This window comes from Corynebacterium sp. HMSC055D05 (assembly GCF_001810365.1).
Lineage (GTDB): Bacteria > Actinomycetota > Actinomycetes > Mycobacteriales > Mycobacteriaceae > Corynebacterium > Corynebacterium coyleae.
Map to the genome: position 1 here is coordinate 1 of NZ_KV801033.1, position 55,721 is coordinate 55,721.

The 55,721-nt window shown below is 63.2% G+C and carries 56 protein-coding genes and 1 tRNA gene (1 of these 57 running past the window's edge); 39 read left to right on the forward strand and 18 right to left on the reverse strand.

Features of this window, described 5'->3' with window-relative positions:
* Together HMPREF2734_RS11935 and HMPREF2734_RS01705 are read left to right on the forward strand one after the other, a co-directional pair.
* A partial coding sequence (locus tag HMPREF2734_RS11935) for a hypothetical protein (RefSeq protein ID WP_210384716.1) occupies positions 1-364 on the forward strand: 364 nt, incomplete at its 5' end.
* Between the two features lie 88 nt (positions 365-452).
* Positions 453-2,108 carry an MFS transporter gene (locus HMPREF2734_RS01705; RefSeq protein ID WP_070568696.1) on the forward strand — a complete coding sequence of 552 codons (1,656 nt, stop codon included), beginning with the start codon at positions 453-455 and terminating at the stop codon, positions 2,106-2,108.
* Between the two features lie 142 nt (positions 2,109-2,250).
* Here HMPREF2734_RS01705 and HMPREF2734_RS01710 read toward each other — a convergent pair whose 3' ends face one another.
* Positions 2,251-2,733 (reverse strand): inorganic diphosphatase, encoded by a 483-nt coding sequence (locus HMPREF2734_RS01710; RefSeq protein ID WP_070422474.1) that lies wholly within the window; start codon positions 2,731-2,733, stop codon positions 2,251-2,253.
* Positions 2,734-2,794: 61 nt separating this feature from the next.
* On the opposite strand from HMPREF2734_RS01710, the gene dacB reads away from it, so the two are divergent.
* The 19 genes from dacB to HMPREF2734_RS01800 all read left to right on the forward strand — a co-directional run bounded on the left by dacB (position 2,795) and on the right by HMPREF2734_RS01800 (position 21,679).
* Positions 2,795-4,051 carry a D-alanyl-D-alanine carboxypeptidase/D-alanyl-D-alanine endopeptidase gene (dacB, locus tag HMPREF2734_RS01715; protein WP_070568700.1) on the forward strand — a complete coding sequence of 419 codons (1,257 nt, stop codon included), beginning with the start codon at positions 2,795-2,797 and terminating at the stop codon, positions 4,049-4,051.
* On the forward strand, positions 4,051-4,941 hold the full coding sequence (tilS, locus tag HMPREF2734_RS01720; protein ID WP_070568702.1) for a tRNA lysidine(34) synthetase TilS: 891 nt from the start codon (positions 4,051-4,053) through the stop codon (positions 4,939-4,941). Before dacB ends, tilS begins: the two co-directional genes overlap by 1 nt.
* A 17-nt stretch (positions 4,942-4,958) precedes the next feature.
* A complete protein-coding gene (locus HMPREF2734_RS11940; protein ID WP_168161878.1) occupies positions 4,959-5,120 on the forward strand; it encodes a hypothetical protein in 162 nt (53 codons plus the stop codon).
* 114 nt (positions 5,121-5,234) lie between these two features.
* Positions 5,235-5,834 carry a hypoxanthine phosphoribosyltransferase gene (gene hpt / locus HMPREF2734_RS01725; RefSeq protein ID WP_070568705.1) on the forward strand — a complete coding sequence of 200 codons (600 nt, stop codon included), beginning with the start codon at positions 5,235-5,237 and terminating at the stop codon, positions 5,832-5,834.
* 21 nt (positions 5,835-5,855) lie between these two features.
* Entirely contained in the window at positions 5,856-8,204 is a 2,349-nt protein-coding gene (ftsH, locus tag HMPREF2734_RS01730) for an ATP-dependent zinc metalloprotease FtsH (RefSeq protein WP_070568707.1), read from the forward strand.
* On the forward strand, positions 8,191-8,766 hold the full coding sequence (folE, locus tag HMPREF2734_RS01735) for a GTP cyclohydrolase I FolE (protein ID WP_070422479.1): 576 nt from the start codon (positions 8,191-8,193) through the stop codon (positions 8,764-8,766). The genes ftsH and folE overlap by 14 nt, the downstream gene beginning before the upstream one ends.
* Before the next feature lie 7 nt (positions 8,767-8,773).
* A complete protein-coding gene (folP, locus tag HMPREF2734_RS01740; RefSeq protein WP_070568710.1) occupies positions 8,774-9,679 on the forward strand; it encodes a dihydropteroate synthase in 906 nt (301 codons plus the stop codon).
* The gene (gene folB, locus HMPREF2734_RS01745) at positions 9,672-10,043 is read left to right on the forward strand and encodes a dihydroneopterin aldolase (RefSeq protein ID WP_070483452.1); all 372 of its coding nucleotides are present in this window, start codon (positions 9,672-9,674) and stop codon (positions 10,041-10,043) included. The genes folP and folB overlap by 8 nt, the downstream gene beginning before the upstream one ends.
* A gap of 5 nt (positions 10,044-10,048) precedes the next feature.
* Positions 10,049-10,507, forward strand: coding sequence for a 2-amino-4-hydroxy-6-hydroxymethyldihydropteridine diphosphokinase (gene folK, locus HMPREF2734_RS01750; protein WP_070568800.1), 459 nt, complete (start codon positions 10,049-10,051; stop codon positions 10,505-10,507).
* Positions 10,504-10,971: a DUF3180 domain-containing protein gene (locus HMPREF2734_RS01755; RefSeq protein WP_070568713.1), complete on the forward strand. Its 468-nt coding sequence runs from the start codon at positions 10,504-10,506 to the stop codon at positions 10,969-10,971. Before folK ends, HMPREF2734_RS01755 begins: the two co-directional genes overlap by 4 nt.
* A gap of 10 nt (positions 10,972-10,981) precedes the next feature.
* Entirely contained in the window at positions 10,982-11,812 is an 831-nt protein-coding gene (locus HMPREF2734_RS12325) for a DUF6779 domain-containing protein (RefSeq protein WP_070568716.1), read from the forward strand.
* A complete protein-coding gene (locus tag HMPREF2734_RS01765; RefSeq protein ID WP_070568718.1) occupies positions 11,813-12,514 on the forward strand; it encodes a 6PGD fold domain-containing protein in 702 nt (233 codons plus the stop codon).
* 12 nt (positions 12,515-12,526) lie between these two features.
* A complete protein-coding gene (locus HMPREF2734_RS01770) occupies positions 12,527-13,324 on the forward strand; it encodes a pantoate--beta-alanine ligase (RefSeq protein WP_070422484.1) in 798 nt (265 codons plus the stop codon).
* Between the two features lie 38 nt (positions 13,325-13,362).
* Positions 13,363-14,616, forward strand: a complete 1,254-nt coding sequence (locus tag HMPREF2734_RS01775) for a hypothetical protein (RefSeq protein WP_070450286.1) — start codon at positions 13,363-13,365, stop codon at positions 14,614-14,616.
* Between the two features lie 16 nt (positions 14,617-14,632).
* Positions 14,633-16,174, forward strand: a complete 1,542-nt coding sequence (lysS, locus tag HMPREF2734_RS01780; RefSeq protein WP_070450367.1) for a lysine--tRNA ligase — start codon at positions 14,633-14,635, stop codon at positions 16,172-16,174.
* Between the two features lie 5 nt (positions 16,175-16,179).
* Positions 16,180-17,040 carry a hypothetical protein gene (locus tag HMPREF2734_RS11725; protein WP_141750397.1) on the forward strand — a complete coding sequence of 287 codons (861 nt, stop codon included), beginning with the start codon at positions 16,180-16,182 and terminating at the stop codon, positions 17,038-17,040.
* A gap of 69 nt (positions 17,041-17,109) precedes the next feature.
* Positions 17,110-19,107: a glucose PTS transporter subunit IIA gene (locus tag HMPREF2734_RS01790; RefSeq protein WP_070568724.1), complete on the forward strand. Its 1,998-nt coding sequence runs from the start codon at positions 17,110-17,112 to the stop codon at positions 19,105-19,107.
* A 10-nt stretch (positions 19,108-19,117) separates the two neighbouring features.
* Positions 19,118-20,809, forward strand: coding sequence for a phosphoenolpyruvate--protein phosphotransferase (gene ptsP / locus HMPREF2734_RS01795; protein ID WP_070568726.1), 1,692 nt, complete (start codon positions 19,118-19,120; stop codon positions 20,807-20,809).
* A gap of 57 nt (positions 20,810-20,866) precedes the next feature.
* On the forward strand, positions 20,867-21,679 hold the full coding sequence (locus tag HMPREF2734_RS01800; RefSeq protein ID WP_070568727.1) for a MetQ/NlpA family ABC transporter substrate-binding protein: 813 nt from the start codon (positions 20,867-20,869) through the stop codon (positions 21,677-21,679).
* On the opposite strand, the gene HMPREF2734_RS12360 is transcribed toward HMPREF2734_RS01800, so the two are convergent.
* Positions 21,676-21,888 carry a hypothetical protein gene (locus HMPREF2734_RS12360; protein WP_168163590.1) on the reverse strand — a complete coding sequence of 71 codons (213 nt, stop codon included), beginning with the start codon at positions 21,886-21,888 and terminating at the stop codon, positions 21,676-21,678. The genes HMPREF2734_RS01800 and HMPREF2734_RS12360 overlap by 4 nt on opposite strands.
* 223 nt (positions 21,889-22,111) lie before the next feature.
* On the opposite strand from HMPREF2734_RS12360, the gene HMPREF2734_RS01810 reads away from it, so the two are divergent.
* The gene (locus HMPREF2734_RS01810) at positions 22,112-24,853 is read left to right on the forward strand and encodes an ATP-dependent Clp protease ATP-binding subunit (protein WP_070422490.1); all 2,742 of its coding nucleotides are present in this window, start codon (positions 22,112-22,114) and stop codon (positions 24,851-24,853) included.
* Here HMPREF2734_RS01810 and HMPREF2734_RS01815 read toward each other — a convergent pair.
* Entirely contained in the window at positions 24,805-26,268 is a 1,464-nt protein-coding gene (locus tag HMPREF2734_RS01815) for a lipase family protein (protein ID WP_070568733.1), read from the reverse strand. The two genes, HMPREF2734_RS01810 and HMPREF2734_RS01815, sit on opposite strands and share 49 nt — an antisense overlap.
* A 24-nt stretch (positions 26,269-26,292) precedes the next feature.
* Here HMPREF2734_RS01815 and HMPREF2734_RS11485 point away from each other — a divergent pair, with 24 nt between their 5' ends.
* On the forward strand, positions 26,293-26,463 hold the full coding sequence (locus HMPREF2734_RS11485) for a DUF4236 domain-containing protein (protein ID WP_083279432.1): 171 nt from the start codon (positions 26,293-26,295) through the stop codon (positions 26,461-26,463).
* Here the strand turns inward: HMPREF2734_RS11485 and HMPREF2734_RS01820 are convergent.
* Positions 26,442-27,194: an HhH-GPD family protein gene (locus HMPREF2734_RS01820; RefSeq protein ID WP_371440405.1), complete on the reverse strand. Its 753-nt coding sequence runs from the start codon at positions 27,192-27,194 to the stop codon at positions 26,442-26,444. The genes HMPREF2734_RS11485 and HMPREF2734_RS01820 overlap by 22 nt on opposite strands.
* A gap of 133 nt (positions 27,195-27,327) precedes the next feature.
* Here HMPREF2734_RS01820 and HMPREF2734_RS01825 point away from each other — a divergent pair, with 133 nt between their 5' ends.
* Together HMPREF2734_RS01825 and HMPREF2734_RS01830 are read left to right on the forward strand one after the other, a co-directional pair.
* Entirely contained in the window at positions 27,328-27,948 is a 621-nt protein-coding gene (locus tag HMPREF2734_RS01825; protein ID WP_070568736.1) for a carbonic anhydrase, read from the forward strand.
* 9 nt (positions 27,949-27,957) lie between these two features.
* The gene (locus HMPREF2734_RS01830; protein ID WP_070568739.1) at positions 27,958-28,638 is read left to right on the forward strand and encodes a hypothetical protein; all 681 of its coding nucleotides are present in this window, start codon (positions 27,958-27,960) and stop codon (positions 28,636-28,638) included.
* 10 nt (positions 28,639-28,648) lie between these two features.
* On the opposite strand, the gene radA is transcribed toward HMPREF2734_RS01830, so the two are convergent.
* Together radA and HMPREF2734_RS01840 are read right to left on the reverse strand one after the other, a co-directional pair.
* Positions 28,649-30,013, reverse strand: a complete 1,365-nt coding sequence (gene radA / locus HMPREF2734_RS01835; protein ID WP_070568743.1) for a DNA repair protein RadA — start codon at positions 30,011-30,013, stop codon at positions 28,649-28,651.
* A gap of 118 nt (positions 30,014-30,131) precedes the next feature.
* Entirely contained in the window at positions 30,132-30,671 is a 540-nt protein-coding gene (locus HMPREF2734_RS01840) for a hypothetical protein (RefSeq protein WP_070422495.1), read from the reverse strand.
* A gap of 157 nt (positions 30,672-30,828) precedes the next feature.
* Here HMPREF2734_RS01840 and HMPREF2734_RS01845 point away from each other — a divergent pair, with 157 nt between their 5' ends.
* The 6 genes from HMPREF2734_RS01845 (at position 30,829) to rlmB (ending at position 36,496) form a co-directional block, all read left to right on the forward strand.
* Positions 30,829-31,407, forward strand: coding sequence for a CarD family transcriptional regulator (locus HMPREF2734_RS01845; RefSeq protein ID WP_070450262.1), 579 nt, complete (start codon positions 30,829-30,831; stop codon positions 31,405-31,407).
* Positions 31,408-31,416: 9 nt separating this feature from the next.
* Entirely contained in the window at positions 31,417-32,139 is a 723-nt protein-coding gene (ispD, locus tag HMPREF2734_RS01850; RefSeq protein WP_070568745.1) for a 2-C-methyl-D-erythritol 4-phosphate cytidylyltransferase, read from the forward strand.
* A 99-nt stretch (positions 32,140-32,238) separates the two neighbouring features.
* The gene (locus HMPREF2734_RS01855; protein ID WP_070568748.1) at positions 32,239-33,714 is read left to right on the forward strand and encodes an HNH endonuclease signature motif containing protein; all 1,476 of its coding nucleotides are present in this window, start codon (positions 32,239-32,241) and stop codon (positions 33,712-33,714) included.
* A complete protein-coding gene (gene ispF, locus HMPREF2734_RS01860) occupies positions 33,711-34,196 on the forward strand; it encodes a 2-C-methyl-D-erythritol 2,4-cyclodiphosphate synthase (RefSeq protein ID WP_070422499.1) in 486 nt (161 codons plus the stop codon). The genes HMPREF2734_RS01855 and ispF overlap by 4 nt, the downstream gene beginning before the upstream one ends.
* A 5-nt stretch (positions 34,197-34,201) precedes the next feature.
* The gene (gene cysS / locus HMPREF2734_RS01865; protein ID WP_083284732.1) at positions 34,202-35,560 is read left to right on the forward strand and encodes a cysteine--tRNA ligase; all 1,359 of its coding nucleotides are present in this window, start codon (positions 34,202-34,204) and stop codon (positions 35,558-35,560) included.
* 3 nt (positions 35,561-35,563) lie between these two features.
* Positions 35,564-36,496, forward strand: a complete 933-nt coding sequence (rlmB, locus tag HMPREF2734_RS01870; protein ID WP_070422501.1) for a 23S rRNA (guanosine(2251)-2'-O)-methyltransferase RlmB — start codon at positions 35,564-35,566, stop codon at positions 36,494-36,496.
* On the opposite strand, the gene HMPREF2734_RS01875 is transcribed toward rlmB, so the two are convergent.
* The 6 genes from HMPREF2734_RS01875 to HMPREF2734_RS01900 are packed head-to-tail and all read right to left on the reverse strand — an operon-like array spanning position 36,459 to position 41,480.
* Positions 36,459-37,241, reverse strand: coding sequence for a CE1 family esterase (locus tag HMPREF2734_RS01875; RefSeq protein WP_070568751.1), 783 nt, complete (start codon positions 37,239-37,241; stop codon positions 36,459-36,461). The genes rlmB and HMPREF2734_RS01875 overlap by 38 nt on opposite strands.
* On the reverse strand, positions 37,223-37,930 hold the full coding sequence (locus HMPREF2734_RS01880; protein WP_070568754.1) for a trehalose-phosphatase: 708 nt from the start codon (positions 37,928-37,930) through the stop codon (positions 37,223-37,225). The genes HMPREF2734_RS01875 and HMPREF2734_RS01880 overlap by 19 nt, the downstream gene beginning before the upstream one ends.
* A complete protein-coding gene (locus tag HMPREF2734_RS01885; RefSeq protein WP_070568756.1) occupies positions 37,924-38,325 on the reverse strand; it encodes a YajG family lipoprotein in 402 nt (133 codons plus the stop codon). The genes HMPREF2734_RS01880 and HMPREF2734_RS01885 overlap by 7 nt, the downstream gene beginning before the upstream one ends.
* Entirely contained in the window at positions 38,322-39,599 is a 1,278-nt protein-coding gene (locus HMPREF2734_RS01890; RefSeq protein ID WP_070568759.1) for an alpha,alpha-trehalose-phosphate synthase (UDP-forming), read from the reverse strand. Before HMPREF2734_RS01890 ends, HMPREF2734_RS01885 begins: the two co-directional genes overlap by 4 nt.
* Positions 39,599-39,973, reverse strand: a complete 375-nt coding sequence (locus tag HMPREF2734_RS01895) for a hypothetical protein (protein ID WP_070568762.1) — start codon at positions 39,971-39,973, stop codon at positions 39,599-39,601. The genes HMPREF2734_RS01890 and HMPREF2734_RS01895 overlap by 1 nt, the downstream gene beginning before the upstream one ends.
* A gap of 58 nt (positions 39,974-40,031) precedes the next feature.
* Entirely contained in the window at positions 40,032-41,480 is a 1,449-nt protein-coding gene (locus tag HMPREF2734_RS01900; protein ID WP_246816760.1) for a threonine/serine exporter ThrE, read from the reverse strand.
* A 66-nt stretch (positions 41,481-41,546) separates the two neighbouring features.
* Between HMPREF2734_RS01900 and HMPREF2734_RS01905 the strand changes: the two genes are divergently transcribed.
* From HMPREF2734_RS01905 to HMPREF2734_RS01915, 3 genes are all read left to right on the forward strand, one after another.
* Positions 41,547-41,619, forward strand: a tRNA-Thr gene (locus tag HMPREF2734_RS01905).
* A 165-nt stretch (positions 41,620-41,784) separates the two neighbouring features.
* Positions 41,785-42,489, forward strand: coding sequence for a response regulator transcription factor (locus HMPREF2734_RS01910; RefSeq protein ID WP_070422508.1), 705 nt, complete (start codon positions 41,785-41,787; stop codon positions 42,487-42,489).
* 15 nt (positions 42,490-42,504) lie between these two features.
* On the forward strand, positions 42,505-43,899 hold the full coding sequence (locus HMPREF2734_RS01915; protein ID WP_070568768.1) for a sensor histidine kinase: 1,395 nt from the start codon (positions 42,505-42,507) through the stop codon (positions 43,897-43,899).
* On the opposite strand, the gene HMPREF2734_RS01920 is transcribed toward HMPREF2734_RS01915, so the two are convergent.
* On the reverse strand, positions 43,877-44,293 hold the full coding sequence (locus tag HMPREF2734_RS01920) for an HIT family protein (protein WP_070422510.1): 417 nt from the start codon (positions 44,291-44,293) through the stop codon (positions 43,877-43,879). The genes HMPREF2734_RS01915 and HMPREF2734_RS01920 overlap by 23 nt on opposite strands.
* A 31-nt stretch (positions 44,294-44,324) precedes the next feature.
* Here HMPREF2734_RS01920 and purD point away from each other — a divergent pair, with 31 nt between their 5' ends.
* Entirely contained in the window at positions 44,325-45,575 is a 1,251-nt protein-coding gene (purD, locus tag HMPREF2734_RS01925; RefSeq protein ID WP_070568771.1) for a phosphoribosylamine--glycine ligase, read from the forward strand.
* 5 nt (positions 45,576-45,580) lie between these two features.
* Complete coding sequence (gene purB / locus HMPREF2734_RS01930; protein WP_256375541.1) at positions 45,581-47,005, forward strand: adenylosuccinate lyase; 1,425 nt, start codon at positions 45,581-45,583, stop codon at positions 47,003-47,005.
* On the opposite strand, the gene HMPREF2734_RS01935 is transcribed toward purB, so the two are convergent.
* A complete protein-coding gene (locus HMPREF2734_RS01935; RefSeq protein ID WP_070568777.1) occupies positions 47,002-47,529 on the reverse strand; it encodes a hypothetical protein in 528 nt (175 codons plus the stop codon). The genes purB and HMPREF2734_RS01935 overlap by 4 nt on opposite strands.
* Positions 47,530-47,548: 19 nt before the next feature.
* Between HMPREF2734_RS01935 and HMPREF2734_RS01940 the strand changes: the two genes are divergently transcribed.
* The 3 genes from HMPREF2734_RS01940 to HMPREF2734_RS01950 are packed head-to-tail and all read left to right on the forward strand — an operon-like array spanning position 47,549 to position 51,236.
* Positions 47,549-48,445 carry a phosphoribosylaminoimidazolesuccinocarboxamide synthase gene (locus HMPREF2734_RS01940; protein WP_070568779.1) on the forward strand — a complete coding sequence of 299 codons (897 nt, stop codon included), beginning with the start codon at positions 47,549-47,551 and terminating at the stop codon, positions 48,443-48,445.
* 11 nt (positions 48,446-48,456) lie between these two features.
* Complete coding sequence (locus HMPREF2734_RS01945) at positions 48,457-50,553, forward strand: S9 family peptidase (protein ID WP_070568782.1); 2,097 nt, start codon at positions 48,457-48,459, stop codon at positions 50,551-50,553.
* A gap of 8 nt (positions 50,554-50,561) precedes the next feature.
* Positions 50,562-51,236, forward strand: coding sequence for a DUF2334 domain-containing protein (locus tag HMPREF2734_RS01950; protein WP_070568785.1), 675 nt, complete (start codon positions 50,562-50,564; stop codon positions 51,234-51,236).
* Here HMPREF2734_RS01950 and HMPREF2734_RS01955 read toward each other — a convergent pair.
* The 4 genes in view from HMPREF2734_RS01955 to HMPREF2734_RS01970 are tightly spaced (at most 16 nt apart) and all read right to left on the reverse strand, a layout consistent with a single transcriptional unit that may run on beyond the window.
* Positions 51,218-52,039, reverse strand: coding sequence for a metal ABC transporter permease (locus tag HMPREF2734_RS01955; protein ID WP_070568787.1), 822 nt, complete (start codon positions 52,037-52,039; stop codon positions 51,218-51,220). The two genes, HMPREF2734_RS01950 and HMPREF2734_RS01955, sit on opposite strands and share 19 nt — an antisense overlap.
* Positions 52,036-52,707 (reverse strand): metal ABC transporter ATP-binding protein, encoded by a 672-nt coding sequence (locus tag HMPREF2734_RS01960; protein ID WP_070568790.1) that lies wholly within the window; start codon positions 52,705-52,707, stop codon positions 52,036-52,038. Before HMPREF2734_RS01960 ends, HMPREF2734_RS01955 begins: the two co-directional genes overlap by 4 nt.
* 15 nt (positions 52,708-52,722) lie before the next feature.
* The gene (locus HMPREF2734_RS01965; RefSeq protein ID WP_083308027.1) at positions 52,723-53,622 is read right to left on the reverse strand and encodes a metal ABC transporter solute-binding protein, Zn/Mn family; all 900 of its coding nucleotides are present in this window, start codon (positions 53,620-53,622) and stop codon (positions 52,723-52,725) included.
* Between the two features lie 16 nt (positions 53,623-53,638).
* Positions 53,639-55,721: the 3' portion of an ExeM/NucH family extracellular endonuclease gene (locus HMPREF2734_RS01970; RefSeq protein WP_083308028.1), read on the reverse strand. It continues 320 nt past the right edge of the window; only the last 2,083 of its 2,403 coding nucleotides appear in the window; its start codon lies beyond the right edge, outside the window — the gene reads right to left on this strand; it ends in the stop codon at positions 53,639-53,641.

The window sequence follows — 55,721 nt, forward strand, 5'->3', positions numbered from 1 at the left end:
GGCAACCCCGGCAACGTCGTCGAAGGAAACCACGACCTCGCGTACGTCGGAGCAGGTCACGGTGACCACGGCGCCGAGCGCATCCACCACAACCACGCAGGCCACCGAAACCACGACCACCTCCACCGAGACCACCACGGCAACGGCTACGACGGTGGTGGAGGTTCCGGAGGGGGCGGTCGTCGATAAGAGTACGAGCGTGCCGACAACCATCACGGAATCGCTGGAGATCCCGGCAGGGAAGGAAGATGGCTCGGCGAAGTCCTCGAGCACCTCGCCGCTTGCGATCATCGTGCCGAGCATTCTGCTGGTGCTTACCGGCCTCGGTGCTGTTGGGTTTTACCTGTACAAGCACTACTTCTAAACCGAAAGGGTGTGTATTTTTTCGACCGATCGGTTGATGAATCCGGGTGGTTCCCAGGCCTACTGTCGTGAAGGTCGAAAGGAACCCCGTGACTACAGTGCACACCCCAAACACAACAACCGAACACCCCGGCCGGTGGAAGGCCCTCGCGGTCCTCGCCGCGGGGCTGGCGCTGATTGTTATGGACGGCACCATCGTTGGCGTCGCCCTGCCCACGATGATCACCGCCCTCGACCTCAGCCTCACCAACGCGCAATGGGTCAACGCGATCTACAACGTCATCTTTGCGGCGTTGCTGCTCGGCTCCGGCCGCCTCGGTGATCGCGTCGGCCGCCGCACCACGTTCGCCGCCGGCGTTGCGCTGTTCATTGGTGGCTCGTTGCTTGCAGGCTTATCGACGACCGCAACCACCCTGATCACAGCCCGCGCCGTCCAAGGCGTCGGTGGTGCATTGGTGCTGCCGGCGACGTTGTCGTCGGTAAATTCGCTCTTCCACGGCAAGGACCGTGCCGCCGCGTTCGGTGTGTGGGGCGCCGTGATGAGTGGCACGGCGGCGCTTGGCCCGCTGCTCGGCGGGGTGCTCACACAGTACTTCTCCTGGCAGTGGATCTTTTGGGTAAACCTGCCGCTCGGCCTGATGGTGCTGCTGGGGATTTACGCCTGGGTGCCGCAAACCCACGGTAAACGCAACGTCCGGGGTGTCGACGTCGACGGCCTGCTCACCTCCGCCATCGGCTTCGGTCTTGTCGTGTTCGGGCTCATCGAGGCGACCACGCTCGGCTGGTGGGAGAAGAAAGAAACCCTGCGTCTTGGTTCCTGGTCCTGGCCGGAGAGTTGGACTGTCTCGCCCGTGCCGTTCGCCATCGGTATCGGCCTGATCTTCATCGGCTTGTTCCTGCGCTGGGAACTGCATCGTGCTCGCAACGGCCGCGATGCGCTTCTGGATCTCTCCCTGTTCAAGGTCGGCACCTTCTCCTGGGGCAACCTCACCGCCGCCATGGTTGCCGTCGGCGAGTTCGCCCTCATGTTTGTCCTGCCGTTGTTCCTGGTCAACGCCGTGGGACTTTCTTCCGTGCGCACTGGCCTCGTTCTTGCCGCGATGGCGTTCGGCGCGTTCGTTTCCGGCGCTTCCGCACGCCACCTCGCGGCTCGGCTCGGCGCGCCGGGTGTCGTCGTGCTTGGTCTTGCGCTTGAGGTGGTTGGTGTTGGTCTGTTGGCTGGGGTCGTCGCAACGCAAGGCTCCAGCTGGCTTACCGTCGGCGCACTCGTGGTCTACGGCGTGGGGCTCGGCCTCGCCTCCGCGCAGTTGACCTCGACGGTGCTCGCCGGTATCCCCGAAGCGCAGTCGGGCGCGGGCTCGGCCACCCAGTCCACCGTGCGCCAACTCGGCTCTGCCATGGGCGCCGCGATCGCCGGATCCGCCCTGGCAGCGGCGATGGCGCGCACCATCCCGGCCTCGCTCGACGCTGTCGCCGGGGTGCCCGAGAATGTGCTGTCCAAGCTGTCCGACGCCACCCAGGCATCCGCGGGCTCGATGATCGGGCAACTTCGCGACGCCACCCCCACCGACCCCTTCACCGAACCCCTCGGCGACGCCCGCAGTGTGGTTGTTCAGCAGCTGTCCAGCGGGTTCGCCGAGGCCGCCGCCTGGTCGATCGGGTTCTCTGCGCTGTTCCTGCTGCTGGGCCTGCTCGGCTCGGTGATGGTGCTGCGACAGTCGAAGAAGACTCCGGCCGCAGTCTAGTGTTCGCTGATCGTCTAGCTGCACCTGAGGGGGAGCTAGACGACTGCGCAAAACCCCAGAAAACCCCAGAAAACCCCAGAACAGAACAGCAAAAACCGGGCCCCGCACAGTCGCGGAGCCCGGGATTAAAACAAGAAGCGTCTTACTTGTCGCCCTTGTATGCGTCGATGGAGGCCTGGAGGATCTTCTCGGCTTCTGCCTTGTTGCCCCAGCCGGAGCCGGTGACTTCCTTGTTCGGTTCGAGGTCCTTGTAGTGGACGAAGAAGTGCTCGATTTCGTCCTTGACAAAGTCGGAGACGTCGTCGATGTCCTGGTAGTGGTCGTAGCGGACGTCGTCGATGACGCAGAGGAGTTTGTCGTCGCCGCCGGCTTCGTCGGTCATCTTGAATACGCCAAGCGGACGGGCCTTGACGGTGACGCCCGGGAAGACGGGTTCGGGGAGGATGACGAGGGCGTCGAGTGGGTCGCCGTCGTCGGCAAGAGTGTTGTCGATGTAGCCGTAGTCGGCTGGGTACGCCATCGGGGTGAACAGGTAGCGGTCGAGGTAGACGCGGCCGGTTTCGTGGTCGAACTCGTATTTGTTGCGCGAGCCCTTGGGGATTTCGATGATGACCTCAATAGACATGGGATCTCCTTCGTTTGGTGATTGTCCGCAAATCATCATACGTGGGCTACGCTTTTGGCCGATGAAGGTATGGACTTGGGTTGCGGGCACGTTGGCGTTGGCTGCGGTTGGTGGTGTTGCTGGGTTTGGTGTGGCTGCGCATGAGCAGTTGTCGCGGATTGATCATGCGCCGGCGTTTCGGCTTGAGCAGGCGGCGTTTCCGCTTGTGCCTGCAGAGCCTTCGCTTATCGACGACACCTTGCTAACCCAGACCCTCATCGATCTAGCTCAAAATCCGGGTTTGGGGCAGTTCCATGCGCGGGTGTCGTCAGTAAGCGGGGGCGTGGTGTTTGACGAGGCCTCCGGGGATGCGCTGCGTCCGGCGTCGGTGACGAAGGTGCTCACGGCCGCGGCGGCGCTGATCGAGTTGGGGCAAAGCGACACGATTACGACACAGGTGGTGCGTGCCGCGGATTCGGATGCGGTGACGATCAAGGCTGCCGGCGACGTGTGGTTGGACGCCGAGGCACTCGACGAGTTGGCGGGGCAGATCGGCGAAGCCTCCGAGGTGTATGTGGACACGTCTGCCTGGGCTGGCATGCCGGAGATGATGCCGGGCTGGGACCCGCTGGATATCGACGGCGGTTACGTCGCGCCACTGCAGCCCGCGATGCTGTCCGGTGGGCGCTTGGACGGGGAGACGTCTGGCGACGTGCCGCGTTCGCACACGCCGGCCCTCGACGTGGCGCAGGCGCTGGCGAACCGTCTCGGTGCTGGTGTTGTGGACGTGCGCGAGGCCCCCGTCGACGCCGAGGTTGTCGCCGAGGTGGAATCGCCAACACTGGTGGAGCGCCTCGAGATGATGATGAAGGAATCCGACAACGTCTATGCCGAGGCGATCGGGCGCGAGGTCGCGCTCGCGCGCGGGGTGAAGGACGCGCCGTCGGCGACGCTGTCGTTGCTGCAGGAGCACGGCATTGATACGTCGGGTGTGGCGCTCTCGGACAACTCGGGCTTGTCTACCGACAACCGAATCCCGCCGGTGGTGCTGGATAGTGTGCTCGTGGAAGCTACGACCAAACCCGAACTCCGCCCGCTTCTGGCAACGCTGCCGGTTGCAGCAGGCGAGGGCACACTGGCGGACCGCTACGGCGACCTCCCGGGACGCGGCTGGGTGCGCGCGAAAACCGGCACGCTCGACGGCACTGCCTCGCTGGCCGGAACGGTGACCAGCGTGAACGGCAACATTTATACGTTTGCGCTGATCTGCAACGACGCCGACGTGCTCGCGGCGCGCCGGGCCATGGACGAGTTCACCTCGGCGCTGCGCGAGTTCTAATGCAACCGTTTTGGCCGCGCCGCTCCCCGCACTTCCTCGCGTGCAGGCGGGCGGTGCGCCCCTTCGACGGGCCGGCGGTGATCGGGCTGTCGGGCGGGCCGGACTCGTTGGCGCTGGTCGCGGCGGCTGCGGCGGAGCAAAAGGACGTCTCGGTCCTAGTTGTGGACCACGGTTTGCAGCCCGGCTCGGCCGACGTCGCCGAGCGTGCCGCGGCCGTGGCGCGCGAGTTCGGGTTTGCCTCTACGGTGGCCAACGTGACAGTAGGTCCCGGCAACGTCGAGGCCGCCGCGCGCGAAGCAAGGTACGCCGCACTGCTCGAATCCGGCCGCGACGTCTGGGTCGCACACACAGCCGACGACCAGGCAGAAACCCTGCTACTCGGCGCGTTGCGGGGCAACCCGTCGGGCATGGCGCAGCGCAACGGGAAGATCGTCAGGCCGTTCCTACACATCCGCCGCGCAGACACCGTCGGGGCGTGCGAGGAACTCGGGCTCGAAGTCTGGCACGACCCGATGAATTCCGACCCGGCGTATCGTCGCGTAGCAATGCGCCAAAGCATCATCCCTGCGCTGACGGACTTGCTGGGCGGGGATGCGGTGCCGGCCCTTGCCACCACCGCGAACCGCATCGCAGCCGACCAGGCGCTCATTGAACAACTCGCGAACCTCACGCCGACCACGTCGTGTGTGGAGTTGGAGGGGGATGCGGGGCCGGTGAGGCGTCGTCGATTAGCAATATGGCTCTTAGATGAAGGAGTGCGGGTCCAAGGCGACCAACTGGCGGCGATCGAGGCGCTGGTGACCAACTGGCGCGGGCAGGGGCCGATCGCAGTCGGCGGCGGGCGTTCGGTGGCGCGAATCGACGGGAAACTGGTCCTTGTGCGGGCGTGATCTGCGCAATACGCTCGGTGACTATGCAACCAGGTGAGAAGTCGATGCGGGAGATCGTAGAGAGTTTCCGCCGCTTTCAGGCAGAAGAGGGGATTCAGGGAGGGCTTCTTGAGGACTCCCACGATGATTTAGCCGACGAGCTCCTGAGCCGCGACGAACGCAACGTAGCGCAGCTCTAGCCCAAATGTCCCAGGTGGTTGTGCCTTGTAGGAATCTAGTGGCAAGATGAGGAAGTTACGCGCAGGTGAACTGCGTGACGTCCGCGAGGCACAGCGAAAGGGAAAGGCCAGCCCATGACTGAGTTGCACGACACGAAGGATTTCAACGTTCCGCCGAACCGTTACGGCGACGACGTGGAGGCAATCCTGATCAGTGAGGAGGCGTTGCAGGACCGTATCCAGGAGTTGGCGGATATGGTGTCGGAGAAGTACCGCGACTCTGAAGAGGACCTCATTTTGGTGTGTGTGCTGAAGGGGGCGGTGTTCTTCCTAACGGACTTTGCGCGCAAGCTCTCCATTCCGGCTGAGATGGAGTTCATGGCGGTGTCCTCCTACGGCAACTCGACGACGAGTTCTGGCGTGGTCCGCATTCTGAAGGACCTGGATAAGGAGATCGCCGGCCGTGATGTGCTGGTGGTTGAGGACATCATCGATTCGGGTCTGACGCTGTCGTGGTTGCTGCGTAATTTGCGCAACAGGAACCCGAAGAGCCTTGAGGTCGTTACTCTATTGCGCAAACCGGATGTGCAGACGGCGCAGATCGACTTGCTTGATATCGGGTTTGATATCCCGAACGAGTTCGTGATCGGCTACGGCCTGGATTACGCGGAGCGCTACCGTGATTTGCCGTACGTGGGCACGTTGCATCCGCGCGTGTACTCGGACGCTGAGTAAAGCCGACTAGAACAAAGGTTTATGAGCAAAAATAAAAACGTCATGCGGTGGGGCATTATGGGCGCCATCGCGCTTATTGTGCTCTATTTGCTGACGCTGATTGGGGACGATTCCCGCGCTTACCAGAGCGTGGATACGTCGGTGGCGATGCAGCAGCTCCGCGAACATAATGCGGAGGAAGTGCAGATCGATGACCGCGAGCAGCGGGTGCGTATTGATCTGCGTGAGCCGATTACTGTCGACGAGCGCGAGGGCGTCGAGGCAATTTCTGCCCAGTACCCGGCTCGTACCGCGCCGGATGTGTTCCAGGCGGTGCGTGAGGCTGAGGCGGATTCCTACCAGACGAACGTGACGCAGGATTCGTTCCTGATGTCCATGCTGGGCTTCATGCTGCCGATGATCCTGGTGTTCGGCTTGCTGTTCTACTTCATGTATCGCATGCAGTCGGGCGGCGGCGGACCGTTTGGCATTGGTGGTTCGAAGGCGAAGCAGCTGACCAAGGACAACCCGACCAACACGTTCGATGACGTGGCGGGTGCCGACGAGGCCGTCGACGAACTCCACGAAGTGGTGGACTTCCTCACCGACCCGAGCGTGTACGAAAAGCTCGGCGCGAAGATCCCGCGTGGTGTGCTGCTCTATGGCCCGCCGGGCACCGGTAAGACCCTGCTTGCGCGTGCTGTCGCTGGTGAGGCGGGCGTGCCGTTCTACACCATCTCCGGTTCTGACTTTGTGGAGATGTTCGTTGGTGTGGGCGCCTCCCGCGTGCGTGACCTGTTCAAACAGGCGCGTGAGAACGCTCCGTGCATCATCTTTGTCGACGAGATCGATGCCGTCGGCCGCCAGCGCGGCTCCGGTATGGGTGGCGGCCACGACGAGCGCGAGCAGACCTTGAACCAGTTGCTGGTGGAGATGGATGGCTTCTCCGGCCGCGAGGGCGTGATCCTGCTGGCGGCGACGAACCGTCCGGACATCCTGGACCCCGCGCTTTTGCGCCCGGGCCGTTTCGACCGCCAGATTCCGGTATCCAACCCGGACCTCGCGGGCCGTGCCCAGATTTTGAAGGTGCACGCGAAGGACAAGCCGTTGGCCAAGGACGTCAACCTGGATGCTTTGGCCAAGCGCACCGCGGGCATGTCGGGTGCGGACCTGGCGAATGTGCTTAACGAGGCCGCGTTGCTCACCGCCCGCATCGGCGGCAACGTGATCACCGCGGATGCGCTGGAGGAGGCCACGGACCGCGTGATCGGTGGCCCGCGTCGTTCCAGCAAGATCATCTCTGAGCACGAGAAGAAGGTCACCGCCTACCACGAGGGCGGCCACACGCTGGCCGCGTGGGCGCTCAAGGACATCGAGCGCGTGTACAAGGTGACCATTCTCGCCCGCGGCCGCACCGGTGGCTTTGCCATGACGGCCGACGAGGACGACAAGGGCATGTACACCCGCGACGAACTGTTCGCCCGCATGGTGTTCGCCATGGGTGGCCGCTCCGCCGAGGAACTGGTCTTCGGCGCGCCGACCACCGGTGCGTCGAACGACATCGAGCAGGCCACGAAGATCGCGCGTGCGATGGTCACCGAGTACGGCATGACCTCCTCGCTTGGCCCGGTGAAGTACGGCCAGGAGCAGGGCGATCCGTTTTCCGGCCGCGGCGGTGGCGGCACACTCGAGTACTCGCCGGCAGTCGCCGCGAAGATCGACGAGGAGATGCAGGCGCTTCTCGACGAAGCCCACAAGGTCGCCTACACAACCCTCGAGCGCTACCGCGACGAGCTGGATACGTTGGCCTCGAAGCTTCTGGAGAAGGAAACCCTGCGTCGGGGCGATCTGGAGGAGATCTTCGACTCGATCGAGCCGCAACGCCCGACCTTGCCGGAGCACGACGTGCGCTTCGGCCGCCAGATCGGTCGCGAGCCGGTGAAGACTCCGGTGGAGATTGCTAAGGAGCGTGGCGAGGAGCCGCCGAAGCGCTTCTCCATCCTGGAGGCGTCGAAGGCGACGCGTGAGCGTCGTCGCAAGGAACGCGAGGCGGAAGAGAAGGCAGCGGAGCAGAAGAGCTCCACGCGTTGGCAGCCGCCGAAGGGCAAGGCCCCGCAGTACCGCGGTGAGAAACCACCGGCGGACTGGACCTACGTGGGCGGACCGCAACCAAAGCAGTCTAAGCCGAAGCAGCACCCGGGTGCGGAGAACTACCCAACCCGGGAGACCGAGGAGATCGGCTTCCGCCTGCCGGAGCACGAACGCCCAGACCACCCAGCGCGTGGTCCGGAGCCGGAAACCCGTCCGACTGCGTCTGAAGACGAGACGACCCAGTTGCCGCGCGAGCCGCAGGAACCGAAGCACAGGAGAGACGACGATGACGACGCCTAAGTTTGACCACGAGCGCGCCGAAGCCGCCGTGCGTGAACTGCTCATCGCGGTGGGGGAGGACCCGGACCGCGAGGGCCTCGTGGAGACGCCAGCGCGTGTGGCGCGCGCCTACGCCGAGGTGTTCGCAGGCCTGCACGAGGACCCGAAGGTGCACCTGGAGAAGTCCTTTTCGGAGAACCACCGCGAGTTGGTGCTCGTGCGTGACATTCCGATCTACTCCACCTGCGAGCACCACCTCGTGCCGTTCTACGGCGTAGCCCACATTGGCTACATCCCTGGACAAGACGGCAAGGTGACCGGCCTGTCCAAGCTGGCGCGTGTGGCGGATATGTACGCGAAGCGCCCGCAGGTGCAGGAGCGGTTGACGGCGCAGATTGCGGACGCGATCGTCGAAAAGCTTGATGCGTCTGCGGTGATCGTCGTCATCGAATGCGAGCACCTGTGCATGGCAATGCGTGGAATTCGGAAGCCGGGTGCGACAACGACCACGTCCGCTGTGCGCGGCGGTTTTCAGAAGAACGCGGCCTCGCGTGCCGAGGTCATGAGCCTGATTAGGGGATAGAACACCAATGACCACTGTCGCCGACCTGACACTGTCCGGACGCACGAGTGTGATGGGGATTGTCAACGTCACGGAGGATTCGTTTTCGGATGGCGGCAAGTGGCTCGCCACCGACGATGCCATCGCCCATGCCCACGAGTTGGTGAAGTTGGGCGCGGACATTATCGACGTCGGCGCCGAATCCACCCGACCCGGCGCCACCCGCGTTCCCGCGGAGGTGGACTCTGCGGGGGACAAAAGCGTCACCGCAGATAACGGCGCCACCCGCGTTCCCGCGGAGGTGGAAGCGGAGCGCATTCGCCCGGTGATCCGGACGTTGCACGAGGATGGCATCCGGACCTCGATTGACACGATGCGTGCCGCTACCGCGCAGGCCGCTGCTGAAGAGGGCGTGGATCTGATCAACGACGTCTCCGGTGGCCTGGCGGATGAGGACATGTACCGCGTGATGGCGGAAACGCAGCTGCCGGTGTGCCTCATGCACTGGCGTGCGGACGCGTTTGTCAACGCCTCGGGCGCGGCTGACCACGGCGGGGATGTGGTCAAGGACGTCCACCAGGTGCTGGCAGAACTCGTCGAGAACGCCCTGGCCGCGGGGGTGGCCAAGGAGCAGATCACGCTGGACCCGGGCCTGGGCTTTGCCAAGACCGCGGCCGATAACTGGGCGCTGCTCAACGCCCTGCCGGAGTTCATTGCCGGCGAGTTCCCGATTCTTGTCGGCGCGTCGCGCAAGCGTTTCCTCCGCGAGATCCGCGCGGATCGTGGTCTGGAGCACTCCCCGGTGGATGCGGACCCGGCTACCGCTGCCGTCACGGCGCTGTCTGCCCAGGCCGGCGCCTGGTGCGTTCGTGTGCACGAGGTTGCGGTCTCTCGCGACGCGGTGGATGTGGTGGCAAGGTGGAACCATGGCTGACCGCATCGAACTCAAAGGGCTTAAGTTCCACGCCAACCACGGCGTACTCGAGCACGAAACGGAGTTTGGCCAGGCGTTCTCGCTGGACATCACGTGCTGGTTGGAGTTTGCAGACGCCGCGCGTGACGACGACCTGACCAAAACCGTCAACTACGCCGAACTCGCCGACACCGCGCTGGCGATTGCAACCGGTACGCCACGTCAGTTGATTGAGACCGTGGTTGTCGAGATCGCAGAGACCGCCATGCGCACCTACGACGCGCTGCACGCGATCGAGGTGACCTTGCACAAGCCACACGCGCCGATCCCGGCAGTGTTCGACGATGTTGCCGTGGTGGCGCGCCGCTCCCGGAAACGGATGTGATGCCCATGCGCGCAGTGCTGTCCTCCGGATCGAACATGGGTGATGCGCGTGCGCACCTGCGCGCGGTTGTGGACGAGTTCGCCGACGAAACCGTTGCCGCCAGCTCCATCTACGCCACCGCCCCCTGGGGCAAAACCGACCAGCCGGACTTTCTGAACCAGAGCCTGCTGGTGGAGGTGGACCAAACCCCGCACAAGTTGCTCGAGCGCTGCCAGCGCCTGGAAAACGAGGCCGAGCGTGTGCGCGTGGAGCGTTGGGGCCCTCGCACCCTAGACGTGGACATTGTCTGGATCGAGGGCTACACCTCCGACGACCCGGTGCTGACGGTCCCGCACCCGCGCGCGCACCTGCGCCAGTTTGTGCTCGAGCCGTGGTTGGAGATTGATCCGGGCGCGGAGTTGAAGGGGTCGTCGATACGCGAATTGCTCGACGGCCTGGAGGATCAAGGGGTGCGCAAACTATGAAGCGCACGCCGATCGAGGGGATCATCGCCGCCGCTGGCTTCAGTGCCGCAGCTGCGTTGATTGTGGTGCGGCGTTATTACAGCTGGCTGGAGTCGCTGGACCTAATCGTGTCGCTGTCGCTGTGGTGCATCGCCGCGGTCGCCGGGTGGCTGGCATGGGTGGTGCACAAGCGCCGCAAGGACGGCCAGGTGGGGCTGGACCGCAGCCAACTCAACCCGATGCAGGCCGCGAACTTCATGGTGTTCGGCAAGGCCAGCGCGTGGGCGGGTGCGATCTGCGGCGGCATGTATGCAGGCGCGTTGATGTATGTGGTGCGCAGGCTCGACGTGCTGGCGGCCGCATCCGAGGACGTCGTGCCGCTGACCGTGGGCACCCTCGGTGGCATCGCGCTGTGTGTTGCCGGGTTGGTGCTGGAGAAAAACTGCGAGGTGTCGCCACCCGCCGACGGGCAGGGGGTTGGCTAGAGTGTTGGGCATGAGTGCCAAAAACACATCCAGTGACAGCGCAACCCTGTGGGTCATCGTCCCCTTTGTTGTCGCCGTAATTGGCACCGTTGTCATGCTGTTTACCAACTCCGCCAACGCACTGAAGATCGCGCTGATCTTCGCACTGTGGGCGGGCGCGGCCGGGCTGATCTTGAACTTCCGCAGCCGCCGCGAGCGTGACGACGCCACCCGGGACGCCGAAGCCGCCCGCGAACAAGTCCGCGAGCAGGAAGAACGCCACAAGGCCGTCATCGCCGCCCTGCCGCAGGGCGAGGGCTCCGCGGTGGACATGGAAGCCCTTCGCGCGCTGCAGGATGAGATCCAGGCACTGCGAGCACAGTTGGAGGAGCTCAACGGCCGCGTCTTCGAGTACGAGCCGGCCGCCGTGCGCGCCTCTGCGCGTCGCATCTCCGAGTTGGAGAGCACCCCAGAACCAGAGCCAGCGCCGGAGCCGGAGCCGGAACCGACCCCAGAGCCGGAGCCTGCGCGCCCGTCGCCGTCGACCGACGACACGGTTGTGCTCGACCGCGTGCGTCCCACCGGTGCGCCGAGCTCGGATGCGATCGCTGGCCGCATTGGCACCCAGCCGTCCGGTCGTCCCGCACGCAACCCGCTGTCTGACCTGATCAGCGAACGAAAGGCGCAAGCGGAAGCAGAAGCAAAGCCGGAACCCAAGCCGGAACCGCAGCCAGAACCCAAGCCGGAGCCAACCCCGGAACCGGAACCGCAGGAGGAGCCGCGCCGTTCGGGCCGCCGTCGTCGTGACGAGCGCGAGAACTCCATTTCCGTCGCTGAACTGCTCGCCCGCCGGGGGAAGTAAATGGCGCCACGCCTGCTCGTAGGCGCAATCCCCGGCCACAGCCAACTCGCTCTCGACATGGAGCGCGCCGGGCACACCGTGCGCCCGATCGATATCAACACCGACCCGGGCGCGATCGCGCACGTGGACCTCGTGCTCATCGACGGCTCCGCGAACGATATCCGTGCCGCCGCAGAAATCCTGGCTGATTACGCGCGCCCGCAGCAGATGTTCCTCCACACCGCGTTGGAGGAAGGCCCGCAGTTGCTTGACGACGTCGAAACGTCCCAGGCCATCACCATGTGCGCCCACAACCTCTTCGACAACATCTGGGTCACCTCCGCCGCGGACGAACTCGGCGAAACCGTCGTGGGGCTGCTCATCGCGGAGATCGGCGGCACGAGCATGCGTATCGACGACACCGTCCGCCCCACCATCGCCGCCGCCCAAGAACTTCGCGCGCTGGAAGCGACGGTGCGCGACGACGCGCTCGAGCTGCTCATCGATACGGTTCCTGCGTTTGAGGCGGTGGCGGAGAAGTTCATCGAGGCGGCGTCGGGTCGTCGATACGCAAAAAGCGTCAACGACTTGGACCGGATGCTCGACGCACTGCCGGAACCCGGGGTGCGCAGGCTGTTTGTGGATCTGCAGCGCCGACGCGGTGAGATGGAGCAGGACACGGATACGGAACTGTGGGTTATTCAGAAATACGAGGGAAGATAAAGGGGAAGATAGATGGCGTTTGAGGCAGGTAAGGCAGTCGTCGTTACGGATGAGGCGCTGCTGGCAACGTACGGGCGGGCGTTTCGCAAGATTGGCAAGTCCGTTGTGGTCGTGCCGTTGGGTCGCGATGTGCACGCGGGTCACATTGAGTTAATCCGTGCGGCGAAGTCGCTGCTCGGCTCGTACGTCGTGGTCACGTTTACTGGCGACGAGGTGCCGGACATCTTCGCCGAGGAGAAGGTGGACGTGGTGTTCCACGGCCCGCTGGAGACCAAGGTGCGGGTGGATTCCGGGGTGGATCCGCTGGAGGACCCGGAGCACACGCAGCGCGAGGTGGCGCGCATCCTTGCTGCGATTAACGCCTCGCATGCGACGGATGTGGTGTTGGGGGAGAAGGACTTTGAGGTGCTCGTCGCCACGCAATATGCGGTCTCTGGCCTGCGTATGGAGGTCAAACTGCACTCCGTGCCTACCGTGCGCACCCCGAACGGGCTGGCGGTGTCGCTGCGCAACGCCGACGTGCCGGAGGACCTGCGCGAGGCCGCTCTCGCACTGCCGGCGGCGCTGACCGCAGGCGCCCACGCCGCTGAGCAGGGCGCCGAGGTCGTGCTTGAAACCGTGCGTGGTGTGCTCGCCGCCGAGGGCCTTGAACCGGCCTACCTTGAGCTGCGCGACCTGGCGATGCGCGAAGCGCCCGAGCGTGGCGACGCCCGCCTCCTCGCCGCCGTCGACCTCGGCCCTGTGCGCCTGGCCGACAACGTGGGTTTGCCGCTCGGGATTGGCTTCAAGCACATCGAAGAAGATAGGTAGCCGAACGGGCTGCGGTCGCAGGCGGTAGAATGCGGCGCATGTCTGTGCCCAACATCGCCGGAATCCTCGCCGACCGCTTCGGCTTCGCCTTCACCCCTGAGCAGGTGCGTGAAAGCGGCCGTACTGAAACGTCCACGTTGTACACCGCGTCGGACGACAAAGGCCACGCCGTAGAGGTGGAGGTCTTTGACACGAAGGTGGCGGAACACCTCGGCGCCGACGTGAACACGCTCAACAGCCGCCTCGCGCTGGCGGCGCATCCGGGCGCGTTCCAGCCGCGCAGTGTGGGTACCACCGACGAAGGGCAGCTTTTCGTCCTGCGCGAGGCCGCAACCGGCACGCCGTTGAGCGACCTCATTGCGGAGAAGGGCGCGACGTTTACCCAGCAGGAAGTGCGTGACCTGCTCGCCCCGGTGGTCGAGGCCATCGATGACTACGACCTCAAGGGCCTGTCCGGGTTCGTCTCCCGTTCTATTTCGCCGGAGCGACTTTTGGTGCAGCCGCAGTGGTCGACCACCCCGGTGAAGCTCACCCTGGTTGGTCCGAGTACCGACGCGGTTGGCTCGGATGAGGAGTTGGCCAAGGCGAATGTGGACAAGTTCGCCAGCGTGGTCAGTCTGATGACGGGCGAGGCCCCACGCGAGGGCGTGCGCACCTGTGCGGATGTGCTGCATATGGTGCCGGTGGGCGAGGCGCCCCAGGAGGCGTCCAACATCGACGTTGCTCCCAACCCGGAGGACGGCTATCGCAAGCGCCCTGAGCCGTACGCGTACGGCCCGGACGGCAACTACACCCGCCCGGCGGCGACGAACGAGAAGAAAGTCCCGTGGCCGTGGATCATCGCGATCCTGGCGCTACTGCTCATCGCTATTGCGGCACTGTGGTATTGGTCCGCCAACCGCGGCGAGGCCTGGGAGGGTGCGGAGGCGCAGATCGCCGAGGAGTACCCGGATATCGTGTCCAAGAAGTCCGGCCAGAAGGGCTGGCAGGACCTGCGCTGCGAGAACGGCTCGACCGATCCGGACCAGGAAGGCAAGATCCGCTGCGCCAACGCAGAGTTGGGCGTGTCTGTGGTGAAGTACGCCGACGAGTATGACCGCGACGATGCGGTGCCGGACCCGCGCGAGGCCGTCGTGTTGGGCTCCGGTGAGTGCACCGTGAACTCCTATGAGTTGCCGGACGCGAACCCGCCTGCCTATGTGATGGTGCCGCAGGACAAGCCTGAATACCTCATGATTATTAACGGTTTGAACTCGGAAGAGCAGCGTCTGGATCTTCCGCTTTGCCAATAGACTACGATTGACCGGCGTGAGTACGCAGGATCTTTCAGAGCAGCAGCAAATCCGCCGGGAGAAGAGGCAACGGCTTATCGGCGAGGGCCGTGATGCCTACCCCGTCGAAGTTGACCGTACGACCTCGCTGAAGGACCTGCGGGCGAAGTACCAGGTCGTTGAAGAGGGCGAAGGCGACGGTGTGACCCGCCTTGAGGCCGGCCAGGAAACCCAGGATGTGGTGGCCGTCGCCGGCCGCGTCATGTTCCAGCGCAACACTGGCAAGCTTTGCTTTGCCACCTTGCAGGAGGGTGACGGCACCCAGTTGCAGGTCATGTTGTCGCTGGCAGAGGTGGGCGAGGAAGCCCTCGCGCAGTGGAAGGCTGACACGGACCTGGGTGACATTGTCTCGGTTCGTGGGCGCATCATTGCTTCTCGACGAGGCGAGCTCTCCGTCCAGGCACAGTCCTGGCACATGGCCTCGAAGGCCTTGAGCCCGCTTCCGGTCGCGTTCGCGGACATGAACGAGGAGCAGCGCGTCCGTCGCCGTTACACGGATCTGATCATGCGCGAGGATGCGCGCAAGAACGCCATGACCCGCATCAAGGTCATGGCTGCGGTGCGTAAGTACCTGACGGGCCTGGACTTTGTGGAGATTGAGACGCCGATGCTGCAGACGCTGCACGGCGGTGCTGCGGCGCGTCCGTTTGTCACCCACTCCAACGCGCTGGACATTGACCTCTACCTGCGCATCGCGCCGGAGCTTTACCTGAAGAGGGCCGTTGTTGGTGGCCTGGAGCGCGTCTTTGAGATCAATAAGAACTTCCGCAACGAGGGCGTGGATTCGTCCCACTCGCCGGAGTTCACCATGTTGGAGACCTACCAGGCGTGGGGCACCTACAAGGACGGTGCCGAAACCATGAAGGGTCTTGTCCAGTTCTGTGCCCAGGAAGTTTTCGGCTCCCAGAAGGTCACGCTGGCTGACGGCACCGAGTACGACTTCGGCGGCGAGTGGAAGGTACTGGAGATGTACCCGTCGCTCAACGAGGCGCTGCAGCGTAAGTTCCCGGGCCAGCCTGAGGTGACCATCGATTCCTCCGTGGAGGAACTCAAGGGCATCGCTGAGACTATCGGTCTGAAGGTTCCGGAGAATGCAGGCTGGCTGCACGGCAAGCTTGTGGAGGAAATCTGGGAGGAGCTTTGCTCCGACCAGCTCTACGAGCCGACCTTTGTCATTAACTTCCCGGTGGAGACCTCCCCGCTGACCCGCGACCACCGCGAGCAGCCGGGTGTGACCGAGAAGTTCGACCTCTACGTCCGTGGCTTCGAATTGGCCACCGGCTACTCCGAGCTCATCGACCCGGTGATCCAGCGCGAGCGCTTCGAAGACCAGGCCCGCCTGGCGGCGCATGGTGACGACGAGGCCATGGTGCTCGACGAGGACTTTCTCGCCGCTATGGAGCAGGGCATGCCGCCGACAGCAGGTTGCGGCATGGGCGTGGATCGCCTGCTGATGGCCTTGACCGGCCTGGGTATCCGCGAGACCGTCCTGTTCCCGATGGTGAAGCCGGAGGCGTAACGACGATGCGCCGTTGGCCCCTCGCAGCAGCCGGAGTACTCCTCGCAGCCTCGTTGGCGGGCTGTGGCAGTAGTGAACAAGCAGAGCTTGCGGAGCCAACGGTGCCTACCACGCCAACCACAACAACGTCGCAGCTGCCCCCACCGGATTGCTCCACTGATGCAATCAAAAATTCGCCAGGGCTTGAAGAGTTTGAGCTGTATGGTCCTTGCGAAGGTGGATTCACTCGTCCTGGAGTTCCGAATTCCGGCAACATCATCCTCGCGCAGTGGGACGGTAAGCACTGGGTAGAAGTAGAGTCCGATGGCGTGTGGGATGGCATGGGTATGGCGCGGCCGTGCTTTAACCCGGGTCGTCTTGAGGAGCTCGGCGTTCCCGAATCCCTGGCGGATAAGGAGCCACGCTGCGGCGTGTACCCGCCTGGTCAGGAGCCGCCGCACAAGAAGCAGGCGAAGGCTTCCACTCCTGTGCCGACATCGAGCACACTCGACCCAAACTGGGGGATTAAGCGCGACAGCGATGGCGTGATTATCGAGGCGCAGTTTGAAGGGGTTAAGCGTCAAATCTCTGCGCCGAATTGTGATGGACGAGGAATTCTCATTCTCGATTCCGTAATTGCGGACGGAGATATTGGCTCGACACACTCCAAGCTTGCGTTTGACATTGCGTATCTCGGCGATGGAAATGCTGAGTTCACCTATCCAGGCCACTGCCCGTCGCTTCGCGCACAGGTCGATGGCAACGATATTTACCCGGTGTACCTCGATTTTGGCCACGACACGGATGCGCTGTGTGCTGCGAAGAAGAACTACGGCGGGAACGCGCGAGTGTTGTCGGATCGTGAGGAATATCTCGACCCCTGCTAATTGTGCACGGTGGTTATAACCAACTAACGTTTGATGTGACTAAATCATGTGGTTGAAAGGAGCATCAGCATGGCGACCACTAAGGCGAGCCTGCAAGATCAGGCCGCCGATATCCTCGCCGGGATCGGCGGGGCCGACAACATTGCGTCGATGACGCATTGTGCGACCCGACTACGGTTCGAACTTAACGACGCCTCCCTGGCCGACAAAGACCGCCTCGAAGCGAATCCGAAAGTAATGGGTGCGGTGCCGCAGGGCGGCAGCCACTACCAGGTCATTGTCGGTGGTGACGTGGCTACGGTGTACAACGCGATCAATAACCTGCCTGAGATGGCGGGCCGCACCACGTCCAACGACGAGCTAAAGAAGCAGCAGCGCGACAAGGCCAAGGGCAAGATGCCGTGGCTCGATACGTTCTTCGAGTATCTCTCAGACTCTTTCCGCCCGATCCTGGGCGTGCTGCTCGGCGCGTCGCTGATCATTGCGTTCGCTGCCTTCCTCGACGCCTTCGACATCATCGACTTCCGTGCGGAAGTAAAGACACCGGGCTGGCAGTTCGTGGACGCCATGTGGAATTCCGTGTTCTTCTTCCTGCCGGTGGCTGTTGCCTACAACGCGGGCAAGAAGCTCAATATTGACCCGTGGGTGCCAGCCGCGGTCATGCTGGCGTTGTTCACCCCGGACTTCGTGGATCTGACCGAGCACCCGGATGCGCGAGTGATCGATCTGTTCGGCGCGCCGACCGACGTCATCGACGTCTTCGGCCTGCCCATGATCCATAACGGCTACAACGGCAACGTCTTCGTGCCGCTGATCATGGCCGCGGTCGCTGCGTTGCTTTATAAGGGATTGCAGAAGATCATCCCGTCTACCGTGCACATGGTGTTCGTGCCGTTCTTGACCCTGTTGGTCATGATCCCGGTCACCGCGTTCATCATTGGCCCGTTCGGCTACCTGCTCGGTGCCTGGATTGGTACTGGCTTGGCATGGATGAACGGCAACGCACCGTTCCTGTTCGCGCTGCTGATCCCGATGCTCTACCCGTTCCTGGTGCCGCTTGGTCTGCACTGGCCGCTCAACGCGCTGATGCTGGTGAACATCAACACCCTTGGCTACGACTTCATCCAGGGACCAATGGGTGCCTGGAACTTTGCCTGCTTCGGCGCCACCGCCGCGGTGCTGGCTATTTCTATTCGTGACCGCGACCCGCTGATGCGCCAGACCTCCGGTTCCGCCCTCGCCGCGGGCCTGCTCGGCGGCATCTCCGAGCCGTCGCTCTACGGTATCCACCTGCGCTTTAAGAAGATCTACCCGCGCATGCTCGTCGGCTGCTTCGCCGGCGGCCTGACTATCGCGATCCTGGGCACCCCGTTCGGTGGTGTGAAGACGAACGCGTTCGTGTTCACCTCCATCCCGACCATGTTCGTGTTCGACCCGATGTGGGTCTACATGATCGCCATCGCAGTGGCGTTCTTCACCTCGTTCTTCATCATCCTGATCACCGACTACCGCACCCCTGAGGAGAAGGCGGACGCGCTTGCTCGCGCGGCTGCTGCTCGTGAGGAGGAGCCGGTTGCGGTTGTGGGGTCGTCGCAAAGCACTGAAAGCACAGTGCTCGCTCCTGTCGCTGGTGAGGTTGTGGCGATGGCAGCGCTTAACGACGCCGCCTTCGCCTCCGGCGCCCTCGGCCAGGCTGTTGGCGTGATTCCGGCGAATGACAAACTCACCGTGGTTGCGCCCGCTGCGGGCAAGGTGATTTCTGTGGCAAAGACGGGCCACGCGTACGGCATCAAGACTGATGACGGCGCGGAACTGCTGGTGCACATCGGCATCGACACCGTGAAACTCGAGGGCGAGGGCTTCACCCCGCTGGTAGAGAAGAAACATGAGGTCGCTGCCGGTGACGCACTGGCGGAGGTGGACTTCCCGGCGATTGCCGCCAAGGGGGTCGACACCACTGTGATCACCACCGTGGTCAACTCCAAGAAACTCGGCGGAGTAAACGACGTGGCCGATGGCACCGTCGAAATTGGAGATGCCATCCTCGAGATCACGCCCGCCGAGTAGGCTCGGTGGCATGACTGAGCGCACAGTTCTTCACGGCATTGGTGTGTCCGCTGGTACTGCCTGCGGACCCGTCGCGGTAGTGACCCCGGCGGTGGGTATCGATAACCACGAGCCCGCCTCCGTGGACCCCGAGGCGGATGGTCAGCGGATACGGGAAGTGTTGGGGGAGGTGGCGTCGTCGTTACGCGAACGCGCGGCGCACGCCAACTCGAAGGCGTCGCAGGACGTGCTCGAGGCCACCGCGGCGCTGGCCACGGATCGTGGCCTGATCCGCGGGGTGGACAAGGAACTGAAGAAGGGCAGCGGCCCCACCAAAGCGGTACACGACGCGGTGGAGACGTACGCGAACAAGCTGCGCAAACTCGGCGGCTACATGGCCGAGCGTGTCACCGACCTTTACGACATCCGCGACCGCGCCACCGCACGCCTTCGCGGCTTGCCGGAGCCGGGCGTGCCGGATCTGACGGCGCCGTCGATCCTGGTCGCGCACGATCTTGCGCCCGCTGAGACCGCCACACTGGATCCGGCGATGGTGCTAGGCATTGTCACCGAGGCGGGTGGCGCGACCTCGCATACTGCGATCCTCGCCGCACAGCTCGGCATCCCAGCTGCGGTGCAGGTCAAGGGCATTTCCGATGCGATTGTCGACGACCCCCGCATCGCCCTCGACGGCAGCACCGGCCAAATCATCGTCGCCCCGTCCGATGAGGACGTCGCCGAACTCGACGAGCGCTCCCGCCGCCGCGCCGCCGCACTGGAAGGCTCCGCCGGCGCCGGCGCCACCCGCGACGGCCACGCCGTGAAACTGCTGGCCAACATCGGCACCGCCGAAGACGCGGTGAAGGCTGCGGGCTATGACCTGGAAGGCTCCGGCCTGTTCCGCTCTGAGTTTCTCTTCCTGGACCGCGACTCCGCGCCCAGCGTGGACGAGCAGACCGCGACCTACACCAAGGTCCTCGAGGCCTTCGGCGAGCGCCGCGTGGTGGTGCGCACCCTCGACGCCGGCGCCGACAAGCCGCTGTCGTTTGCGGACCTTGGCGAGGAGGAAAACCCAGCCCTCGGTCGCCGCGGCCTGCGCCTGTCCCAAGCCCGCGAGGATCTGCTCGCCGACCAGTTGGAGGCACTCGCCAACGCGCAGCGTAACGTGCCGGACGCCGAACTGTGGGTCATGGCGCCCATGGTCGCCACGGTCGAGGAGGCCGAGTGGTTCGCTGAACGCGCCCGCGCTGCTGGCCTGAAGCAGGTGGGCATCATGGTCGAAACCCCTGCGGCCGCGATTCGCGCCGGGCAGGTGCTCGACGTTGTGGACTTCGGCTCCATCGGCACCAACGACCTTTCCCAGTACACGATGGCCGCTGACCGCATGCAGGGCGAACTCGCCGAACTGCTCTCGCCCTGGCAGCCCGCGGTGCTGTCCATGATCCGCGAGACCTGCCGTGGCGGTGAAGCTACTGGCAAACCCATCGGCGTGTGTGGCGAGGCCGGCGGCGACCCGCTCATGGCCCTCGTCCTTGTCGGCCTTGGCGTGAAGTCGCTGTCTATGGCGCCCGGCAAGGTCAACGCAGTGCGCGCGGCGCTGCGCCTGCACGACATGGATACCTGCCGGAAGATGGCCGATGCTGCCCTTGCCGCCCGGACCGCTGAAGATGCACGTGAGGCGGTGCTTGGGATCGCAGATTCGGTAATTCTTGACCTACTGTGAACCGCATAGTCTAGTATTGGCAGACAAAGTTGTTCACGATAGGGAAAGGGCTTCCCCATGAAGCGTTTCGCGTCCATTGCTTTGTCTGCCGCAGTTGGCCTTGGCCTCGTTGCTTGCTCCAGTGATTCGGGCGGTGAAGAACCGCTCACCGTCCTGGCGCAAGCCACGCCCCACGCGGAGATTCTGCGCTACGTCGACGAGCAAAATCCGGAGTACGAGCTGGATGTCAAGGTCATTTCTGGTGGGTCGGAACCGAACATGTCGGTGGCCAACGGTTCCGCGGACGCGAACTTTTACCAGCACTCGCCGTACCTGCTGGACTGGAATACTCAGACTGGCAAGAACCTGGTCAACATCGTCGGAGTCCACATTGAGCCGATGGGGATGTACTCCAACTCCATCAAGTCCATTGACGAGTTGGAGCAGGGGGCGAAGATCGTGACTCATAACTCGCCGTCCAACCTTGCCCGTGCGCTGATCCTGCTGGAGGCCAACGGCGTCATCGGTCTGGACCAGGAGATTGATCCGGCAAACGTGTCCAAGATCAACCTGCAGTCGATCACCGACAACCCGAAGGACATTGAGATCGTCCCGGTCGAAGACACCCTGGTTATTCAGTCGCTGTCGGACGAGTCTGTTGCCGGTGTCATCGCAACCTCGAACTTCGCTCTGGAAATTGGCCTGAACCCGTCGGAGGATTCTGTCATTGCCGAGAGCCCGGAGAACAACCCGTACGTGAATATCCTCGCAGCCAATGAGGACGCGGCGAAGGATCCCCGCATCGAGAAGCTGGCGGCGGACCTGAGCTCGCCGGAGACCGCAGAGTGGATCCGCGAGAAGTACAGCGGCTCCGTAATCCCGGTGAATTAATGAAAATCCACGGTATCGACGTCGACCCGCAAGGCCGGTGCGCCCACTGGCACTCGGAGTGCGACGTCATTGCCAATACCTGCGGGTCCTGCCACAAACTCTGGGCCTGTTCGCTGTGCCATGACGAGTTGGCGGATCACCGGTTTGTGGGCGTCGATAAGCACCTGCGCTCTGTGATGTGCGGCGCGTGCGGTTACATGATGACGCACGCCGAGTATGGGGCCGCGTGCCCCTCGTGCGGGCACCCGTTTAATCCGGGCTGCAAACTGCATGAAAATGTGTATTTCAGGGATGTTCGCTAAGGGTGAACATCCCCTCTGAGCACTGCTTTTCGACGATTCCACGCCCCCGGCAGCGAAAACGTGGGAAGTGATGTCGCACCCCGGCGTTATGGTGGTGGACAACGATTTAGCTATAGAAGGGGTCAGCCACATGTTCGAGCGGTTTACCGACCGGGCCCGTCGCGTCATCGTCCTGGCGCAGGAGGAAGCGCGCGCGCTCAATCACAACTACATGGGCACCGAGCACATCCTGCTCGGCCTGATTAAGGAAGGCGAGGGCGTCGCCGCGAAGGCCCTCGAATCCATGGGTATCAACCTTGAGGATGTGCGCCGTGAGGTCATCGACATCATTGGCCACGGCACCCAGCCGGTCACCGGTCACATCCCGTTTACCCCGCGTGCCAAGAAGGTTCTGGAGCTCTCCCTGCGTGAGGGTCTGCAGATGGGCCACAAGTACATCGGCACCGAGTTCTTGCTGCTCGGCCTGATCCGTGAGGGCGAGGGCGTTGCAGCCCAGGTGCTGATCAAGCTCGGCGCTGACCTGCCGCGTGTGCGCCAGCAGGTTATCCAGTTGCTGTCTGGTTACGAGGGCGGCGAGGCGCAGAATCCGGAGTCCCCGCAGCAGGGCGGCGGCCCGGGCTTCGCAGGTGCGGGTGCTGGCGGCAACCGTGCAGGTGGTGGCGGCCCGCAGGGCGGCGAGCGTTCCAACTCGCTCGTGCTCGACCAGTTCGGCCGTAACCTCACCGCTGCTGCCAAGGAAGGCAAGCTCGACCCGGTTGTGGGCCGTGACAAGGAAATCGAGCGCGTCATGCAGGTCCTGTCGCGCCGTACCAAGAACAACCCGGTGCTCATCGGTGAGCCGGGCGTCGGTAAGACTGCCGTCGTGGAGGGCTTGGCGCTCGACATTGCGAACGGCAACGTCCCGGAGACCCTGAAGGACAAGCAGGTTTACTCGCTGGATCTGGGCTCCCTGGTTGCAGGTTCGCGTTACCGCGGTGATTTCGAGGAGCGCCTGAAGAAGGTGCTCAAGGAGATCAACCAGCGCGGCGACATCATCCTGTTTATCGACGAGATCCACACCCTCGTCGGCGCCGGTGCCGCCGAAGGTGCGATCGACGCTGCTTCGCTGCTGAAGCCGAAGCTGGCTCGTGGCGAGCTCCAGACCATCGGCGCAACCACGCTGGACGAATACCGTAAGCACATCGAGAAGGACGCCGCCCTTGAGCGTCGTTTCCAGCCGGTGCAGGTGGACGAGCCGAGCATCGAGGACACCATCCAGATCCTCAAGGGCCTGCGCGACCGCTACGAGGCGCACCACCGCGTGTCCTACACCGACGATGCACTCAAGGCTGCAGCGAACCTTTCAGATCGCTACATCAATGACCGTTTCCTGCCGGATAAGGCAGTCGATCTTCTCGACGAGGCCGGCGCCCGCATGCGCATCAAGCGCATGACCGCTCCGGATTCCCTGCGTGAGGTCGACGACCGCATCGCTGAGGTCCGCAAGGAAAAGGAAGCGGCGATCGACGCCCAGGACTTTGAGAAGGCAGCCAGCCTGCGCGAAACGGAGCGCAAGCTCACCGAGGAGCGCGCCGCGAAGGAGAAGAAGTGGCGCTCTGATGATCTCGAGGACATCGCCGAGGTTGGCGAGGAGCAGATCGCTGACGTGCTGGCCAACTGGACTGGCATCCCGGTGTTCAAGCTCACCGAGAGCGAGTCGAAGCGCCTGCTCAACATGGAAGGCGAGCTGCACAAGCGCATCATCGGCCAGGACGAGGCTGTCAAGGCTGTGTCCCGCTCCATCCGCCGCACCCGTGCGGGTCTGAAGGATCCGAACCGTCCGTCCGGTTCGTTCATCTTCGCCGGCCCATCCGGTGTGGGTAAGACGGAGCTGTCGAAGGCGCTTGCAGAGTTCCTCTTCGGCGACGACGACTCCCTGATCCAGGTGGACATGGGCGAGTTCCACGACCGCTTCACCGCGTCGCGTCTCTTCGGTGCCCCTCCGGGATACGTCGGCTACGAAGAGGGCGGCCAGCTCACCGAGAAGGTGCGCCGCAAGCCGTTCTCGGTCGTGCTTTTCGACGAGATCGAGAAGGCCCACAAGGAGATCTACAACACCCTCCTGCAGGTGCTGGAAGAAGGTCACGTCACCGACGGCCAGGGTCGCAACGTGGACTTCAAGAACACGGTGCTGATCTTCACCTCGAACCTGGGTACCTCCGACATCTCCAAGCCGGTCGGCCTGGGCTTCACCGGGGATACCGCTGCGGATTCCGAGGCGCAGTACGAGCGCATGAAGGGCAAGGTTCACGACGAGCTGAAGAAACACTTCCGTCCGGAGTTCCTGAACCGTATCGACGAGATCGTCGTGTTCAAGCAGCTCTCCCAGGAAGAGATTGTCCAGATGGTGGACCTGCTCATCGCTCGAGTGGACAAGAACCTGGCCGCGCAGGACATGGGCATCGAGCTCACCGAGAACGCCAAGAACCTCCTGGCAGTCCGTGGCTTCGACCCAGTGCTGGGTGCACGTCCGCTGCGTCGCACCATCCAGCGGGAGATCGAGGACATCCTGTCCGAGAAGATCCTCTTCGGCGAGATCGGTGCCGGCGAGATCATCACCGTGGACGTCGAGGGCTGGGACGGCGACGTGGAGACGGCCCGCAAGGATCGTGGCAAGGCCGCCCCGGATGCGACCTTCACCTTCACCCCACGTCCACGCCCGCTGCCAGCGGAGGCCTTCGACGTCGAGCTGGAAGAAGAGGTCCGCGACATCGAGCCGGAGCGCACCCAGCCGGAGTCCGAAGCCTCCGAGTTCCCGGATGAGCGCGACACGACCGCCGAAGATCAGAACGGCAACGAGGGCAAGGAAGACAACGGCCCCGAGCCGGTGTAAACCCACCAGGCTGCGCCACCGAGTATCCCCAGCATCCCAAGGATGCCGAGGACTAACGCGGTGATCTCCACCGCGTCAAGCCCCTCCACCACCTCATATGCAGGATGGTCGGAGGGGCACACCCGTTTCATAGGCTGTTCGGCGAAACGATCATCCATCCACGCAATCGCATGGTCGGCCTGCAAAAGCAGGGGAGCGGCATGGCCCGAACCAGGAACGCGCGGCGTCAACTGCAGACGCCCCGAAGACAATGGTTGCGTCGGGGAACCCGGCACCACCACGCGTCGGTACTCCACCTGCGCACCGACGGCGCAATAGTCCTCTGCCAGTTGGGTGGCTTGCGGCTCCGGAACGAGGTCGTCGTCGGCATTCGTCATCACCATGATCGGCGCAGACGGCGCGACGGTGCCCATTTTGTTTAGTTCCAGATACTTCGCCAGCCGCTCATCCGAGTGCACCACTTCAGCGAACGAGTTGCCTGCGGTGAACAGTGTGGAAGGGTCGGCTGGCGCAGACAACGAGGCGTCGACCACGCACGAGGTTTTCAGTCCTTCGAGCCAGACTTTGCCCTCGTCGGTGAGGTGTTCCTGCAGGGCCTCGCCGAATTCCGAGTAGCTTTCGGAGTAGCTCGCAGCGGCAAAACCGGCCACGGCGGTGAGCATCGGTGCGGTACCTTGCTCCAGCACACCCAGCGGATCGGCTGGTGGGGCACCGGAGAACGTTCCCATCACGTTGAGTTCGGGGGCGTAGTCGGCGACGAGTTCCGCAGCGGCCGCGGCAGCGCCACCGCCTTGGGAGTAGCCCCAGAAGCCCACTTTTTGGTTTGGTTTTGCAACGGCGCGGGCGGCGTCGATAAGCGCATGCCCCTGATCCACCCTGTTCAAGTAGGTGTGCAACCCATCGGTGCCCAACCCGATGTAGTCGGTGACCACCACGGAATAGCCGGCATCCAGTAGCTTCTGTACCAGGGGCGCCTCATAGTTAATGTTCACGGTGCCGTCTTCGATGCGCACCAGCATGGACGAGCCTGCCGACGGCGCGCACTGATCACCCAGACCACGCGTGCCCGGTGCGAGCGCGATGAGCCCCTTCGCGCGGCGATGCTTGTAAAACGCCCCAGTCACCGCGACCTTCTCGCCCTTGTCATTCGTGGTGGTGTAGCGGATGCGCTGGCCGGTCGACCCTGGCACCCGCTTCACCGCGTCAAGCGAGCCCGCCTCGCTACCTGGTGCGCCGGCCAGTGGTTTCCACGATGACTCCGGAAGCGACGACAACGACGACGCGTCGCGTACCACCTCGAGTGTCGACGACCCCACCGACGACAGCGACGACAACGACTCCGCGCTCAGGTCCGCAGCCTGCGCGGATGGGGCCAATAACACCGGAATGAGCAGGGAGCACCAACGTTTTTGCATGTACAGCAGTGTAAACTGCCGGCTATGGGATTCCAGTTTCGTAAGCGCCAGAAGCTCAGCAAGGACAGCTGGCTGAATTACTCCGGTTCGGGCGTTTCCGCCTCCAAGCGCGTCGGGCCAGTGACCATCAACTCGCGTGGCGGCGTGTGGATCAAGCTGCCGGGTGGGCTGACCTACCGCGGTAAGTGGAAGTAACCGCGCTCATCCTGCTCGGCGAGGCCGTCCTCCAACAGTGAGAACAGTGCGCGTGAGCGTTGGGCGTCGTCGGGCCAGACGGCGTCGATAATCGCCTGCTCAACCGGCGAATCTGCCTCGCGCAGTACCTTCATAATCTTGCCACGCACCTGCCTATCCGTGCCCTCAAAACGTTGCGACGGCCGCCGCTGCCCCTCCTCAGGCGCCGGCCTGCCCGCCGCCAACCAGGCACAATCCTGCGCAACCGGGCACGCATCGCACTTCGGTGCCTTCGCGGTGCACACCAGCGCACCAAGCTCCATCAGGCCGACCGAAAACTCGGGACCGTTGTCCTCCGGCAGCAGGTGCGCAACCTCCTCGATTTCCTTCTTCCCCGGCACCCCCAGCGCCTGGCCGCGTTCCACACGCGCCACCACGCGACGCACATTCGTGTCCACAACCGGCACGTTCTTCCCGTAGGCGAAACACGCCACCGCCCGCGCCGTGTAATCTCCAATGCCCGGCAGTGCCAGCAGCGCGTCCACATCGTCCGGCACAACGCCACCATGCTTATCGACGATCACCCGTGCACACTCCCGCAACCTCAACGCCCGCCGTGGGTAGCCGAGGTTGGCCCAGGCGCGCAGGATGTCGTCGATACGCGCCTGCGCAAAATCGTGCGGAGTCGGCCAGCGCTCAATCCACTCCAACCAAATGGGGGCAACACGCTCCACCTGAGTTTGGTGGCTCATGACCTCGCTGATCAGCACACCCCACGGTGACGTACCCGGTTTGCGCCACGGCAAATCCCGCGCGTTGGCGCGATACCAATCAACTATCTGATTTGGGCGAATATTCTGCACAATGCGTGCCACAATAGCCGGTATGACTAATGCAACAGAGCTCCAGGCCGCTACCTCCCCGCGCGAAGTGTGGGACCTGCTTCGCGCAGGCAACGAGCGATTCGCCACCGGCAACACCGTCGCCCCGCACCGCGACGCCGAAACACTCCAGCAGCTCACCTCCGGCCAGAACCCAGCCGTATGTGTCATCGGTTGTTCTGACTCGCGCGTGCCCGTCGAGCTGCTTTTCGACGCCGGCTTCGGCGACATCTTCGTCATCCGCACCGCCGGCGGCTGCGTCGACTCCGCTGTCTCCGCATCCGTGGAGTTCGCCGTCGACGGCCTCGGCGTGGACCTCGTGCTGTTCCTGTCCCACGAAAAGTGCGGCGCTGTCGGCTCCGCAGTCCAGGCGTTCGAGTCCGGCGAGATCCCGCACGGCCTGACCCGCCTGTTCGTGGAGAAGATCGCCCCCTCCATCGTCGAGGCCGAAAAGCGCGGCGAACAGGTCGAGCAAGCCCACGCCCGCCACGGCGCCGAGCACTTGGTCGCCCGCATCCCCGCCGTTGTTGCCGGCCTGGAAGCGCGCCGCATCGGCGTGGTTGGTGCGCGTTACCGTCTCTCGGACGGCCGTGTCGAGACCACCTACGAAAACTTCGGCGATTAAGTTATAAGCATGTCGAACCAGCGCCCATTGCCCCCGGAGATCTACATACGTCGCCGCGTCGCGGCCCTCGTCATCCTCCTCGTGGTTGTGGCGTTGCTGGTCTGGGCGCTTTCCGCCATGGCCCGCAGCGGCGGATCCGGATCGGATGGGGCAACCGAAACCTCCACCGAGCAAACCGTGAACCCGACCGTGGCTACCGAGCCGACCGTCGCCGCGCCTGAGGAATCTGCTTCGGAGTCTGCATCCGCATCCCCGTCCGAGGAACCTTCCAGTGTTGAGGCCGCACCGGCCCGCACTGGCGCATGCGAACTCAAGGACCTACGGATCAAGGCGTTGCCGAACCAGCCGTCCTACGCCGCAGGCACCGAGCCGGTGTTCTACATGGAAGTGGAAAACCCGACCGACACCGACTGCGTCATCGACCTTGACGAGAACATCCTGCGCTTCGAGGTGTACGACATGCGTACCAACGAGCGCATGTGGGCAGACACCGACTGCTACCAGCCCGTCGTGTCCGGCACCCAGACCTACAAGGCGGGGGAGAAGCAGGGCTACCAGGCTCGCTGGTCCGGCACCGTATCTCAGCCGGGTAAGTGTGATGACCGTCCCGCGATCGAGCCGGGGTCCTACTTCCTGCACACGGTCATCGGCGACAATGCTTCGGAAGCAGCCCCCTTCAACATCACCTAGTTTCTTGTAGTTATTTAGCTAACAGCGCGATCGCCTCCCCGAGCGTAGAGACCTGACTGACCCGCATTCCCTCGACCGGTTCGAGTTCTCCGCTGGGCACGATCGCGTTTTCGTATCCCAACCTCGCCGCCTCCTGCAGGCGGCGTCCGAGGTTAGGCACCCTTCGTAGTTCACCCGCGAGGCCCACTTCGCCGATGACCACAGTCTTCGGCGGCAGCGGTGTTTCGTGCAGGCTCGACCATGTAGCCAGCGCGACCGCAAGATCCGTTGCTGTTTCGGTGATCTTCACACCGCCAACGGTTGCTACGTACGCGTCCTTGTCATTCGTGCGCTGCCCGCAGCGTGCCTGCAGGACAGCGAGCACCATCGGCACCCTGTTGAAATCCAAGCCCGTGACCACGCGTCGCGGGCTCTTATTCACCGGATCGACGGTAAGTGCCTGGACTTCCGCCAGCATCGGCCGGACGCCATCCATCGCCACCGTGACCGCAGAACCGTCCGGAGTCTTCCCGCGGTGGGACAAAAACAATCCCGACGGGTCAGGCACTTCTCGGATGCCACCGGAGGTCTGCTCGAAACACCCCACCTCGTCCGTCGCCCCGAAACGGTTCTTGATTCCACGCAGCATGCGTAGCGACGACTGCCTGTCACCCTCAAAGTTCAGCACCACATCTACTAAGTGCTCGAGCACCCGCGGACCGGCCACGTTGCCGTCTTTGGTCACATGCCCCACCAGGATGATCGGCAAATTGGTTGTCTTTGCCAACGTGGTCAGCGCCGCAGTAACCGCACGGGACTGCGCCACACCACCCGCAACGCCTTCCACACCTGCGGCGTGCATCGTCTGCACCGAATCCACAATGAGCAGCGAGGGGTTGACCTGCTGGACGTGGCCAAACACCACGTCGAGGTTCGACTCCGCCGCCAAGTACAGCGTGTCTTTCAACGCATCGGTGCGTTCAGCACGGGCACGGACCTGGCCTGCAGATTCCTCAGCAGTCACGTATAGCGCCTTGCGGCCATCCATCGCCGCCCACCGCGATGCCACCTCAAGCAACAGCGTCGATTTACCCACGCCCGGCTCACCGGCCATCAGCACCACCGACCCCGGCACGACACCGGAACCCAACACCCGGTCGAGTTCCCGGATGCCAGAGGGCAACGTGCGCGTCGCAGTCGCGTTCACCTTCGTGATCGGGGTCGCTGGCGACGTCGGTGTCAGCGCAGACGTCTTTACCGGACCTGCGGAAACCGCAGCCGGCGCTTCTTCTTGCAACGTTCCCCACGACCCGCACTCAGGGCAGCGGCCGAGCCACTTCGGGGAAGAGTAGCCGCATTCGGAGCACGTGTGGATCACGCGAGGTTTCTTAGCCATGTGCGACACCGTATAACACCCCCACGACACGGAGCCTGCAAGTGTTCGAAAAGTGTTCGAAAACGAAAAAGCCGCTGGTTAACCCAGCGGCATGTGTTCGTCGATAAGCGAAAAGCTCTTAGTGCTTCGCGCCAGTCTCGCGGTCAACCTGGCCCGAAACGAGGTGCGGGGCAGACACGGTAGCCACAACGTCGATGGAGCCGGTGTCAAAGTTGAACGTGACCGGGACGTTGCCACCGTACGCGAAATCGTCGTTAGCCAGCGAGGTAGCGGTGTAGCTGATGCAGTTCGCGTCATCCTGCGGCAGGCGCTCGAGGCCCTCGGCGGAATCAGCAACCAACACGCAGTTGTACTTAATCGTGTTGTTGTTTGCGATCTTGACGGTGTTGCCACCAGCGGTGACGGACTTCAACGTGTGATCCGTCATGGAGGTGTCCTGGTTCGTCGCGGTGAACTTGAGGGCAGCCTTGCCGTCCTCAGCCAAGACGACGGTGACATCCTGCACAGCAACTTCGCCGTTCTCGGTTGCGGCGCTGGCACCATCCACAGCAGCGACCTGGTTCGAGGTCTGAGTAATCTGGCCAGCGGAGCAGCCAACAAGGGCCAAGGATGCGCAGCCAGCGGCAGCGATAACGGCTACCTGCTTCAGGGACTTCACGTGGGGTCCTCCATAGTCAAACGGTTTCGAAGGTTATTCTCTGGAATACTTTAGCGCCTAGACAGCAACTTTTCCCATTTTATCCCCTATTCGGAGCTTTGAAGGCGGTGGTAGGGTTGTGGGGTCAAAACTTCGCCGGGAGCACCAAGGAGCGTTTATGGAATTCAAGGTCGGAGAAGTGGTCGTTTACCCGCACCACGGCGCGGCGCGTATCGCCGACATCGAAGAGCGTGAGATGCGCGGCGAGAAGCTGGACTTCTTGGTGCTGCAGATTCTCCACTCAGACCTTGAGGTTCGCGTGCCCGTAAAGAACTCCGAGCTTGTCGGTGTGCGTGACGTAGTCAACGAGGAGGGCCTGCAGAAGGTGTTCTCCGTGCTGCGTGAGACGGATGTTGAGGAGGCCGGCAACTGGTCTCGTCGCTACAAGGCGAACCAGGAGCGCCTTGCCTCCGGCGACATTAATAAGGTGGCCGAGGTTGTACGTGACCTGTGGCGCCGTGACCAGGGCAAGGGTCTTTCTGCTGGTGAGAAGCGCATGCTTGGCAAGGCTCGCCAGATTCTCGTCGGCGAGCTCGCGCTTGCAGAGCCTGTCGATGAGAAGAAGGTCGAGGAGATGGAAGCCGAGATCCAGAAGATCATCGACGAGCAGGTCAAGGCCGGTATCTCCGAGGCGCCGGGCGATGTTGACGCCGAAGATGATGTTGACCTCGACGAGCTTTCTTTCGACGACGAGTAAGACGAGCCCTTGGACCGCCGTGTTGTAGCGGTTGTTGCCGCAGCAGGTCAGGGCACCCGGCTGGGCGCTGAGGTGCCTAAGGCGTACGTCCCGTTGCGCGGGCGCACGCTTTTGGAGCGTTCCGTTACCGCGATGGAAACCTCCGAAATTGTGGACCAGGTGGTCGTCGTCATCAGCCCTGCCATGGAGGAGCACGCCCGACAGTGCCTGCGGGGGCACGACGTGCAGTTTGTGCATGGCGGTGCGGAGCGCGCGGACTCCATCTACGCAGCGCTCGAAGCAATTTCGCTTGACGACGCCTGCGTGCTCGTCCACGACGCCGCCCGCGCCCTCACCCCTCCCGGCATGATTGCCCGCGTGGCCCGTGCCGTGCTCGATGGCGCGCCCGCGGTGGTGCCGATTGTACCTGTCGCGGACACCATTAAACAGGTCAGTGGGGGTGCGGTGAATGCGGTGGAGGCGACGCTGGACCGCAGCCGTTTGCGGGCCGCACAGACACCGCAAGGCTTTGACCTGCGCCAATTGCGTGCCGCCAACCGTGCTTACCTTGAGCAGTCGCCCGAGTTCGTGGCAACTGATGACGCGTCTCTAATGGAGTGGTACGGCGCCCCCGTCACCACAGTTCAGGGCGATCCGATGGCGTTCAAGATTACCACCCCGATCGATCTTCGCCTGGCGAAAAGCATTACCGATGAGGCCGAGCCGACCGTGTTCGAGATCCCCGGCAACTAGCTAGAGTGTTCGAACGAATTATCTAAAAAGTTTCGAAAAACCCTTGCATTGTCGCGGTGGTGGCATGTATGTTCGATTGAAAGATCGAAAGGGGGGACAATGTCTACCGGATACTTCGCAACAGAACGTCAGGGCGACCAGGTCAGTGTTGCAGGTCAAGCGATGCGAGACGCGGAATACAGTATCTTTCACGCTTACGCTGAGCCCGGTGCGATTATCGACGACTTCGAACTGGTAAGCCAGCGCATCGCAAGCGCCGCCGGCCGTACCGTGAGCTGGGCTGAAAGCGGAATTCTTGGGTATAGCGTCTTGGCAGACCTGCCGAAACTACGCCAAATGCAGGCTGATATGCGACGGCTAGATATCACGCGCCTTAGCGCAATCGAGACCGTGCTAAACCGGTTGAACGATCTCGCCACACCCGAAGTGTTGGCTGAGTTCGACGACTACCTAGTCAAGGTGTTCACGCCGCGTTCCGCCGGGATGGAGTTGCCATCGGCGACGTCGCTAAAGCGCCGCCTGCGGGACCGGATCAAGCAGGTTGATGCGAAGTTGGCACCAAGCCCGAAGAAAACGAAAGCTCGCAAGAAAGCAAAAGATGCGCCATTCGGCTCCTGCCAAGGCGTGTTCTATGGCCAAGACGACGGGGATGCCGGTCTGAATATCTCTGGCGACTCGGCAACGATTGGTCTGATGGATATGTATGTCGGTGCCGTCGCGAAGGAACACAAGCTCAGTCGTGACGATGCACTGCAGATGATCCTCACCGGCCAGCAGCACTCGTCGATTCAGTTGGTGCTGCACGTGTTTTCGCCGAAGACCCCAGGCGCCGGCTACTTCGTTCCCGGCTTCGGCTGGTCGGGGGCAGACGGCACGGAAGTCATCGACGCGCTCAAAGAAACCGCCAAGGTGAAGGTCATCGACCTCGACGAGGCTGAACATGCCGAGACTGACGCCTATGTGCCCACCGAAGCAATGAAGGCGTTCGTGCAAACCCGCGACGGTACCTGCCGTTGGCCGGGTTGCAACGTTGCCGCGAAGCGCTGCCAGCTCGACCACCGCATTCCTTACGGCAACGGCGGCAAAACGACGCCGTCGAACCTGTTCTGTCTGTGCCAGCGTCACCACAACATCAAGACGGACCGCCGCGCTACCTACGTGGTCGATCACGTCACGGGCGAAATCGTCTGGCTTTTTGACGACGGCACCTTCCAGGTCAGCGAACCCGACGGCCTCATCGTCGAGTATCTCGCCGAAGGTGAAAACCCGCGGTGGAAGTCCACTCTGGAACAGCGTCGGAAGCGGCGCCGCGACAGTGCGGAGTTCAACGCCCGGTGTCACTCGGCGGTGGAGCAGTACGAAAAGGACTACGACTGGGAAGCCTGCGTGGAAACGATCACCACGCTGGAGGATAAGTTTGGCCGCAAATTCGAGTATGCGCCGGAGAAGATGCCGGAGATTACGCCGGAACTCCTCGCCTCGCTGAAGAGACACCTGCGCGACCTCGAACTGGAGCGCGAGGGCTTCGAAGAATGCGACTCGGCGTCCCCGGAGTGGGTAGTGTTCAGTCCATGACGAATCTGCGAGTTGGTACTGCCTTCGATGCCCATCAGATCCAGGCCGGGAAGGAGTGCTGGATCGCCGGAATTCTGCACGAGGGCCAGGATGGTTGCGAAGGTCATTCAGATGGCGATGTTGTCAGCCACGCGATCGTGGACGCGGTGCTGTCGGCGGCGGGCCTTGGGGATCTCGGCTCGTTCGTCGGGGTCGGCCGCCCGGAGTATGACGGGGTCCGAGGGGTGCAGTTGCTCGAGGAGCTCCGTGCGCTTGTCGACGACCACGGCCACACCGTCGTCAATGTTTCTGCACAAATGATTGGGCAGACCCCGAAGATGGGCCCGGTGCGGGAGGAAGCGGAGCGGGTGTTGTCGCAGGCTTTGGGTGCTCCGGTGTCGGTGTCGGCGACGACGACGGACCACATGGGGTTCACTGGTTCGGGTGAGGGCCGGGCGGCGATTGCCACTGCGTTGGTGGAATTGAACGGCAACGTAGGATAAACGGCGTGAATCAACGTATTTTCGACACCAAGACCCGCACGCTGCGAGACTTCGAGCCGGTGAATCCTGGCCACGTTTCGATTTATCTGTGTGGCGCCACTCCGCAGGCGAAGCCGCATATTGGCCACCTGCGTTCGGGTGTTGCGTTTGATATTGTTCGTCGCTGGTTTGCGGCGAAGGGCAACGACGTCGCGTTTGTGCGCAACGTTACGGATATTGACGACAAGATTCTCGCCAAGGCAGACGAGCACAATCGCCCCTGGTGGGAGTGGGTGTCCACGTACGAGCGTGAGTTCACCCGTGCGTACGACACGCTTGGTGTGTTGCCGCCGTCGGTGGAGCCGCGGGCGACTGGGCATGTGACGCAGATGGTCGATTACATGCAGCGCCTGATTGATAACGGCTACGCCTATGCAGCGGACGGTTCGGTGTACTTCGACGTTGACGCTTGGGTGAAGGCGGGCGGCGATTACGGCTCGATTTCCGGCAACAAGGTTGAGGAGATGGAGCAGGGGGAGACGTCGAACGCGGGCAAGCGTGGCGCACGTGATTTCGCGTTGTGGAAGGCGGCGAAACCGGGCGAGCCGAGTTGGCCGACCCCGTGGGGCGATGGGCGTCCGGGGTGGCACTTAGAGTGCTCGGCGATGTCCACGTGGTACCTGGGTGGCACGTTTGACATCCACGGTGGTGGCCTTGACCTGCAGTTCCCGCACCACGAGAACGAGCAGGCGCAGTCGCATGCGGCGGGCGATGATTTCGCGCAGTACTGGATGCACAACCACTGGGTGACCATGGCTGGCGAGAAGATGTCGAAGAGCCTGGGCAATGTGCTGTCCATCGACAACATGCTGGAGGAGGTACGCCCGGTCGAGCTGCGTTACTACCTTGGTTCGGCGCATTACCGCAGCGTGTTGGAGTATTCGCCGGAGGCGCTCAAGGAAGCTGCGGCCGGCTTTAGGCGCATCGAGGAGTTTGTGAAGCGCGCTGGTATGCCGGAGCCGTCGACGTGGACTGAGGCATTTGAGCAGGCGCTTAACGACGACTTCGCCGTCCCGAAAGCCCTCGCAGAAATCCACAACCTTGTGCGCGAGGGCAATAAGGCAGCCGATCCGGCCCCGATCGCGGCGCAGGTGCGTGCGATGGCGGCGGTGTTGGGTGTTGATCCGGGGGCGTGGCCGTCGTCGTCAAGCAATGGCAATAGCAAGGCATTAGACGTGCTGGTGGAAGCTGAACTGGAACGCCGTGCGACCGCGCGTGCGGAGAAGGATTGGGCCACGGCGGACGAGGTGCGCGACCGGTTGGCGCGTGCGGGAATTGAAGTGACCGACACGGCCGAGGGGCCGCAGTGGCAGGTAAAGGAGTAGACGATGGCGAAACCGTATCAGCGTCGTGACGTACAGAAGAAGAACAAGAAGGGCCCAACGAAGGGCTCTGGCGGGCAGCGTCGCCGTGGCCTGAAGGGCAAGGGTGCGACGCCGAAGGCTGAGGATCGCGTCTACCACGCGGCGCATAAGCGCAAGTTGGAGCAGAAGCGCCGCGCGCAGGGCCGGCACGACCGTGAGGTGGCGGATCTGGTGGTGGGCCGCAACCCGGTCATTGAGTGTCTGAAGGCGAAGGTGCCGTCGGAGGCGTTGTTCGTCGCGCAGGGCACCGGCCACGATGATCGTCTGAGCGAGGCCGTTGCGCTGGCGAACAGCAAGAACATTCCGGTGCAGGAAGTGCCGCGTCAGCAGTTGGATGCGATGACCGGTAACGGCCTGCACCAGGGCATTGGGTTGAAGATCCAGCCGTACAAGTACGCTGACCTGGATGACCTGCTGGAGTCGGTGGATGGCCCCGGCATGTTTGTGGTGCTGGATAACATTACGGATCCGCGCAATCTTGGTGCGGTGATTCGTTCGACTGCGGCGTTCGGTGGTAACGGCGTGATCATCCCGGAACGGCGTTCGGCGCAGGTCACGGGTGTGGCGTGGCGGACGTCGGCGGGTACGGCGGCGCAGTTGCCGGTGGCGCGCGTGACCAACGTGACTCGCACGGTGAAGAAGTTCCAGGACAACGGCTACACGGTCGTCGGCCTGGATGCGGGCGGCGAGCACACCCTGGACACGTTTGACCAGGCCACGGGCCCGGTAGTGATCGTGGTTGGCTCCGAAGGCAAGGGCATTTCACGCCTGGTGCGCGAGAACTGCGACGTGATCATGTCGGTGCCGATGACGGATTGGGTGGAGTCCCTTAATGCGTCGGTGGCGGCGGGTGTGGTGCTTAGTGAGTTCGCTCGTCAAAGAAGAATCGCTGAATAACCTCACCGCCGGTGATCTCGTCGGTGCCGGGCCCAAGCCGCGCGTCGAGCGGTTTGGCGACCGGCACCATGTGGCCGAAACCGTCGATGGTGATGAGGCGGACGGGGGCGGGGCCGTGCCAGTCGTCGATACGCAGGGCACCGCTTGTCGACGACCCCCGCCACCCACACGAGTTGAGTTCCGCAAAGAACTGCGCAGAGTTGATTGCGGAACGGGTCTGGCTACGGTTGTTGCCGCCGATCCCGGCTTCGCCGCCGTTGTAGGGGACGAGCGGGTCGGCGGTGCCTTGGACGGAAACGAGCGGGGTGGGCTGATAATCGGAAGTGCCAACACACGTGTTGGATTCGACGGGCATGGAGGCGCCGAAGGTGGCGGCGCCGTCGAGGAGGCCGGGGGCGTCGAAAAGGAGGCGCATGACCATTTGGCCGCCGTTGGAAAAGCCGATACCGATCACGCGGCGCGGGGCGTGGTGAGCGATGACCTTCCGTAAAAAGCCGACGTCGTCGATGTTCAGGCGGCGTGCGGACTCGTTGAAACCGGTGCGCAGGTCGTTGAAGTGGTGTTCCACACCGTCCGGGTAGGCCACGGTCGCGCCGAGGGTTTCAAAGGTGCGGTCGGTGAAGTTGCGCATCACGTTGCCGGATTGGCGCGAGCCGTGCAGCACCAGCAGGAGCGTGTCGGGGTCGCCTTCGACGGCGGTCCAGGTGCGAGTGCGTCCCTGGTGCTCTAGCGAGAGGCGTTCCATGCTTCCCTTTCGTCGGCGAGTTCCGCCAAGAGCTCAGCCATGGCGTCAACATCTGCGACGCGACGCGACGCCAGCGAGGGTTTGTCGCCGACCTTTACCGCCAGGTCGGTGGGGCCGAGGGCGGCGATGGCGGTTTCGTCGGTGTCGTCGTCACCCGCGAACACGGTGGCCGCGAAGTCACGTTTGTATTCAGCGAGCCAGGTGCCCTTCGTGATATCCACGGCCGAAAACTCCACCACATTGTGTCCCAGTGTGATCTTTCGGGCGGGCAGGGCAGCGGCGGCGTCGAGCATGTCCTGGGCCGCTTGTTTATCCGTTACCGGCGCCACGTGCAACACCCTTTGATACGGCTTCACCTCCACATAGGCGGGCGGGATGGCGATGTCGCACAGTTGGCGTTCGATGTCGTCGAGGTGGGCGCGGGAGTCGTCGTCAAGCGTGGGCCCGGGCTCGGCACCATGGGAGCCGACGAGCGTGACATTGAGGCCGGAAGGCAGGACCTGGCGCAGACCGTCGAGGTGGCGGCCGGACAGGATTGCAACCTCGGTGCCGGGGAGAGCAGCAAGGCGACGGATCGCGTCCTCGGCCGCCGGATGCATTGTGACCGCGTAGGGGTCGGGGTTGAGTTCAGCAAGCGTGCCGTCGAAGTCGAGGCACACCAACAACGTTTCGGCCTGAGCAATCACCATGTGCGCAGTTTAACGGCCGGGGCATCCACGGCGTCACTGAGCAGGGTGAGCACAAGGTCGGTGTCGGTTGGGCGGGTGACGGTGAACTCGGAGTCGTCGTGAAGCAGTGGCGCCAACTGGTCGTGCATGTGGCGGGCCCAGCCGGAGCAGTCGCCCGGGTCGCCGACGGTGACATCGCGTAAACGGACAGTGTCGTCGCCCTCAAACTCGCCGGACACTTCAGCGCAGCCGGTGGTGCCGGAAAACGACGAACCCGAAAAGGTGACGGATGCGCCGCCGGTATTGCGCGCGACGGGCGCCTCTGGGTCGGTGTATACGCCAACGACGTGCCACTGCTGCGGGCTCGAACACGCCGCGAGCAGCATCACAGGGGCGAGCAGCAGCGCGCGCTTCACAACGCCTCCAAGAAGTCCTGCGCCCAGCGGGTCACGTCGTGTTCCATGACCCAGTCGTGCATCGCCCGCATGCGTGCCGGGTCGGGGTCGGTTGCGGCCACAATCGCGGCCTTGACGGACCCCAGGTCGAACGGGTTGCACAGGTAGGCCTGGTTGAGTTCGACTGCAGCGCCTGCGAACTCGGAAAGCACAAGCGCGCCGTCGCCCTTCGGGTGTGCGGCGACGTACTCCTTGGCCACGAGGTTCATGCCGTCCTTGAACGGCGTAACCAGCATGATGTCGGCCGCTGCATAAAAGGTACCCAGCTTGTCCTTGGACACCCCGCGGTGGATGTAGTGCACGACCGGGCGGCCGACCTGGCCGAAGCGGCCGTTGATACGCCCGATCGCCTGCTCAACTTCCGTACGGGTCTTGCGGTAGTGCTCGATGCGTTCACGCGACGGCGTAGCCAACTGCACCACGGCAATATCGTCGAGTTCGCCTTCCTCCAGCAGTTCCTCGACCGCCAGCAGTCGCTGCAGGATGCCCTTGGTGTAATCCATCCGATCCACGCCCAGCAGCACGTGCTTCGGGTTGCCGAGCGAATTGCGCAGTGTGCGTATCGACGACTCCGTCGCCGCCTGCACCTCATCCGCATCAATAGAAATGGGGAAGGTGCCAGTACGAATATCGGTGGTGAGCAGGCGGAAGTTCTCTTCGTCCGTGGTGCGCTGAAAACCGATCAGGTCGCAGCCGGACAGGCCGGAGAGGATCTCGTCGCGCCACGGCAACTGCTGGAACAGCGCTGGTGCCGGGAACGGGATGTGCAGGAAAAAGCCGATGGTTAAGTCGGGGCGTAGTTCGCGCAGCATCCCCGGTACGAGCTGAAGCTGGTAGTCCTGCACCCACACCGTGGCGTTTTTGCCAGCGGCTTTGGCGGTCGCCCGCGCAAACTTTTCGTTGACGGCGACGTAGCGCTCCCACCACTCCTGCCTGTACTCGGGGGTGACGATGAGGTCGTGGTACAGCGGCCACAACGTGGAGTTGGAAAAGCCCTCGTAGAAGCCCTCGAAGTCGTCCTGATCCAAGCACACGGGGACCAGCGAGATGCCGTTGAACTCAAACGGTTCGAGTTCTGCGCTGGTATTGCCAGGCCATCCCACCCAGCAGCCCCCACGGGAGCGCAGTACCGGTGCGAGGGCTGCGACTAAACCGCCAGGGGAGACCTCGTAATGGTCGCCCACCTTGTCTACAGGCAGGCGGTTGGCCACGACGAGGAACTCGTTGCTACCCATTAGGCCTTCTTGGCGGTCTTCTTCGTCGACTTTTTAGCAGTCTTCTTGGCAGCCTTCTTCACTGCCTTCTTGGTGGACTTTTTCTTCGTCGCCTTCTTCTTGGTGGCCTTCTTCTTGGACGCCTTCTTCTTCGAGGCTTTCTTCTTGGTCGCCTTCTTCGGCGCTTCCTCTTCCGCTGCTTGCTCCAGGTCCTCGACGTAGCGCTTGTACACGAAGCCCTGCGGGGTGACACCCAGCATGGACATGAGCGTTACGCCGTCCAGGAAGTCCTCAGCGTAAGTGGCCACGATCCGACGGGCGCCCGACGCAGTTTGCTCCTCAACGGCATGCGTTTGTTCGGCGGTGGGGCGCGAATCGGTGATCTTAGGTGGCACTTGGGGGTTCCTCCTTGCAAGAACGACAGCTAAAGCCCCATCATTCTACGCCACCTGCTTAACGACGGCGCCGTACCCGACGAATCTGCTGGAAAGTCAGCCGGCCAGCGCGCCTAAACGCCTCGTACGGCACGTAGAGCTGTGGGGCACGGATGCGGCGGGCCAGCCACTCGCCGAACACCACACCGCCGGCTAGGGCGAGGCAGGTGCCGATCGCGGTCAGCAGGTTCATCATGCCGAGCAGGAGCTGCTCGTTCATCAGCGCGTACATGCCGCGGTAGATCCACGAACCGGGCAGGAACGGGGTCACGCCGGCGACAGCAGTGATCACCGGGTTGATCAGGAAGCGACGGGAAATGAGACCGCCGGCCAAGCCGACGGCGACCGCACACGCCGCGATAGCCAACAGTCGGCCAGCGCCGAGCGGAGTGAGCACGATGTAGAAGATGAATGAACCTGTCGCTGCGGTGACGAAGGACAGCAGCACAGCGGCTCGTTCCGCAAAGCAACACACCGCAAAGGCAGCGGCCGCCATCGCACCACCGAAGGTGGTCAGCCACACGTTGTTGTACGCCGCATCAGCTGGGAGCACCTCGACTGGTGGCAGTGGCATCCCGACCAGCTCGGAAACCTGCACGCCAGCGGCGACGCCTGCGACGATGCCGCCGGTGCCCAACATGGCTTGGAAGAAGCGGGCGGAGGCGTTGACCATGGACCCGGTGACGCCGTCGAGAAGCGATTGCACCAGCGTCAAACCTGCAAGCAGGACGATGATGCCTGTTGCGATCAGCTGACTGGGGTTGATCGTGTGCCCGATCGAGGCGGAAAAGTCATAGGCGATTGCAGCGGGCAGCGTGGCGACGAACCCACCAATCACATTGTGAAAAAACCCGGGCAACCCGCCACGGGAGAGCAACTTGGAAAAGCCCATGATGAGAAACGCGGTCAGGCCGCCGAAGAACATGAGCAGCAAATCGCCGCCGAGCAGCATGGCGACGAAGAAACCCATCACAGTCCAGCCGGCCAAGTTGCGGGTGTTGCGGTAAGGGATGGGGGCGTTGTCGATCTCGTCGAGAATCTTCTCCGCCATCTCAGGCGGTGTTGCGCCTGAGCGGATCGAGCGGATCAGGCGGTCCACTTCCTGCAGTTTGTGGTAGTTCTCGCTGATCATGGTGACCACGCGGAACACGTTGACTGGGGTGCGGTGGTCCACACCGATGATGGTGTTCAACGTAATCGTGTTCACCGTGATGGATACGTGCACGTAGTGCAGGCCGTACGACGAACACACGGTGTGGATCTGCTTGATCGCATCCGCGGATGTAGTGGCGTTTGCGATGAGGATCTCGCCGATGCGGGCGGCGATGTTCATCACCGCGGCGACCTCTGTCGGGTCGGTCAGGTTGATCGGGGCGAGGACGGATGGGGGAGGAGAGGTGCGGGCAGCGTCGATCGTCGCTAAGCGTTGGCGCGAACCTCTGAGCTTTCCCCACAATCTCTTTTCCACACAGGCCACACTATCGGCTTGGCGGTTTTCGCGCGACCATGGGCTATGTGTAAGATCTAGCGCGTTGCTGGAGTGGCGCAATCGGTAGCGCAACGCACTTGTAATGCGTAGGTTGCGAGTTCAAGTCTCGTCTCCAGCTCGTGGGTCCCCTCGTCGATACGTATCGGCGAGGGGGCATTTTCTTTGGCGAACAAAGATCGACTTGCTCAACCTTGGGCAGCAAGTACACAGGCGACGTACAGCGTTGTGTTGTTTAATCGTGGCAAGTGCATGATTGCCGCAAAAATTAAGGAGAACACAAACCATGGCTGACTCGCAGAACCTCAAGGTGCTGGTTGTTGATGACGAGCCGAACATCGTCGAACTGTTGACGGTGTCTCTGAAGTTCCAGGGTTTTGATGTGGAGACCGCCAACTCTGGTGCGGAAGCCCTCGAGCTGGCGCGCACCTCCCGCCCGGATGCGTACATCCTGGACGTGATGATGCCGGAGATGGACGGCTTTGAGCTGCTCAGCAAGCTACGAGCAGAAGGACTTGACAGTCCGGTGCTGTTCCTGACAGCAAAGGATGCCGTGGAGGACCGTATCCACGGCCTGACTATTGGCGCGGATGATTACGTGACCAAGCCGTTCTCGCTCGAAGAGGTGATCACGCGCCTGCGTGTGATTCTGCGGCGCGGCAACGTGGTGGACGATTCGAACCAGGATTCCACTCTGCGTTATGCGGACTTGACGCTTAACGACGACACCCACGAGGTCACCAAAGCCGGCGAGATCGTCGAGCTCTCCCCGACGGAGTTCAACCTGCTGCGCTACCTGATGCTCAACGCTGAGGTGGTCGTGTCCAAGGCGAAGATCCTGGACAACGTGTGGCACTACGACTTCGGCGGCGACGGCAACGTGGTCGAGTCCTACATTTCCTACCTGCGCCGCAAGGTAGACACGGGCGATGTGCCGCTGATCCACACGGTCCGTGGTGTCGGTTACGTACTGCGCACCCCACGCCAGTAGGCCTTTCGCAACGTTATGGCGTATTCCTTATTTACGGGGCCGACAAAGAAGCCACTGAAGCGGCAACTTGTCACCACCGTGATGGTCATCTCCGTGATCGGTACGACACTGAGTTCCGTGCTGATCTACTTCCTCATGCGCAACCTGCTGCTGGACCGTGCAGACGACCAGCTGCGGGAAGGCTTGGATACGTGGGCGCACCAGGGGCCGGTGTGGCAGTTCAACCCTTGGAACCTGCCGAGTGAGTTCACCCAATCCAGGCTGTACCCGGACCGGGGCGTGATGGTGTCGCGCCCGGGGGAGGTCAACTCGCCAGATTGGAGCCAGATCAAAACGACTGACTTCGGACAGTTGGTCACGATCACTTCTGATCTCAGCGACCCAAATACGACGACTGTGAAGCGCTGGCGTGCCATTGCCACGGAGCAGTCCGACGGTTCCGTGCAGTATGTGGCGAAGTCGCTGGAGTCGGAGTACCGGATGTTGCGCTCCCTGGCACAGATTGAGGCGCTGGTTGGGGCTCTGGTGCTCGTCGGCATTGGCATTGCAAGTAACTACTTCGTGGCACGTGCGTTGGCTCCGTTAAAGATTGTGGAAAACACCGCTCTGGCGATCGCCGGAGGCGATACCGACAGGCGAGTGCCCGCTTGGCCACGTGAGACAGAAGTGGGCAGTCTGTCGTTTGCCATGAACACCATGGTGAGCCGCTTGCAAGAATCGCTGGAAAATGCGAAAGCGCAGGAAGAGCAGATGCGCCGCTTCGTTGGCGATGCTTCACACGAACTGCGTACACCGCTCACCAGCGTGCGTGGATACACCGAGCTGTACCGCAAGGGCATGGTGGATGACCCGCAAATGGTGCTGAGCAAGATCGATGAAGAGTCCGCGCGTATGCAGCTGCTCGTCGAGGATCTGCTGGCGCTAACCCGTGCGGAGGGTTCCCGCCTGGAGAAGCAGGAGGTGGATGTGCTCGAGCTTGCGCTTTCGGTGAAGGACTCGATGCACGCCGCCTACCCAGAGCGGGTGGTGGACGTGGTCAAGGACACCCCAGACGTCCCTGTCGTGGTGGGGGATCCCGGCCGGCTGCGCCAGGTAGTGGTCAACTTGGTCACTAACGCCTTTAAGCACGCGGGTCCGGATGCAGAGGTGACCATCACGATCCGGCACAACCTGGACCGTGTGGTCCTCGACATTGCGGATAATGGCTGCGGCATGGAACAGAAGGACGCCGAGCATATTTTCGAGCGCTTCTACCGCGCGGATGCGTCGCGCAACCGCAGCTCGGGCGGTGGCTCGGGTCTGGGGCTGGCGATTACCAAATCGCTGATCGAGGCCCACGGCGGCACCGTGGTTGTCGATACGGCGCCGGGCGAGGGCTCGACGTTTACTATTTCGCTTCCAGCTGCTTAATGCCTTCGCGGATGGTGTCGGCGGCGGCGTCCATCTTGGCGGCGTCGGTTTCGTCGGCACGCATTGCGCTGGCCAGCGAGTAGCCGGACATGTCGTTGGCGGGGAAGACGTGGATGTGGGCGTGGGGGACCTCGAATCCTGCGATGAGGTAGCCCGCGCGCTGCGCATCAAACTTATCGACGATCACCCGTCCGACCTTCTGCGCCACCTCATTCATGTGCGCCCACAGGTCCGCCGGGATGTCGGTCCACTTGTCAATCTCTTCGATGGGAACGACCAGCGTGTGGCCGTACGCGACCGGTTCGATGGTGAGGAAGGCTGCGACCTTGTCGTCCTGGTACACAATTCGGCCCGGGATGTCGCCTGCAATAATTTTGCTGAATACAGTGCTCATAGTCTCCGACGCTACCGGTAAGTTGGATCGCATGCGCATCCTTGTCATCGGTTCGGGCGGCCGGGAACACGCCCTTCTCCATGCAATGCACGGCAATGAGCTCACTGTCGCGCCGGGTAACGCGGGTATGTCCCGCCTGGCCACGGTGCGTCCGCTCGACGTGTCGTCCCCAGTAGATATTGTGTCGCTCGCCCGTGAGATCGACGCGGAACTTGTGGTCATCGGACCTGAGGTGCCGTTGGTTGCGGGTGCTGCCGACGCGTTGATCGACGCCGGCTTCCCCGTCTTCGGACCAACGAAGGCGGCCGCGCAGCTTGAGGGCTCGAAGGCGTTTGCCAAGGAGGTCATGGCGGCGGCTGGTGTGAAGACGGCGACGGCGACCCGCGTGGAATCCGCCGACACCATCGAGGCAGCCCTCGACGAGTACGGCCCGCGCTACGTGGTCAAAGACGACGGCCTTGCTGGAGGCAAGGGCGTTGTGGTCACCGAGGACCGTGCCGAGGCCAAGGCACACGCGGAAGCTGTCATTGAGGCCGGCAACCCGGTGTTGTTCGAGTCCTTCCTTGAAGGCCCGGAGGTGTCGCTGTTCTGCCTCGTCGACGGCGAAACGGTCGTGCCGCTGCTGCCCGCTCAGGACCACAAGCGCGCCTACGACAATGACGAAGGCCCGAACACCGGTGGCATGGGTGCGTACGCGCCGCTGCCGTGGTTGCCGGAGAACGGAGTGCAGGTGCTTGTCGACGACATCGCCCGCCCCGTGGCCACCGAAATGGTCAACCGTGGCATTCCGTACCAGGGCCTGCTCTACATCGGTGCCGCGTGGGGGCCGGAAGGCCCGGCGGTGGTGGAGTTCAACGCCCGCTTCGGTGACCCGGAAACCCAGGCCGTGCTGTCGTTGTTGGAGACCCCGCTGGCGGAGGTGCTGCTGGCCGTCGCACAAGGTCGCTTGAGTGAGATCGAGCCGCTGCAGTGGCGTGAGGGGTTCGCCGCCATGGTGGTGCTGGCTGCCGAGGGCTACCCGCAGTCCGCAAAGACGGGCGGCGTGATCACCGGCGACGCACTCGATGACCCGACGAAGGTCCTCCACGCAGGCACCAAGGAAGAGGACGGCAATTATGTGGCGTCTGGTGGCCGTGTGCTTGGTGTCGTCGGCAATGGCGCAACGCTCAAGGAGGCCGTGGACAACGCGTACCGCATCATTGAGGGCATCGAACTGCCCGGATTCTTCTACCGCAAAGACATCGCCCGCCCCGCCATCGAAGGCGCTATTTCCCTAGGATAAATGCCGTGAAACCGAATAATTCCAATGTTCTGAGCAACCGTTACGCCTCCCCGGAGATGGCCACCCTGTGGGCCCCGGAGCACAAGATCATCCTTGAGCGCCAACTGTGGATCGCAGTGCTCAAGGCACAAAAGGAACTCGGTGTCGAGGTCGCCGAGGGTGCAATCGAGGACTACGAGAAGGTCATCGACAAGGTCGACCTGGACTCGATCGCGCAGCGCGAGAAGATCACCCGCCACGACGTGAAAGCACGCATTGAGGAGTTCAATGCGCTGGCGGGCCACGAGGAGATCCACAAGGGGATGACCTCGCGCGACCTGACCGAAAATGTGGAGCAGCTCCAGGTGCGCAAGGCGCTGGAACTGACCCGCGACAAGGCGGTCGCGTTGCTCAAGGCGGTGGGCAACCGCGCTGGCGAGTACAAGTCCCTGGTCATGGCTGGACGCTCCCACAATGTTGCGGCGCAGGCCACCACGCTGGGCAAGCGTTTCGCCTCTGCTGCCGATGAGATCCTGGTGGCCATCGAACGCATTGAGGAACTGCTGGATCGGCTCCCACTTCGCGGCATCAAGGGCCCGATGGGTACCGCGCAGGACATGCTGGATCTCATGGGTGGCGACGAGGCCAAGCTGGCGCAGCTCGAGCAGGGCATCGCAGAAGGTCTCGGCTTCGACCGCGTCTTTGACTCGGTGGGTCAGGTGTACCCGCGCTCGCTCGACTTCGACGTGGTGTCCTCGCTGGTGCAGTTGGGTGCAGGCCCGTCGTCGCTGGCCACCACGATCCGCCTCATGGCTGGCAACGAGACGGTCACGGAGGGCTTCAAGGAAGGCCAGGTTGGTTCCTCGGCGATGCCGCACAAGATGAACGCACGCTCCTGTGAGCGCGTCGGCGGCTTCCAGGTCATCCTGCGTGGCTACCTCACCATGGTTGGCGACCTTGCTGGCCAGCAGTGGAACGAGGGCGACGTGTTCTGCTCCGTGGTGCGTCGCGTGGCGCTGCCGGATGCGTTCTTCGCCATTGACGGCCAGCTGGAAACCATGCTGACCGTGCTCGACGAGTTCGGCGCGTTCCCGGCCATGATCAACCGCGAGCTGGACCGCTACCTGCCGTTCCTTGCCACCACCCGCATCCTCATGGCGTCGGTGCGCGCCGGCGTCGGCCGTGAGACCGCACACGAAGTGATCAAGGAAAACGCCGTGGCCATGGCCCTGGACATGCGCGAACGTGGCGCGGAGCAGAACCTTGTGGAGCGCTTGGCTGACGACGATCGCCTTCCGCTGGACAAGGCCGCGCTGGACGAAGCGTTGGAGGACCGCCACGCGTTCATCGGCGCTGCCGAGGCGCAGGTGGATCGTGTGCTTGCACGCGTGCAAGAGGTTGTGGATGCGCACCCGGAGGCTGCGAACTACACCCCGGGCGAGATCCTCTAGGGGGAAGTAAAGGTCACAGTGGCGTCGCGGGTGCTGACCTCGACGCCGGTGCCTACTACACCCCGGTCTGCGGTGCCGGACCAGGAGGCGACGAAGCCGTGCTGGGGCCCGGTGAGGTCCGGGGCGTAGCCGGTGAGGGTGCTTTCGCCGCAGTATTCGGGGTTGGCGGTGTTGGCGGTGAGGGTGTCGTCGATAGGCGTGAGCTTCGGCAGCGTGACGGTGACGTCCACGGGGAACTCACCTACCGCAACCGGGGTGAACGTGACGGGGAAACACACGAGCATGTTTGCTTGCTCGGCGCTGCGTGGGGCGCGCCGGGTTTTGGGGGCATCGACGGTGATGTCCCACTGCACGGGGACGTGGAACCGCACGTCTACGGTGACCACGCGGGCGGTGTCGCCGAAGGACAATGTGGTGCCGTCGCGGGTTGGTTCAAACGCTGGCATGTTGCCGGCGAACTCCGAAGGGGTGCCGCACGCAGCCAAAACGAGGGGGAGGAGGACTGCAGTCGCGCGTTTGATCACGGGGCATATACTAACGCGCATGCGTCCAGAGCTTTCTGATTATGCCCATCTCGCCGGCGGCAAGGTCCGCGAAATTTACGAAGTCGATGACAACACGCTGCTGATGGTGGCATCCGACCGTATTTCGGCGTTCGATTTCTCGCTCGAGCCGGCCATTCCGGACAAGGGGCGTATCCTCACCGCAACGTCGATGTTCTTCTTCGACCTGCTCGGCGATGTCCCCAACCATCTTGCGGGGCCGATTGACGACGAGCGCATTCCCGAAGAGGTCCTCGGTCGCGCCATGGTGGTCAAGAAGCTCGACATGGTGCCCTTCGAGTGCGTTGCGCGTGGTTACCTCACCGGCTCTGGCAAGAAGGAATACGACGCCACCGGTCGCGTGTGCGGCGTGAAACTAACGGAGGGCCTAACTGAGGCATCGAAGTTGCCTGAGCCGATTTTCACCCCGGCGACTAAGGCGGAGCAGGGCGACCACGACGAGAACGTCACCTTCGAGTTCGTGGCCAACAAGGTTGGTTCTGACCTGGCTGAGCGCCTGCGTGCGGCAACGCTGGATGTCTACACCCGTGCCGCCGAGTACGCGGAGACCAAGGGCATCATCCTCGCGGACACCAAGTTTGAGTTCGGTTTGGACGAAAACGGTGAGCTCGTGCTTGCCGACGAAGTCCTCACCCCGGATTCTTCCCGCTACTGGCCAGCCGACAGCTACGAAGAGGGCGTGGTCCAGCCGAGCTTTGACAAGCAGTACGTGCGCAACTGGCTGACAAGCTCGAAGTCCGGTTGGGACCCAGCCGATGGTGTGCAGCCGCCTGAACTGCCCGGATCCGTGGTGGAGGCCACCCGCGACCGTTACATCGAGGCCTACGAGCGCCTCAGTGGCCGACGCTTCTCTGAGTGGCCGGGGGAGCACGCGTAGGCTCTCCGGGTATGACTGCTCCGAAAGCTGCGAAGCACCCGATTACACGATCGTTCCACGGCCGCGACTTTGTCGACGACTACGAGTGGCTGCGGGACAAGGACAGCCCCGAGGTAATCAGTTACCTCGAGGCGGAAAACGCCTATACGGAGTCGAAGACTGCCGCTTGGACGGGTCTTGTCGACGACATCTACGCCGAGATCAAGTCCCGCATCAAGGAAACGGACATGTCCGTGCCGCAGCGCCAGGGCGACTGGTGGTACTACGGCCGCACCATTGAGGGCAAAAACTACGGCATTTCCTGCCGTGTGCCGACGCGTGACGAGCCGTGGACCCCGCCCGAGGTCAACGACCACATGGCGGACGAGCAGGTTCTGCTGGACATCAACGAACTGGCAGAAGGCCACGAGTTCTTCTCCCTGGGTGCCTCCTCGGTGGCCACGACCGGTCGTCTGTTGGCCTACTCCTACGACACTGAAGGCGACGAGCGCTTCACGCTGCGCATTAAGAACCTTGAGACGGGCGAGCTTCTCGACGACTGCCTCGACAACATCTTCTACGGCGCCACCTGGGCCGGCGAAGAGTACCTGTTCTACGTGCGTGTGGACGACGCTTGGCGCCCCCACCAGGTCTGGCGCCACAAGGTGGGCACCCCGGCCGAAGACGACGTGCTGATCTACGAAGAGACGGACGAGAAATTCGGCGTCGGTGTGGGGGCGGACCGCGCCGAGCGGTTCCTCATGATTGTGACGTCCTCTTCGCTGACCTCGGAGTACCGAGTGCTGGATTTGGACAACCCGACCGGTGAGTTTGAGGTGCTGTGGCCGCGCGAGTCCGGCATTGAGTACCACCCGGACTACTGCGTGGTGGACGGTAAAGAGCAGTGGGTGATCACCCACAACGCCCACGGGCCGAACTTCTGCGTGGCCACCACTCCTGTCGGTGAGCTGCCAGCGCTGCGGGATGTGGATGTGCTGGTGGAGCACTCCGATTCGATGCGTATCGAGGGCATCGATACGTACCGCGACTTCATGTTCATGGGCTATCGCCGGGGAGGGATTCCGCGGTTGGCGGTGTCGTCGCTAAGCAATGGCTTCGGCGAGTTCACCGAACTTGAGTTCTCTGAGGAGCTCTACACCGCGAGCCTCGGCGGTAACCCGGAGTGGGACGCGCCAGTGGTGCGCATCGTGTACTCCTCGTACACGCAGCCGTCGCAGGTCGTTGATTATGAGGTGGCGACCGGTGAGATGACGCTGCTGAAGGAACAGGAAGTCGAAGGCGGATACAACGCCGACGACTACGAGGCCTTCCGCGTGTGGGCCACCGCGAAGGATGGCGCGAAGGTGCCGGTATCCGTGGTGCGTCGCAAGGGTGTCACAGGCCCTGCACCGCTTTTGCTGTACGGCTACGGCTCGTATGAGGCGTCGATGGACCCGGGCTTCTCTGTAGCGAGGCTGTCGCTGCTGGATCGCGGCATGATCTGGGCGTGCGCCCACGTGCGCGGCGGCGGTGAGATGGGCCGCGGCTGGTACGACAACGGCAAGATGCTGCACAAGGTGAACACGTTCACCGACTTCATCGCGTGTGCCGACGCCGTAGTGGCCGAGGGGCTGACCACGCACGAGCAGATGGTCGCCGAAGGCGGTTCCGCAGGTGGCCTGCTGATGGGCGCGGTGGCGAACATGGCCCCGGAGAAGTTCGCCGGCATCCAGGCGATCGTGCCGTTCGTGGACCCGCTGACCTCCATCCTGAAACCCGAACTGCCGCTGACCGTCGGCGAGTGGGAGGAATGGGGCGACCCGTACCACGACGTCACCGTCTACGACTACATGGCTACATACGCCCCGTACGAGAACGTCAAGGCGCAGAACTACCCGGACATTCTGGCGATTACCAGCCTGAACGACACCCGTGTGCTCTACGTGGAGCCCGCGAAGTGGGTGGCAAAACTGCGCGAGGTAGCCACCGGTGGCGAGATCCTGCTCAAGACCGAAATGTCCGCAGGACACGGCGGCGTATCGGGCCGCTACGCGAAGTGGAAGCAGACCGCGTTTGAGTACGCGTGGACGTTGGTGAAGTCGGGCGCAGTCGACGAACCTGTGCGATAATCCCGGCTATGCCCGGCAGCCTGCTTGTCTCTATCTCGTCCATCTTCGACGCCACCTTGGACGACGTGACAAGCATGGTGCGCGACCTGGATAAGGAACGCGTGCCGGTGTCGCTGCTTGTGGCGCCGCATATCGACGCCACCTGGCACCTGGCCAAAGACACCACCACCAGGGGTTGGCTTGCAGAGCAGCGCGATGATCGCGCGCTGCTGCTCAACGGGTTCGACCAGGCGGTACAGGGCAGGCGCAGTGAGTTTGCCACCCTCGGTGCCCACGAAGCACGGCTGCGCTTAAAGGGGGCGACCCGTCAGATGGCTGCGCTGGGCTTTGACCTGGACATGTTTGCCCCGCCGCGTTGGCGCATGTCCGAGGGCACGCTTGAGGTGATGGGGGAGTTCGGGTTTGTGGTCGCGGCGTCGACGAAGGGGATCTACCGCCTAGCACGTGGCGAGTTTGCTCAGGCCCGCAACCTGTCGGTGGGTGAGGGCTACGGTGCGGCGAAGTGGTGGCGCCGAAACGTGATCAAGGCCGCCGGGCGCGGCGCGGAGAAAGGCAACACGATCCGCCTATCCGTGTCCGGGCGTGAGTTGGGGCAGAAGAAGGTGCGTCGCGACTTCCTCGCCGCGGCGGCTGCGGCCATCGAGGCTGGCGCAAAACCTGCCGACTACCGCGCCTTCAGGTAAGCGATCGCCCGGCACAGCAGGTAGATGCCGAAGGAGATAAACGCCACGAACACGCTCACCGGCACACCAGGGGCGAGCGAGAGCACCATGCCGCCGATCGCGGAAACCTCGGCGAACAGGATTGACAGCCATACCGCTCGTACCGGGTTGGCGGTGACTTGGGCGGCGGCCGCGCCGGGTGTGATCAGCATCGACATGACCAGCAGTGCGCCGACGATCTGTACCGACTGTGCGGAGGCAATGCCGACCAGCACCGCGAACACCAGCGCCATCGTGCGTACCGGGACACCGCACGCGGCTGCCATCACCGGATCCGCGGAGGCGAACAGTAGCGGGCGCCACAACACGACAACCGCGACGGCGACCAGGACCGTGGTTGCCGCCAACAGCATCACGTTCTGGGCGGACACACCCACGATCTGGCCGGTCAGAAGTGCCAGCGCACGGTTGGAGTTGCCGGGGTAGAGGTGGATAAACAGCACGGATAGGGCCATGCCGAAACTCATCGCCACGCCCACGGCGGAATCTTGCTGGCCTTTCAGCCCCAGCGCAGCGAGTACCAGCGCCGCCACGATCGCACCCGCGACCGCGCCGAATCCGACGTTGAGGCCGAACAACAGCGCGGCGGACGCGCCCATGAGCGCTAGCTCAGAGGTGGCGTGGACCGAAAACGACATCTGGCGCAGCACGATCAGTGGCGCCATCACGCCTGACAGGATGCCCAGAAACGCACACGCGATGAGCGTGGTCTGGACGAAGTCCTGGCCAAGCAGGTACGAGGTATCGGCGATAAACGTGCTCACAGGACCACCATCCGTCCGTCTACTTCCACAACGTCTACTCGTGTGCCGTAGAGCTCGCTAAGCACCTCCGAGCGCATCACCTCGGCCACGGGCCCGATGACGTGGCCCTCAGGTCCGATGTAGAGCACTCGGTCCACCACGTCGAGCACCGGGTTGATGGAGTGCGTCACGCACACTACGGCAGCTGGGTGCCCTGCTAAACGCTCAACAGTATCGCGTGCGCGGGCGGGGTCGAGGGAGAGCAGGGGTTCGTCGGCAAGCACAAGCTCCGGATCCTGTGCGAAGGCTTGTGCTTGGCGGATGAGCTGTTGCTGCCCACCGGAGAGGATGCCGACGCGGCGGTCGGCGAACGATTGCGCGCCGACGGAGGCAAGCTGCGCCTCGACGTCTTCTGGTTTTGTACGTTTCCCCATTGCAAGTTTGACCAGGTCACGCCCGCGAACGGGGAGGTCTTTGGGGAACATGTGTTGCTGCGGGATAAACCCGATGCGGCCGTGCACTTCCGCCGAGCCGTGCGTGAGGCGGCGGGTTCCCATGAACGTGCCTAACAGGGTGGATTTGCCCACCCCATTGGGGCCGAGCACCGCGATGAATTCGCTGCGTTCAATGGTCAGGTCGAGGCCCGACCACAACGGGTCGACGGCGGCGCCGCGTAGCTCAGCAATCAAATGTGTATGTCCTGACTAATGGTGGTGGAAGCTCGGCTCGGCGTTGTTGGCGATCTCCACGATTTGGTCCACGATCTTCTCAAAGTAGTCGAGGAAGTTCTCGCCTGCCGGGGAAGTTTCCCGAATCTCAACAATGGGGACATTTTTCATCTGCGCGACAGCGGCCAACCGTTCGGTGGCGCTGTTGGTGCTCTGTGGGTTGACGAAAAGCATGTCAATGTCGCCCTGTTTGATCTGGTTCAAAAACGCCGACACCGCAGCCGCAGACGGCTCCTGGTGGTTCAGGCTGGCCTTGACGTACTCCTCCGGGGTGATGTCGTGCAGTTCAGTGCCCCATACAAGCCCGGCGGCGATCGGCTCGGTCATGCCGATGTGCACGTGCGGCACGGAAGCGAGCTTCTCCTCGATTGCAGCAATTCGCGTATCGACGACCCCAGCATCCCCACCGGTACGCTGCGCCACCGCATCGGCTACCTCGCGGACCTTTGACGGTGCGAACCAGGCGTGCTCCAACTCGTCGAGGGACTCCGGCAGGTGATCGCTGTGGGCGTGCTCGTGCTCTGCGTGGTCGAGCAGCGGGATGGCGTGCACGATGCGGTCCTGCTCCGCGACGGTGTACAAGGCCGCGTCGTAGGCGCCACCATTAGCGACGACCGTCGCCGCCTCCTTGATACGAGACAGGTCCTTGGCGGACGGCTCGAAGTGGTGCGGGTCTACAGCGTCGCCGGTGATGATCGCATCCACGTCCTCCCCGGTCACGGCGGCGGCAACATCTGCCCACACCCCGGTGGTGGCGATGATGCCGGAACCTTCGGCCGCGTCTTCGGACTCCGTAGAGCATGCGGTCAGCGCGGTGCCTGCAAGAGTGAGTGCAGCCAGCGTGGCAAGGGTCTTGGCCTGAAAACGATTGTGCATACGCGGTATTCAATCACTATTGGAAACTGTTTTCAATCTGTTTCGGACGAAGAACCAGTGCTGCGAGCAGTGCCATCAACAACACCGCGCCCACAATCCACCCGGCGCGGAGGTACGACAACGACTGTGAGCTGGTGGCGTCGAAACCCACCTTCACCGGATTGTGATCGGAGGACCGGAATGGGGTCCCGGGCTCGTCGATGAGCGGTTCGTCGCTGTTGATCGCCCACACCAGGGAATCTTTCACGAGGTCCATCGCGGCATCGTTGGCCAGCACGTGGTCGAGTGAGCCTACCTTGTTGTCGTACTGATACGACGGGCGTTCCTGCGGGATCGTGGCGTAGCCGGCGTCGTTGAGCACGGCGATCGCGTCTTCTTGGGAGTAGGCGTTGAAGTCGCCAATGAGGAACGTGGGCAGGTCGCGCCAGTCGTCTTGCATGTCGAGGTGTTCCAGCAGCGTCCGCGACATGTCTGCGCGGAGTCGGGCGTTGTTGCCTTGGCCGTCGGCGGTGGCGTCGTCATTACGCGAGACTGTGCCCTTGGACTTGAAGTGGTTCACCACCGCAACAATGTGGTCACCGCCGGCGGCAGGCGCGAACTCCTGGGCGAGCGGCTGGCGGGCGATGCCGGTGAACGTGGAGTCATCGAAAATGCGCGACTGCCCAACCGGACGCACCTTCGCCGGCTGGTAAATAAACGCCACGCGGATCGCGTCTTCGCGAGTGCCAAGCTCGCTTGGCGACGACACCACCGCCCACCGATCCTCCCCCGCCGCAGCATTGAGCGCATCGACCAAGTGCTGCAACGTCTCGTCGCGCCGGGCGACATCACCTGTGGTGCGGGCGGTGTTCTCCACCTCCGACAGGCCGAGGATCGCGGTATCGAGCTGGTTGATCGCCGCGACCAGTTTCGCTTCTTGGAACGCGAATGCCTCGGCGTTGTGCGCGCCGCGGAATAGGTGGCAGTTGGTGCAGCCGTGCTCCGGGTCGATGTCGGGGAAGTGGGTGAAGTAGTTCATCACGTTGAAAAACCCGATGGACAAGTCCCCGCGTACCTTCGTTGGCGCATCGATGATGCCTGCGCGGGAATCGTCCCAGGTGATCGGCAGATCTTCGGCGCGGGTTTGACCGGTGATTGGGCGCAACGGCTGGAACGTCCAATCCCCGTTGTTGTAGCCCACCACCACATCTTGTTGGAAGGCCACGGTGTCGAATGTGCGGATGGACCTCGTGGGGGAAATGTACGGCAGTGGCATGTTGGGTTCTTTGGCGTAGTTGCGGGTGCGTCCGTCGTCGAGGTTGACGAACTCCGCCGCCTGCTGCGCGCTCATCCGCGCTACCTGGTGGGCGTCGGGGCGGATCTTTTCCGTGGGCCAAAAATGCGGCTCGGCGCCCGGTGCCAGACCCACGGTGCCGTACTGGCTGAGGTTGTCATTGCCGGTCACGGTGTAGGCGCCGGGCCTGACCAGCATGCCCTCGTAGGGCTCGCGGGCGGCGTCGCCCGCCGGGAGGGCATCGAGGGGGATGGGCGTTGGGGCGGGCAGGGCGTCGCTGAGACGCGAGATGCTGCTCGCCGAAATCTGGGTCTGGCCGTAGAACTCCTTCGCCGTGCCTTCCACCCGCACTGAATCGCCGTGGGCGGGGTAGTGGCCCTGCTTGCCCACGAACACGAAAATGCCGTCCGAGGCGTCACCGGGTTGTTTCGGCTGGCCGGATCCGCCCGACTGCATGAAGAAGCCGCGCTTACCGCCCTCGTCGTAGACCGCCGTGACCACGCCGGTGGTGATCACGGTCGATGACTCATATGGTGTGGTCGCGCCGGTGCCCTGGATCTCCGCGATGGTCAGCACACGCGGGTCTGCCTGTGCGATGCCGGAATTGCGCGGAGTGGGGGCACCCGCACGGAAATCGGCGGCGTTGTTGTCAGTATCCGCGCCATCGGTGACGCGCTGGATGGACAGTTGGTTCGTCGTCTTCTCGGCGGGTGTGCCCTCCGCGAGATCGGGTGGCGTATCACCCCAAGCCACACGGTCTACCTCGCCGTCCGCGTTGCGCAGCACCGCAACCGCACTCGTGGCAGAAAAGTTAAACGCGGCCTCA

Bases quoted from the DNA above. Each gene is read 5' to 3' on its own strand.
- HMPREF2734_RS11485 (WP_083279432.1), top strand. From the start codon at position 26,293: ATGGGATTCCAGTTTCGTAAGCGCCAGAAGCTCAGCAAGGACAGCTGG.
- HMPREF2734_RS01845 (WP_070450262.1), top strand. From the start codon at position 30,829: ATGGAATTCAAGGTCGGAGAAGTGGTCGTTTACCCGCACCACGGCGCG.
- HMPREF2734_RS01915 (WP_070568768.1), top strand. From the start codon at position 42,505: ATGGCGTATTCCTTATTTACGGGGCCGACAAAGAAGCCACTGAAGCGG.
- HMPREF2734_RS01770 (WP_070422484.1), top strand. From the start codon at position 12,527: ATGGCGTTTGAGGCAGGTAAGGCAGTCGTCGTTACGGATGAGGCGCTG.
- HMPREF2734_RS01765 (WP_070568718.1), top strand. From the start codon at position 11,813: ATGGCGCCACGCCTGCTCGTAGGCGCAATCCCCGGCCACAGCCAACTC.
- HMPREF2734_RS01800 (WP_070568727.1), top strand. From the start codon at position 20,867: ATGAAGCGTTTCGCGTCCATTGCTTTGTCTGCCGCAGTTGGCCTTGGC.
- HMPREF2734_RS01950 (WP_070568785.1), top strand. From the start codon at position 50,562: ATGCCCGGCAGCCTGCTTGTCTCTATCTCGTCCATCTTCGACGCCACC.
- ispF (WP_070422499.1), top strand. From the start codon at position 33,711: ATGACGAATCTGCGAGTTGGTACTGCCTTCGATGCCCATCAGATCCAG.
- HMPREF2734_RS01940 (WP_070568779.1), top strand. From the start codon at position 47,549: ATGCGTCCAGAGCTTTCTGATTATGCCCATCTCGCCGGCGGCAAGGTC.
- HMPREF2734_RS01710 (WP_070422474.1), bottom strand. From the start codon at position 2,733: ATGTCTATTGAGGTCATCATCGAAATCCCCAAGGGCTCGCGCAACAAA.
- folK (WP_070568800.1), top strand. From the start codon at position 10,049: ATGCGCGCAGTGCTGTCCTCCGGATCGAACATGGGTGATGCGCGTGCG.
- HMPREF2734_RS01945 (WP_070568782.1), top strand. From the start codon at position 48,457: ATGACTGCTCCGAAAGCTGCGAAGCACCCGATTACACGATCGTTCCAC.
- purD (WP_070568771.1), top strand. From the start codon at position 44,325: ATGCGCATCCTTGTCATCGGTTCGGGCGGCCGGGAACACGCCCTTCTC.
- HMPREF2734_RS01815 (WP_070568733.1), bottom strand. From the start codon at position 26,268: ATGCAAAAACGTTGGTGCTCCCTGCTCATTCCGGTGTTATTGGCCCCA.
- hpt (WP_070568705.1), top strand. From the start codon at position 5,235: ATGACTGAGTTGCACGACACGAAGGATTTCAACGTTCCGCCGAACCGT.
- HMPREF2734_RS01920 (WP_070422510.1), bottom strand. From the start codon at position 44,293: ATGAGCACTGTATTCAGCAAAATTATTGCAGGCGACATCCCGGGCCGA.
- HMPREF2734_RS01910 (WP_070422508.1), top strand. From the start codon at position 41,785: ATGGCTGACTCGCAGAACCTCAAGGTGCTGGTTGTTGATGACGAGCCG.
- HMPREF2734_RS01820 (WP_371440405.1), bottom strand. From the start codon at position 27,194: ATGAGCCACCAAACTCAGGTGGAGCGTGTTGCCCCCATTTGGTTGGAG.
- HMPREF2734_RS11725 (WP_141750397.1), top strand. From the start codon at position 16,180: ATGCGCCGTTGGCCCCTCGCAGCAGCCGGAGTACTCCTCGCAGCCTCG.
- HMPREF2734_RS01875 (WP_070568751.1), bottom strand. From the start codon at position 37,241: ATGGAACGCCTCTCGCTAGAGCACCAGGGACGCACTCGCACCTGGACC.
- dacB (WP_070568700.1), top strand. From the start codon at position 2,795: ATGAAGGTATGGACTTGGGTTGCGGGCACGTTGGCGTTGGCTGCGGTT.
- folP (WP_070568710.1), top strand. From the start codon at position 8,774: ATGACCACTGTCGCCGACCTGACACTGTCCGGACGCACGAGTGTGATG.
- HMPREF2734_RS12325 (WP_070568716.1), top strand. From the start codon at position 10,982: ATGAGTGCCAAAAACACATCCAGTGACAGCGCAACCCTGTGGGTCATC.
- folE (WP_070422479.1), top strand. From the start codon at position 8,191: ATGACGACGCCTAAGTTTGACCACGAGCGCGCCGAAGCCGCCGTGCGT.
- HMPREF2734_RS01810 (WP_070422490.1), top strand. From the start codon at position 22,112: ATGTTCGAGCGGTTTACCGACCGGGCCCGTCGCGTCATCGTCCTGGCG.
- HMPREF2734_RS01880 (WP_070568754.1), bottom strand. From the start codon at position 37,930: ATGGTGATTGCTCAGGCCGAAACGTTGTTGGTGTGCCTCGACTTCGAC.
- HMPREF2734_RS01755 (WP_070568713.1), top strand. From the start codon at position 10,504: ATGAAGCGCACGCCGATCGAGGGGATCATCGCCGCCGCTGGCTTCAGT.
- HMPREF2734_RS01825 (WP_070568736.1), top strand. From the start codon at position 27,328: ATGACTAATGCAACAGAGCTCCAGGCCGCTACCTCCCCGCGCGAAGTG.
- folB (WP_070483452.1), top strand. From the start codon at position 9,672: ATGGCTGACCGCATCGAACTCAAAGGGCTTAAGTTCCACGCCAACCAC.
- HMPREF2734_RS01890 (WP_070568759.1), bottom strand. From the start codon at position 39,599: ATGGGTAGCAACGAGTTCCTCGTCGTGGCCAACCGCCTGCCTGTAGAC.
- tilS (WP_070568702.1), top strand. From the start codon at position 4,051: ATGCAACCGTTTTGGCCGCGCCGCTCCCCGCACTTCCTCGCGTGCAGG.
- rlmB (WP_070422501.1), top strand. From the start codon at position 35,564: ATGGCGAAACCGTATCAGCGTCGTGACGTACAGAAGAAGAACAAGAAG.
- HMPREF2734_RS01790 (WP_070568724.1), top strand. From the start codon at position 17,110: ATGGCGACCACTAAGGCGAGCCTGCAAGATCAGGCCGCCGATATCCTC.
- HMPREF2734_RS01830 (WP_070568739.1), top strand. From the start codon at position 27,958: ATGTCGAACCAGCGCCCATTGCCCCCGGAGATCTACATACGTCGCCGC.
- HMPREF2734_RS01775 (WP_070450286.1), top strand. From the start codon at position 13,363: ATGTCTGTGCCCAACATCGCCGGAATCCTCGCCGACCGCTTCGGCTTC.
- HMPREF2734_RS01855 (WP_070568748.1), top strand. From the start codon at position 32,239: ATGTCTACCGGATACTTCGCAACAGAACGTCAGGGCGACCAGGTCAGT.
- radA (WP_070568743.1), bottom strand. From the start codon at position 30,013: ATGGCTAAGAAACCTCGCGTGATCCACACGTGCTCCGAATGCGGCTAC.
- ptsP (WP_070568726.1), top strand. From the start codon at position 19,118: ATGACTGAGCGCACAGTTCTTCACGGCATTGGTGTGTCCGCTGGTACT.
- ftsH (WP_070568707.1), top strand. From the start codon at position 5,856: ATGAGCAAAAATAAAAACGTCATGCGGTGGGGCATTATGGGCGCCATC.
- HMPREF2734_RS01965 (WP_083308027.1), bottom strand. From the start codon at position 53,622: ATGCACAATCGTTTTCAGGCCAAGACCCTTGCCACGCTGGCTGCACTC.